Source organism: Sulfurimonas sp. HSL3-1 (assembly GCF_039645995.1).
GTDB classification, from domain to species: domain Bacteria; phylum Campylobacterota; class Campylobacteria; order Campylobacterales; family Sulfurimonadaceae; genus Thiomicrolovo; species Thiomicrolovo diazotrophicus.
In genome coordinates, this window is sequence record NZ_CP147920.1 from 1,181,683 (window position 1) to 1,238,580 (window position 56,898).

Annotated in this window: 54 protein-coding genes and 1 pseudogene (2 of these 55 cut by a window edge); 27 read left to right on the forward strand and 28 right to left on the reverse strand. The window is 57.8% G+C overall.

All coding sequences use genetic code 11. The features are described 5' to 3' along the window. From WCY31_RS06070 to WCY31_RS06080, 3 genes are all read right to left on the reverse strand, one after another. On the reverse strand, positions 1 to 9 hold the 5' portion of the coding sequence (locus tag WCY31_RS06070) for a succinate dehydrogenase/fumarate reductase iron-sulfur subunit (protein WP_231021180.1). The gene continues 972 nt to the left of window position 1, outside the view; 9 of the gene's 981 nt are visible here — the first part of the coding sequence; the start codon lies at positions 7 to 9; the stop codon falls past the left edge of the window. Positions 10 to 19: 10 nt separating this feature from the next. Then, positions 20 to 1,732, reverse strand: a complete 1,713-nt coding sequence (gene sdhA / locus WCY31_RS06075; RefSeq protein WP_345973685.1) for a succinate dehydrogenase flavoprotein subunit — start codon at positions 1,730 to 1,732, stop codon at positions 20 to 22. Positions 1,733 to 1,880: 148 nt separating this feature from the next. Continuing rightward, a complete protein-coding gene (locus WCY31_RS06080; RefSeq protein ID WP_345973687.1) occupies positions 1,881 to 3,083 on the reverse strand; it encodes a diguanylate cyclase in 1,203 nt (400 codons plus the stop codon). Positions 3,084 to 3,200: 117 nt separating this feature from the next. Between WCY31_RS06080 and WCY31_RS06085 the strand changes: the two genes are divergently transcribed. Genes WCY31_RS06085 through WCY31_RS06095 form a run of 3 tightly spaced genes read left to right on the forward strand, consistent with a single transcriptional unit; the run spans position 3,201 to position 5,937 of the window. After that, complete coding sequence (locus WCY31_RS06085; protein WP_345973689.1) at positions 3,201 to 4,025, forward strand: thiamine-phosphate kinase; 825 nt, start codon at positions 3,201 to 3,203, stop codon at positions 4,023 to 4,025. 8 nt (positions 4,026 to 4,033) lie between these two features. Further along, positions 4,034 to 5,122 carry a tRNA pseudouridine(13) synthase TruD gene (gene truD, locus WCY31_RS06090; RefSeq protein WP_345971411.1) on the forward strand — a complete coding sequence of 363 codons (1,089 nt, stop codon included), beginning with the start codon at positions 4,034 to 4,036 and terminating at the stop codon, positions 5,120 to 5,122. Continuing rightward, positions 5,119 to 5,937, forward strand: a complete 819-nt coding sequence (locus WCY31_RS06095; protein WP_345973690.1) for a phosphatidylserine decarboxylase — start codon at positions 5,119 to 5,121, stop codon at positions 5,935 to 5,937. The genes truD and WCY31_RS06095 overlap by 4 nt, the downstream gene beginning before the upstream one ends. A gap of 16 nt (positions 5,938 to 5,953) precedes the next feature. On the opposite strand, the gene WCY31_RS06100 is transcribed toward WCY31_RS06095, so the two are convergent. From WCY31_RS06100 to WCY31_RS06125, 7 genes and pseudogenes are all read right to left on the reverse strand, one after another. After that, entirely contained in the window at positions 5,954 to 8,212 is a 2,259-nt protein-coding gene (locus tag WCY31_RS06100; protein WP_345973691.1) for a PAS domain S-box protein, read from the reverse strand. Positions 8,213 to 8,242: 30 nt separating this feature from the next. Next, positions 8,243 to 8,596, reverse strand: a pseudogene (locus WCY31_RS12785) (PAS domain-containing protein); the annotation flags it as partial. Positions 8,597 to 8,830: 234 nt separating this feature from the next. Further along, positions 8,831 to 10,927, reverse strand: a complete 2,097-nt coding sequence (locus WCY31_RS06105; protein WP_345973693.1) for a TonB-dependent receptor — start codon at positions 10,925 to 10,927, stop codon at positions 8,831 to 8,833. A 125-nt stretch (positions 10,928 to 11,052) separates the two neighbouring features. Then, a complete protein-coding gene (locus WCY31_RS06110; RefSeq protein WP_345971415.1) occupies positions 11,053 to 14,196 on the reverse strand; it encodes an efflux RND transporter permease subunit in 3,144 nt (1,047 codons plus the stop codon). 74 nt (positions 14,197 to 14,270) lie between these two features. After that, entirely contained in the window at positions 14,271 to 15,761 is a 1,491-nt protein-coding gene (locus WCY31_RS06115) for a 4Fe-4S binding protein (protein ID WP_345973695.1), read from the reverse strand. Between the two features lie 160 nt (positions 15,762 to 15,921). Next, positions 15,922 to 17,022, reverse strand: coding sequence for a redox-regulated ATPase YchF (ychF, locus tag WCY31_RS06120; RefSeq protein WP_345973697.1), 1,101 nt, complete (start codon positions 17,020 to 17,022; stop codon positions 15,922 to 15,924). Between the two features lie 92 nt (positions 17,023 to 17,114). Beyond that, complete coding sequence (locus tag WCY31_RS06125) at positions 17,115 to 19,688, reverse strand: cation-translocating P-type ATPase (RefSeq protein ID WP_345973699.1); 2,574 nt, start codon at positions 19,686 to 19,688, stop codon at positions 17,115 to 17,117. A gap of 210 nt (positions 19,689 to 19,898) precedes the next feature. On the opposite strand from WCY31_RS06125, the gene WCY31_RS06130 reads away from it, so the two are divergent. Beyond that, positions 19,899 to 20,201 (forward strand): hypothetical protein, encoded by a 303-nt coding sequence (locus tag WCY31_RS06130; protein ID WP_345971419.1) that lies wholly within the window; start codon positions 19,899 to 19,901, stop codon positions 20,199 to 20,201. A gap of 37 nt (positions 20,202 to 20,238) precedes the next feature. On the opposite strand, the gene WCY31_RS06135 is transcribed toward WCY31_RS06130, so the two are convergent. From WCY31_RS06135 to folD, 8 genes are read right to left on the reverse strand one after another with little or no spacing between them, the layout of a single operon-like run. Beyond that, positions 20,239 to 21,675, reverse strand: a complete 1,437-nt coding sequence (locus WCY31_RS06135; protein ID WP_345973701.1) for a leucyl aminopeptidase — start codon at positions 21,673 to 21,675, stop codon at positions 20,239 to 20,241. Beyond that, positions 21,644 to 22,249, reverse strand: a complete 606-nt coding sequence (locus tag WCY31_RS06140) for a DedA family protein (protein WP_345971421.1) — start codon at positions 22,247 to 22,249, stop codon at positions 21,644 to 21,646. Before WCY31_RS06140 ends, WCY31_RS06135 begins: the two co-directional genes overlap by 32 nt. 9 nt (positions 22,250 to 22,258) lie before the next feature. Continuing rightward, positions 22,259 to 23,458 (reverse strand): tryptophan synthase subunit beta, encoded by a 1,200-nt coding sequence (gene trpB, locus WCY31_RS06145; RefSeq protein ID WP_345973703.1) that lies wholly within the window; start codon positions 23,456 to 23,458, stop codon positions 22,259 to 22,261. After that, positions 23,458 to 24,006, reverse strand: coding sequence for an adenine phosphoribosyltransferase (locus WCY31_RS06150; RefSeq protein WP_345971423.1), 549 nt, complete (start codon positions 24,004 to 24,006; stop codon positions 23,458 to 23,460). Before WCY31_RS06150 ends, trpB begins: the two co-directional genes overlap by 1 nt. Before the next feature lie 8 nt (positions 24,007 to 24,014). Beyond that, complete coding sequence (gene rpiB / locus WCY31_RS06155; RefSeq protein WP_345971424.1) at positions 24,015 to 24,470, reverse strand: ribose 5-phosphate isomerase B; 456 nt, start codon at positions 24,468 to 24,470, stop codon at positions 24,015 to 24,017. A gap of 17 nt (positions 24,471 to 24,487) precedes the next feature. After that, positions 24,488 to 25,165: a site-2 protease family protein gene (locus WCY31_RS06160; RefSeq protein ID WP_345971425.1), complete on the reverse strand. Its 678-nt coding sequence runs from the start codon at positions 25,163 to 25,165 to the stop codon at positions 24,488 to 24,490. Further along, positions 25,152 to 25,973 (reverse strand): signal peptidase I, encoded by an 822-nt coding sequence (gene lepB, locus WCY31_RS06165; RefSeq protein WP_345973705.1) that lies wholly within the window; start codon positions 25,971 to 25,973, stop codon positions 25,152 to 25,154. Before lepB ends, WCY31_RS06160 begins: the two co-directional genes overlap by 14 nt. Next, positions 25,970 to 26,827: a bifunctional methylenetetrahydrofolate dehydrogenase/methenyltetrahydrofolate cyclohydrolase FolD gene (gene folD / locus WCY31_RS06170; RefSeq protein ID WP_345971427.1), complete on the reverse strand. Its 858-nt coding sequence runs from the start codon at positions 26,825 to 26,827 to the stop codon at positions 25,970 to 25,972. Before folD ends, lepB begins: the two co-directional genes overlap by 4 nt. Positions 26,828 to 26,888: 61 nt before the next feature. Here folD and WCY31_RS06175 point away from each other — a divergent pair, with 61 nt between their 5' ends. From WCY31_RS06175 to WCY31_RS06185, 3 genes are read left to right on the forward strand one after another with little or no spacing between them, the layout of a single operon-like run. Then, positions 26,889 to 27,227, forward strand: a complete 339-nt coding sequence (locus tag WCY31_RS06175; protein ID WP_345973707.1) for a cytochrome c — start codon at positions 26,889 to 26,891, stop codon at positions 27,225 to 27,227. Further along, positions 27,214 to 28,149, forward strand: a complete 936-nt coding sequence (locus WCY31_RS06180) for an HpcH/HpaI aldolase/citrate lyase family protein (RefSeq protein WP_345973709.1) — start codon at positions 27,214 to 27,216, stop codon at positions 28,147 to 28,149. The genes WCY31_RS06175 and WCY31_RS06180 overlap by 14 nt, the downstream gene beginning before the upstream one ends. Continuing rightward, positions 28,146 to 29,390 carry a dicarboxylate/amino acid:cation symporter gene (locus tag WCY31_RS06185; RefSeq protein WP_345973710.1) on the forward strand — a complete coding sequence of 415 codons (1,245 nt, stop codon included), beginning with the start codon at positions 28,146 to 28,148 and terminating at the stop codon, positions 29,388 to 29,390. Before WCY31_RS06180 ends, WCY31_RS06185 begins: the two co-directional genes overlap by 4 nt. Here WCY31_RS06185 and WCY31_RS06190 read toward each other — a convergent pair. Then, on the reverse strand, positions 29,387 to 30,301 hold the full coding sequence (locus WCY31_RS06190; protein WP_345971431.1) for an energy transducer TonB: 915 nt from the start codon (positions 30,299 to 30,301) through the stop codon (positions 29,387 to 29,389). The genes WCY31_RS06185 and WCY31_RS06190 overlap by 4 nt on opposite strands. 146 nt (positions 30,302 to 30,447) lie before the next feature. Between WCY31_RS06190 and hemL the strand changes: the two genes are divergently transcribed. Genes hemL through WCY31_RS06205 form a run of 3 tightly spaced genes read left to right on the forward strand, consistent with a single transcriptional unit; the run spans position 30,448 to position 32,583 of the window. Next, entirely contained in the window at positions 30,448 to 31,731 is a 1,284-nt protein-coding gene (gene hemL, locus WCY31_RS06195; protein ID WP_345973712.1) for a glutamate-1-semialdehyde 2,1-aminomutase, read from the forward strand. Beyond that, positions 31,731 to 32,087, forward strand: a complete 357-nt coding sequence (locus WCY31_RS06200) for an AtpZ/AtpI family protein (RefSeq protein WP_231021205.1) — start codon at positions 31,731 to 31,733, stop codon at positions 32,085 to 32,087. Before hemL ends, WCY31_RS06200 begins: the two co-directional genes overlap by 1 nt. Beyond that, the gene (locus WCY31_RS06205; protein WP_345971433.1) at positions 32,056 to 32,583 is read left to right on the forward strand and encodes a hypothetical protein; all 528 of its coding nucleotides are present in this window, start codon (positions 32,056 to 32,058) and stop codon (positions 32,581 to 32,583) included. Before WCY31_RS06200 ends, WCY31_RS06205 begins: the two co-directional genes overlap by 32 nt. An 8-nt stretch (positions 32,584 to 32,591) precedes the next feature. On the opposite strand, the gene WCY31_RS06210 is transcribed toward WCY31_RS06205, so the two are convergent. Together WCY31_RS06210 and rpoD are read right to left on the reverse strand one after the other, a co-directional pair. Next, positions 32,592 to 33,278, reverse strand: coding sequence for a hypothetical protein (locus WCY31_RS06210; RefSeq protein ID WP_345971434.1), 687 nt, complete (start codon positions 33,276 to 33,278; stop codon positions 32,592 to 32,594). Continuing rightward, on the reverse strand, positions 33,278 to 35,131 hold the full coding sequence (gene rpoD / locus WCY31_RS06215) for an RNA polymerase sigma factor RpoD (RefSeq protein WP_345971436.1): 1,854 nt from the start codon (positions 35,129 to 35,131) through the stop codon (positions 33,278 to 33,280). Before rpoD ends, WCY31_RS06210 begins: the two co-directional genes overlap by 1 nt. A 244-nt stretch (positions 35,132 to 35,375) precedes the next feature. Between rpoD and WCY31_RS06220 the strand changes: the two genes are divergently transcribed. The 7 genes from WCY31_RS06220 (at position 35,376) to WCY31_RS06250 (ending at position 40,775) form a co-directional block, all read left to right on the forward strand. Further along, a complete protein-coding gene (locus tag WCY31_RS06220) occupies positions 35,376 to 35,882 on the forward strand; it encodes a 3-isopropylmalate dehydratase small subunit (RefSeq protein ID WP_345971437.1) in 507 nt (168 codons plus the stop codon). Further along, positions 35,879 to 36,949, forward strand: a complete 1,071-nt coding sequence (gene leuB, locus WCY31_RS06225; protein ID WP_231018007.1) for a 3-isopropylmalate dehydrogenase — start codon at positions 35,879 to 35,881, stop codon at positions 36,947 to 36,949. The genes WCY31_RS06220 and leuB overlap by 4 nt, the downstream gene beginning before the upstream one ends. Further along, entirely contained in the window at positions 36,946 to 37,782 is an 837-nt protein-coding gene (gene purU, locus WCY31_RS06230; RefSeq protein WP_345973714.1) for a formyltetrahydrofolate deformylase, read from the forward strand. Before leuB ends, purU begins: the two co-directional genes overlap by 4 nt. A 93-nt stretch (positions 37,783 to 37,875) precedes the next feature. After that, positions 37,876 to 38,346: a tRNA (cytidine(34)-2'-O)-methyltransferase gene (locus WCY31_RS06235; RefSeq protein WP_231018009.1), complete on the forward strand. Its 471-nt coding sequence runs from the start codon at positions 37,876 to 37,878 to the stop codon at positions 38,344 to 38,346. Beyond that, positions 38,343 to 38,501, forward strand: a complete 159-nt coding sequence (locus tag WCY31_RS06240) for a hypothetical protein (protein ID WP_231018010.1) — start codon at positions 38,343 to 38,345, stop codon at positions 38,499 to 38,501. The genes WCY31_RS06235 and WCY31_RS06240 overlap by 4 nt, the downstream gene beginning before the upstream one ends. Before the next feature lie 238 nt (positions 38,502 to 38,739). Next, the gene (locus tag WCY31_RS06245) at positions 38,740 to 39,399 is read left to right on the forward strand and encodes a LexA family transcriptional regulator (protein WP_345971440.1); all 660 of its coding nucleotides are present in this window, start codon (positions 38,740 to 38,742) and stop codon (positions 39,397 to 39,399) included. 29 nt (positions 39,400 to 39,428) lie between these two features. Further along, positions 39,429 to 40,775 (forward strand): SH3 domain-containing protein, encoded by a 1,347-nt coding sequence (locus WCY31_RS06250; RefSeq protein ID WP_345973716.1) that lies wholly within the window; start codon positions 39,429 to 39,431, stop codon positions 40,773 to 40,775. 18 nt (positions 40,776 to 40,793) lie between these two features. Here the strand turns inward: WCY31_RS06250 and WCY31_RS06255 are convergent, their stop codons facing one another. Next, positions 40,794 to 41,990: a tetrahydrodipicolinate N-succinyltransferase N-terminal domain-containing protein gene (locus WCY31_RS06255; RefSeq protein ID WP_345973718.1), complete on the reverse strand. Its 1,197-nt coding sequence runs from the start codon at positions 41,988 to 41,990 to the stop codon at positions 40,794 to 40,796. Positions 41,991 to 42,161: 171 nt separating this feature from the next. On the opposite strand from WCY31_RS06255, the gene WCY31_RS06260 reads away from it, so the two are divergent. Both WCY31_RS06260 and htpX read left to right on the forward strand, forming a co-directional pair. Continuing rightward, positions 42,162 to 42,641: an ankyrin repeat domain-containing protein gene (locus tag WCY31_RS06260; RefSeq protein ID WP_345973720.1), complete on the forward strand. Its 480-nt coding sequence runs from the start codon at positions 42,162 to 42,164 to the stop codon at positions 42,639 to 42,641. Then, a complete protein-coding gene (gene htpX, locus WCY31_RS06265) occupies positions 42,641 to 43,513 on the forward strand; it encodes a zinc metalloprotease HtpX (RefSeq protein ID WP_345973722.1) in 873 nt (290 codons plus the stop codon). The genes WCY31_RS06260 and htpX overlap by 1 nt, the downstream gene beginning before the upstream one ends. Here htpX and WCY31_RS06270 read toward each other — a convergent pair. Next, positions 43,510 to 43,710: a hypothetical protein gene (locus tag WCY31_RS06270; protein ID WP_345971446.1), complete on the reverse strand. Its 201-nt coding sequence runs from the start codon at positions 43,708 to 43,710 to the stop codon at positions 43,510 to 43,512. The two genes, htpX and WCY31_RS06270, sit on opposite strands and share 4 nt — an antisense overlap. A gap of 111 nt (positions 43,711 to 43,821) precedes the next feature. Here WCY31_RS06270 and WCY31_RS06275 point away from each other — a divergent pair, with 111 nt between their 5' ends. Then, the gene (locus WCY31_RS06275) at positions 43,822 to 44,199 is read left to right on the forward strand and encodes a DUF6394 family protein (RefSeq protein ID WP_231018017.1); all 378 of its coding nucleotides are present in this window, start codon (positions 43,822 to 43,824) and stop codon (positions 44,197 to 44,199) included. 4 nt (positions 44,200 to 44,203) lie between these two features. Next, positions 44,204 to 45,904 (forward strand): potassium channel family protein, encoded by a 1,701-nt coding sequence (locus WCY31_RS06280; RefSeq protein ID WP_345971447.1) that lies wholly within the window; start codon positions 44,204 to 44,206, stop codon positions 45,902 to 45,904. On the opposite strand, the gene WCY31_RS06285 is transcribed toward WCY31_RS06280, so the two are convergent. Genes WCY31_RS06285 through aspS form a run of 5 tightly spaced genes read right to left on the reverse strand, consistent with a single transcriptional unit; the run spans position 45,905 to position 50,805 of the window. Beyond that, on the reverse strand, positions 45,905 to 47,026 hold the full coding sequence (locus tag WCY31_RS06285; RefSeq protein WP_345973724.1) for a metallophosphoesterase: 1,122 nt from the start codon (positions 47,024 to 47,026) through the stop codon (positions 45,905 to 45,907). It abuts the gene before it with no gap. Continuing rightward, positions 47,023 to 47,763, reverse strand: a complete 741-nt coding sequence (locus WCY31_RS06290; RefSeq protein WP_345971450.1) for a competence/damage-inducible protein A — start codon at positions 47,761 to 47,763, stop codon at positions 47,023 to 47,025. The genes WCY31_RS06285 and WCY31_RS06290 overlap by 4 nt, the downstream gene beginning before the upstream one ends. Before the next feature lie 50 nt (positions 47,764 to 47,813). Next, positions 47,814 to 48,461 (reverse strand): adenylate kinase, encoded by a 648-nt coding sequence (adk, locus tag WCY31_RS06295; RefSeq protein ID WP_345971452.1) that lies wholly within the window; start codon positions 48,459 to 48,461, stop codon positions 47,814 to 47,816. 11 nt (positions 48,462 to 48,472) lie between these two features. Continuing rightward, positions 48,473 to 49,048 (reverse strand): adenylate kinase, encoded by a 576-nt coding sequence (locus tag WCY31_RS06300; RefSeq protein WP_345971454.1) that lies wholly within the window; start codon positions 49,046 to 49,048, stop codon positions 48,473 to 48,475. Continuing rightward, the gene (aspS, locus tag WCY31_RS06305; protein WP_345973726.1) at positions 49,045 to 50,805 is read right to left on the reverse strand and encodes an aspartate--tRNA ligase; all 1,761 of its coding nucleotides are present in this window, start codon (positions 50,803 to 50,805) and stop codon (positions 49,045 to 49,047) included. The genes WCY31_RS06300 and aspS overlap by 4 nt, the downstream gene beginning before the upstream one ends. 349 nt (positions 50,806 to 51,154) lie before the next feature. On the opposite strand from aspS, the gene WCY31_RS06310 reads away from it, so the two are divergent. The 6 genes in view from WCY31_RS06310 to WCY31_RS06335 are tightly spaced (at most 52 nt apart) and all read left to right on the forward strand, a layout consistent with a single transcriptional unit that may run on beyond the window. Continuing rightward, positions 51,155 to 51,919: a TIGR04219 family outer membrane beta-barrel protein gene (locus WCY31_RS06310; RefSeq protein WP_345973728.1), complete on the forward strand. Its 765-nt coding sequence runs from the start codon at positions 51,155 to 51,157 to the stop codon at positions 51,917 to 51,919. A gap of 52 nt (positions 51,920 to 51,971) precedes the next feature. Further along, positions 51,972 to 52,838 carry an NAD(+)/NADH kinase gene (locus WCY31_RS06315; protein ID WP_345971458.1) on the forward strand — a complete coding sequence of 289 codons (867 nt, stop codon included), beginning with the start codon at positions 51,972 to 51,974 and terminating at the stop codon, positions 52,836 to 52,838. After that, complete coding sequence (locus WCY31_RS06320) at positions 52,835 to 54,394, forward strand: AAA family ATPase (protein WP_345971459.1); 1,560 nt, start codon at positions 52,835 to 52,837, stop codon at positions 54,392 to 54,394. Before WCY31_RS06315 ends, WCY31_RS06320 begins: the two co-directional genes overlap by 4 nt. Then, on the forward strand, positions 54,391 to 55,167 hold the full coding sequence (locus tag WCY31_RS06325) for a TatD family hydrolase (protein WP_345973730.1): 777 nt from the start codon (positions 54,391 to 54,393) through the stop codon (positions 55,165 to 55,167). The genes WCY31_RS06320 and WCY31_RS06325 overlap by 4 nt, the downstream gene beginning before the upstream one ends. A gap of 44 nt (positions 55,168 to 55,211) precedes the next feature. After that, entirely contained in the window at positions 55,212 to 56,438 is a 1,227-nt protein-coding gene (locus WCY31_RS06330) for a lytic transglycosylase domain-containing protein (RefSeq protein ID WP_345973732.1), read from the forward strand. Continuing rightward, positions 56,431 to 56,898: the 5' portion of a septal ring lytic transglycosylase RlpA family protein gene (locus WCY31_RS06335; protein ID WP_345973734.1), read on the forward strand. 321 nt of this gene lie beyond the right edge of the window; the window shows 468 of its 789 coding nt (coding positions 1-468); the start codon lies at positions 56,431 to 56,433; its stop codon lies off the right edge, out of view. The genes WCY31_RS06330 and WCY31_RS06335 overlap by 8 nt, the downstream gene beginning before the upstream one ends.

Genomic DNA, 56,898 nt, shown 5'->3' on the forward strand with positions numbered 1-56,898 from the left:
AGTCGTCATCATCTTCCCCTTAGTATGTACGCTCTTGCGGTTCGAATTTGCCCGGTGTGACCGCCATGTAGTCGAGGCTGATCTCACCGTTTGCATCCATGTACGCCATAGTGTGCTTCATGAAGGCTTCGTCGTCGCGTGTCGTGAAGTCCTCGCGGTAGTGCGCGCCGCGGCTCTCTTTGCGCGCCAGGGCGCTTTCAACGATGAAGAGGGCATAGTCAAGCATGTGGCCCAGTTCGATCGCTTCTTGGAGGTCCGTGTTGAAGATCTTGGACTTGTCGTCGATACGGATGTTTTCGAAGCGCTTGCGCAGTGCTTTGACGATCTCGACCTGCTTGGAGAGGGTCTCCTCGGTACGGAAGACGCCGGCATTGTCGGTCATGCTCTGCTGCAGTTCGTTACGCAGGCCCGGTACCGTCTCTTTGCCGTTATTGGTGAGGATACGCTCCATCTCTGTGATCATCGTGTCGGCATCGGACTGTTCCGCCTCGCGGAGGTAGAGCGTCTCGATGTCATTGACCATGCTCTGACCGACGTGGCGGCCGAAGAGCAGGGCTTCGAGGACGGAGTTGGCACCGAGGCGGTTCGCACCGTGGACGCTGACGCAGGCACATTCACCCGCCGCGTAGAAGCCTTCGACGAGTTCGTCGTTGTTCTTGCGGACGTGTCCGTCGATATCGACCGGGATACCGCCCATGGAGTAGTGCGCCGTCGCGGAGATAAGAATGGGCTCTTTGATCATGTCGAGGCCGAGGAAGGTGATAGCCAGGTCGCGCAGCTCGGGCAGGCGCTCCATGATCTTCTCTTTGCCCAGGTGGGTCAGGTCGATGTAGACGGCGTCTTTGCGCGGTCCGACCCCGCGCCCTTCACGGATCTCGTTGATGATGGCGCGGGCGACGACGTCGCGGGAAGCCAGTTCAAGCTTGTTCGGCGCGTAGCGCTCCATGAAGCGCTCGCCTTCGGAGTTGAGCAGTTTTCCGCCTTCGCCGCGGGCCGCCTCGGAGATGAGGATACCGCTGCCCGAAAGGCCTGACGGGTGGAACTGGACGAATTCCATGTCCTCCAGCGGGAGGCCGTGGCGCGCAACGATGGAGAGGCCGTCACCGGTATTGGCGTGGGCGTTGGAGCTGATCTTGAACGCGCGGGCGTAACCGCCGGTGGCGAACATAACGGCCTTGGCGTTGAAGATCGCCTTTTCCTGGTTACGAATATTGAAGGCGACGACACCGCTGACCTTGCCGTCTTCGTAAATAATGTCGGCGGCGTACCACTCGTCGATGAAGTCGACGCCGACGCGCAGCGCCTGCTCGTAGATCGTCTGAAGCAGGGTCAGACCCGTACGGTCTTTCGCGAAACAGGCGCGCGGGGAGGACTGGCCTCCGAAGGGGCGCTGGGCGATCTTACCGTCGTCGGTACGGCTGAAGGCCGCTCCCATGCGCTCTGCCCAGCGGATCGTTTCCGGGGCTTTCTGACACATCAGCTCAACCGCGTCCTGGTCGGCGAGGTAGTCCGCACCCTTGACGGTGTCGAATTCGTGCAGCTCGATGCTGTCGACATCGCTGAGCGCAGCGTTGATACCGCCCTGCGCCGCACCGGAGTGCGAACGCAGCGGGTGGAGTTTGGTAATGACGGCGACGTTCTTGCCGGCTTGTTTCAGCTCTCTGGCAGCCGCAGAACCTGCCAGACCGGAACCGACGATTACCGCATCATAAGTATAAATAGGAATACTCATAACCTTCCTTCGTAAACGTAAATATGCGTCAGATTATAGCGATTGAAAGGGTAGGTTTCGGTTAAACGGTTCTGGCTGGAGAGCGGAAGGGAAAGGTGTTACAAAATGAACCAGAAAGGCCCACAAATGGGGCCTTTGGAGGGAAAATCTATAACATTTTCGTATTGTTATTCGTATCGGAAACGCAGTTACCGCCCTTCTCCTGAGCCATTCTCAGGCGCTCTTTGGCGTTTTTGACGGCATCGTCGAGGGTCTGGGAGGCGGTTTTTGAGGCAAAGCCGCCGCTGAGCGTGATGGGGAAGGAGTCGTGTGGCATTTTGAAACGGTTCTCTTCGATCATCTGTCTGATATGGTTACACTCTTCCAGCGCTTTATGTTTGTCGCTGCGCAGCAGTACGGCAATGAACTGGCCGCCGTGGATGCGTCCGATCTGGTCATTTTGCATTTTGTGCAGTTTCATGATGGAGGTGATCTTGATCAAAATCGGGTCGATGACGCTCTGCGGGAAATGGTTGACAAGCTTGGAATAGTTGTCGATCTCGAAGATGCAGACGAAGGCGTGCATATCCTTGGAGGCTTTCGGCCGGCGGTCAAAGCCGATTTTCACCCCTTCGTAGTTGGGGAGCTGCGTCACCTCATCCTTCTTGCCGTTGGCGGAAGCTGCGTCACCGCTCTCCTGGCGTATTTTCAAAGCGATGGTGTTGATCTCGGTCGTTTTGAACTTGACCGAGGCGCGGGTGGCTCCCTCCTGGGGATGAAGCGCATAAATGTCACCCAGAATCGTTTTAGAGGCGTTGCGGGCAGCGGTCATGACGACGAAGCCCCAAAGCAGGACCAGGATCAGCATCGCGCCTACGAGCAGGCTGTACTGGTAGAGGGTGTTGTTCTGCAGCTTGGTCAGCGGGTAGAAGAGCGTGGTATAGTTTTCGACGGCTCTGAGCATGTCGTCGCGTCTGGAAGGGGAATCGACGCTGGCGTTGAAATAGGCCGAGGCCGATGCGTTCAGGACTCTGTCACGTTCGCGGAGCAGGTTGGTGTATTTGCTGCGGGTTTTCGCCTCTCTGAAGATAAGGCTGTTGGCGATCTCGTAGACGTTCTCGCTGTCGAGGGCGTCGATCAGGATCGGCAGGCGGCTGAGGACGCCGCTGGCGCGGATACGGTCGAGGGCGGGGTCCGCACGGTCCATCTTTGCGAGGGAGTGGACGAGCCTCTCCTGCTCAGCCATATTGTCGATCCGCTTGTAGGTAGCATAGGAACTGGCGAGGAGCAATCCGCTCAGAAGGGTGAACAGTATGAGCAGCGTTGCGTTGAACTGCACCGAACTTAGGAGCTTCTTGATCGACGTTTTCATTGATGTCCTGTATGTGGTTTTTTACTAATTTTAATTGGTGTTTTATTAAGTGACACTTATGACACTCCCTGCGTAAAGGCGCCGCAAGCGAGAGTGGAGTAAAATTCTCCTCTTATTATGGATCTGGAAAAACGTTTTATCGCTTCCGTCTCCGCTGCGTCAAAGCAGATCGGGGATGACGGGGCCGTGATCGGTTCTACTGTCTATTCGAACGATGCATTCATCGAGGGGACGCATTTCAAACGCGCATGGATGACGCCGCGCCAGATCGCCTACAAGGCATTCGCGGTCAACATCTCGGATGCCGTGGCGATGAATGCAGTGCCGCGTTACGCACTGCTTGCAATCGGTATTCCATCCTCGTTCACTGCGGGCGAGGCAGATGCCCTGGCGGCGGGATTCGTCGAGGCCTCGGCGGCCTTCGGATGCGAACTCATCGGCGGGGATACCGTCAAAAGCGAGCGGCTCATCATTTCGCTGACCATCGTCTCGGAAACGCGGCGTCCGCTGCGACGCAGCGGGATTAAGAGGGGCGATCTGCTGGCCTTCACGGGCAGCGTCGGCAAAGCAAAGCGGGAGCTGCAGTATCTGCTGGCGGGCCGCAGGGCGCACGCGCAGTCGCACTATGTGCGGCCGCGGCTGCGCCGGGAGTTCATCGCCGATGCCGCGCCATATCTACGGGCGGGGATGGACATCTCGGACGGGATCTACACCGACCTGCAGCGCCTGGCCGACCTCAACCGGACAGGCTTCTCCTTTTTCCGCCCCCTCGGCAAATCGGCGGGGTGCAGCGGGGAGGAGTACGAGATGCTCGTCGCTTTCCCGCCGCGGATGCGAAAGCGCGTCGAGTATCTGGCGCGCAAACACCGAACGCCATTGACCGTTTTCGCCCGGGCCGCACGGACCCGCTACAAAAACCCGTGCAAATCACACCACTTTTAAAGAGTACCATGGACCGTTTCTACTACCTGCAGCATGCACCGATCCCCTTCGTTTTCAAACAGAGCGTACGCGACTTTGTCGTCAACGAAATTCCGCTTTACCCTTTTACGGGCAACGGCGAACACCTCATCTTGCATGTGCGCAAAAAGAACCTCTCCACCTGGGACCTCATCTCCCTGCTGGCGAAGTACCTCGGCATCAAAGGCAAGGAGATCGGGTATGCCGGTCTCAAAGACAAGAACGCGATGACGACGCAGTACATCTCGCTGCCGAAGAAGTTTGAGAAGAAACTGGAGGGGTTCAGCCACGAGAACGTGAAGATTCTCGAGAAGACCTACCACAAGAACAAGATCCACATGGGACACCTCAAGGGGAACCGCTTTTTTATTCGTCTCAAGAAGGTGACGCCGACGGCGGCCAAGAAGATCGACGAGGCGCTGAAACAGATAGCCGCCTACGGCATGCCGAACTTTTTCGGCTATCAGCGGTTCGGCATCGGCGGGGAGAACTGGAAGAAGGGTGAGGCCCTGCTGCGCGGGAAGATCAAGGAGCGCAACGTCAAGCTGAAACGGCTTTATATTAATGCATATCAAAGCCACCTCTTCAACCTCTGGCTGAGCCGCCGCATCGAGGTGAGCACGCTGATCGGCAACTTTGATGCCAAAGAGATATCGCCGCTGCTCAACATCCCCGAAGATCAGCTGCAAAAGCTGGCGCAGCAGCCGCACCCCTACAAGCTCATCGAGGGGGACGTCATGATGCACTACCCGCACGGCCGCCCTTTCGAATTCGACGGTGACGCGGAGGATATCGAACGCTTCAACGAGCGCGACATTGTTCCGACGGGCCTGCTGGTCGGCAAACGGGCCAAACGCTCCACGGGGCTCTCCCGGGACTTCGAAAAGGCGTATGACGCCGTCCACGAGATCGACGGTCAGCGCCGCTATGCCTGGGTTTTTCCCGAAGAGGTTGAGGGCAAATACCGTGAGGAGGAAGCCTGGTACGAACTGCACTTTACGCTCCCCAAAGGCTCCTACGCGACCGTACTGATCGAAGAGATCGCCAAACGCAAAATTGACAACGACGAGGAAGCATGACACGCCATATCACCAACACCATTTCGCAGCAGTTCGGACGGTTCGCGTCCAAAGAGTTTCCCCGCTGGTTCCAAAAAATCGTCAACCAGGGGTACGTCAGCATCATGGGACTGGACATGAGCGAGTTCTACGCACCCTCCACCTATCGTTCCCTCAACGCGCTCTTCACCCGCACTCTCAAGGCCTCGCGCCATTTCTCTAATGACGCAGACGACCTTATCTCACCGTGCGACAGCCTGATCACCGAATGCGGGGACCTCGATGCGACGCGGGCGCTGCAGATCAAGGGGATGTCCTACTGCGTCCGGGAGCTGCTAGGGAGCGAGATCGACGATGCGAACAAGGACCGCATCGAGCACGGACAGTTCATGAACTTCTACCTCTCGCCCCGCGACTACCACCGCTATCACGTGCCGACGAATATGAAGGTGCTTAAGGCGGTGCATATCCCCGGCAAGCTCTACCCTGTCAATATGCCTTCGCTCAACAAGCGTGCCGACCTCTTTATCGAAAACGAGCGGGTCGTCCTGGAGTGCGAGAACCAGCAGGGGCGGCTCTTTTACCTTGTCCTTGTGGGTGCGCTCAACGTCGGGAAGATGCAGGTCAGTTTCGAGCCGCGCATCCAGACGAATGCGGACGCCCAGCAGCCGACCGCGTACGCCTTTGATGATCTCTATCTGAAAAAAGGGGACGATTTCGGCTGCTTCGAGATGGGATCGACCATTGTCATGATCACCGAAAAAGCGGGGATGGCGTTAAGCGTGGAAGCTGGCCGGAAGGTCCGCTTCGGCGATACGATTGCGAAACTCTCCTAAAACGGCTGCCGGCGCTTCAGTTTAACGTGATGAGCGGTGATTCCGTTGAGAACTCGAACCCCTTCTCCATAAAGAGGCGGACACAGGCTTCGACCGCCTCGGGGTCGAAGGCGCTTCCCTTACCCTCCTGAATTTCCCGCATCGCCGTCTCAATACCCCGTGCCGAACGGTAAGGCCGGTGAGACGAGATGGCGTCGACCGTATCAGCGATGGCGATGATCTTCGCTTCAAGCAAGATGGCATCGCCTTTCAGCCCCTGGGGATAGCCGCTGCCGTCAAGACGCTCGTGATGCTGCAAAATGATCTGCGCGATCGGCCAGGGGAAGTTGACGTCTTTGACGATGTCGTATCCGGCTTCCGGGTGGGTCTGGATCAACTGGTACTCGATATTGCTCAGTCTGCCGGGTTTCGAGAGGATCTCTGCGGGGATATGGATCTTGCCGAGATCGTGTATGATTCCGGCGAAACCGATTCCGCGGATCCGCTCATCATCCAGCCCCATCTCCCGGGCGATCGCCGTGGCAAGCTCGGCGACGCGATTTTGATGCCCGGCGGTGTATGGGTCGCGTGATTCGACCGTCGCGGCGATGGCCTGGATGGATTGCTCCAGACTTTCGCGCAGCAGGGCTTCGTGGCGGTCATGCGCCGCACGCGTGCGCAGATTGAGGATCCCGTAGGCGAGGTCTCCGGCAAGCTCTTCGAGCAGAGAGACTTCATCATTGTCAAAGGGCTCCGAAAGGGTTGAATAGATGCTCAGAGACCCGAATACCCTGCCGTCGTCAAAAAGGGGAAGGGCAATATTTGAAACGTAGCCTTGCATGGCGGCAGCTTGTTTCCATTCGGGATAGCAGTCGCTGCTCCCGATGTCCCGACAGATATTCGTCTTCCTCTCCCGGACCGCCGTGCCGGCCGGGAAACGCCCCCGATCCGTCGCGTCACAACGCTGATCTTCAATCCAGTACTCCTGTTTTTTGTAGCCGGCCCAGGCGACGGGATTTAGCCGTTTGTAGGGACCGTTTTCAACATAATGGACAACGGCTAGGCTGTAGCCGCCGTATTCGACGATCACACTTGTGGCATCGCGAAGAAGCATTTTTTCATCCGTCGCACGTACCAGAGCAAGATTGCCCTCTGATAGCGTTCGAAGGGCACGGTTGGCTCTGTTCAGTGCGGCTTCGGACGCCTTTGCTTCACTGATGTCGCGTACGATGGCAAGGAAATAGGGTTTATCGACTTTCGTGATCGAAATACTGACCTCTACGGGAAAAGTCGAACCGTCTCTCCGGCGGTTGATGCTTTCAAAACGCATATTGTCGTCTTGATCTATACCTGCTATGATGCTTTTGGTCCGTTCCGGGGTGATGTTGGGGTCGATGTCAAGTACGGACTTCTTCATCAATGTCTCGCGGCTGTAGCCGAGTTGGCGGCAAGCCGTTTCATTAATATCCAGAAAGCGCATTGTTTCCGGGTCGACGATGTGAACGGCATCCATCGATTTGTCAAAAAGAGAGTGGAAAAGTTCAAGCTGTTCCAGGAGTTTCCGCTGCTCTGTAATATCCATACCGATCGAAAGAAGCCCCTCCGTATTACCATGGGCGTCCTGGAGTCTTTTGTCGTACCATTCGATCTGGCGGGCTTCCCCTTCCCGTGTCATAATGGCATTGCTGTAACCGTTTGTTGGCAGATCAGACAGCGCATGCTGAAAAAGGTTTTCGGCATGTTCCCGGTCTGTTTCCGGTATGAAGAGTTCGAACCACGACCGGTCCTTCACCTCATCGAATGCATAGCCTGACAGCGTTTCCATATATCGGTTGAAACGGGTAATCCGCCCTTTCAAGTCGCGTACCAATATGATCGCCGGCGCGGTTTCGACAAGATCGCGATTGAAATCCCGTTCGCGGAGGATCTGCCGCTCAACATTTTTACGTTTGGTGATGTCGATGCCGATGCCGATAATGGCATCGCCGCCGGGCAATACGACTTGCTTGGTTGTCAGGGCATAGTGGCGGATGCCGTTTTTTGTCAGCAGGCGGGCTTCGGATGTGCTGTTACCGTCCGCGAGGGTTTCGGAGAGACGGTGCTTTACCTGCTCTTTGTCCCCGTAATGAACAAATTGCAGTGCACTGGAATGCCGCAGTTGTTCGGGCGCTATACCCATCAGCTGTTCTACCCGTTTATTCCACTGAATAAGACGCCCCTGCTTGTCGATCAGGAAAAAGATGTCGGGAATACTCTCGATCAGCTTTTCGGAGAAGCGCTTTTCTTGGCGGAGCATATGCTCTGCATGTTTTTGATCCGTTATGTTCTCAAGAATATGAATAGAATAGAGGTAGGTTCCGGCCTCACTGTTCACGACGTAGGAACGGGACCGGAACAGGGTGCTTCCGACCCGGACCTCATCTTCTGCCGAATCGGTATGTGCATCCTCTTTTGCTCGTCTGCAATGAGGCAACGGGCCGTCGTTTATCGGGAAAACGTCATAGTAGAATTGACCGATAATTTGCGGGTAGGAGAGACCGGCATAGTGTTGATAGGCTTTATTACAGCGTATGATGCGAAAGTCTTTGTCGTGGAGAAAGATGGGATCCTGGATGACATCGAGTGCTGTAATCCATTCGCTAAGGGCACGCTCAATTTGCTCTGCAGGCGGGTATTCCATTTATCTCCTTCCACATACCATATACGCATATGTATTCTTAAATGTGCGAAACAGTTTTCATCCATTATACTTCATTGGCAATTTAAAATGAAATAGTGGTGATGAGAAGTTGATGTCATTGAGGCTGCGGGGTGACTGATGCTATGATAGATTTGGGTCGACCGTCGTGATGATCACGATAAAACGGCGAAATGTCGGCGGTTCCGAAAGTGCGGTTGTCCCCGCCCGGGGAAATTAGAAGCGGTAGCGCATACCGGCGTAGAACGCCCGGGGAGGGGCGACCCTGACCGTGGCGTCTTCCGCCATCGTCGCCAATGCGGATGAATTGATGTTGACGAACTGGTAGTATTTTCTATCCAGCAGGTTGTCGAATCGTGCGAACATTTCAAAAGCGTCGCTGAAGCGGTATTCGCCGATCAGGTTAACGACCTCGTATCCGCTCAGTTTGTGCGCATTGACCTCATCCGCAAAATAACTGCTTTTTGCCAGCAGCTCCGTGATAAGTGTCGCTTTGGAGTTCGGCTGGTAATAGAGCGTCAGTTTGACGGTGTGTTTGGGCGTTCTCGGCACCTGGTTGCCGGAGAGGTCTATGCGTTCGAAGTCGCCCGTGAGCGGCCCTCTGCCGTCGGGGTCCGCGGTGACCTGCTGGGAGAGCCAGTAGCGTGTAAAGACCGCGTCGAGGTAGGTATAGGCCAGGTCAAACGCGACCGTTTTGCTCCGGTCACTCTGCACGGAGAGCTCGAAGCCCCTGCTGCGCATATCCCCGACGTTGTCGTAGTTGCTTTCGTTCTCATCGTCGGAGGTGATATAGCTCCCGGCGATTCTTCCGATGTAATCTTTCCGGTCGAGTTGGTAGACCGATGCGTTATAGGTGAGTCCGGCATACCGGCCGCGCAGGCCGATCTCATAGTTGTAGGATGTCTCTATACCGATCTTCGAGGGAATATCCACAGCCGGATTCTCCCGCAGGGTCGCCTGGTTGTTGCTCATCTGGCGTACCGTCGGGGTCCTGAAACCGGTGGAAACACTGGCGTAAAGCGCATTGTTTTTGGAAAGAGCGTAGTTGAAACCGGCCCGGTAGGAGACGACGTCATAGGAGGGTTTGACGTTGTTGGCGCTCTCTTGATGGTCGATGTACCGCTGCTGGATGTTGTCGTAGCGGATATTGAAAGTGGTTGTCAGGTCCTTGACCACTTCGAGTTTCATCTCGCCGTACAGCGCGTTGATATCCTCCTCTGTCGCGTAATCGGACTGGAGGCTGCCGTCGGCCGCGAGGTATGCCCGTTCATCGGTGGTGTTTCTTTGGAGGTCGAATCCGGTCATGAGACCCAGGATGTCAAAGGCCGTGCGGTATTCGCCTTTGGCGCCGTTCTGGTTCCAGATTTCATTCTTGTCCGTTTTCGTCCGTGCCGTTTTATAGGTCTTGTCATCGATGTAGGTATGGACATTGAGCATCAGGTTCGAATCTTCACCGAAGGAGTTGGAGTAGGTGACGAACCCTTTGGTCAGGTCGGTCTTGTAGTAGCCGCTGTACGAATACTCGTTTTCGCTCCGGGGGTCGGTTTTCGCCGCGAGGGTCCCGTGGACGCTGTTGCCGTCACCCGTTTCGCGTTTGGTATAGTCAAGCCCCAGCGTTATGTCGCTGGTGTCATTGAGGTAATAGGAGTATTTCCCGTTGATCGATTTAACCGAGACGTAGGATTCATCCCAGTAGCCGTCACTGCCCCTGTAGCTTCCCTGCAGCTGGAGCGCGGAGTTTTCGAAGCTCTGATTGGTCGTTGCCATCAGGCGTTTCGAGTTGAAGCTTCCGGCTTCCGCTTCGGCTTTCGACGAAGAGACGGCTTTAGCTTTCTTGGTCGTGATGATGACCGCGCCGGCGAGGGCGTCGTTGCCGTAGAGGTAAGACGCGCCCCCCTTGATGACTTTGATCGATTCGATATTGTCCAGGTCGATGTTGATCTTGCCCGAGGTCTCCTGGACCGGGACGCCGTCGATGACGATGGCGACGCCGGGCTGTTCGCCCATGTACATCTGGTTCTCGATTCCCCGGATATGGACTTTGACGCTGTCGGTGCCGACGTTGGAGAGGGTGACACCCGGTACGCTGTTCAGGATGTCCGTAATGGTGTGCGGGTTGATCTTTTCAACCTCTTCGCCCGTAATGGTCATGGTGTTTGAAACGCCCGTTTTTGAATCGACGCCGTCGTCGATCGTCGTAGACTCGACGGTCACGGCACCGATTGCGATGCTCTCGTCAGCATGGATTGCGGCGCTGTTTCCGAGCAGGAAACAAAGCAGTGCCGTATGTTTTGCCAGATGGTTTATATTCATAGCTCTCTTTCTGTTCATTGTGTTAATGCGGATTGTTGCAACAGAGTGTTAATTAAATATTAAATTAAATATATTTATTAAATATATATGATAAGAATGTGTAGAAACGACCGCTATGCCCTGCGTCACGAGGGGACGCGCTGCTTATGGACATAGCTGTACATGACGGGCAGGTAGAAGAGGTTCAAGACGGTGCCCCACGCCAGACCGAATCCCAGCGAGACCGCGAGAGGCTGGAAGGTGGCGGCCTGGCCCGAGGCGAAGAAGATCAGGGAGGAGAGCCCCACGAGAGTCGTCAGCGACGTCAGGATGATCGGCCTGAAGCGCCTGCCGGCCAGGAGGTGGATCTCGTCGGCGCTGCCGGCATGCCGGAGCGTGGACATCATGATGATGCCGTCATTGACGATAACGCCGGCGAGGCCGAGCGCGCCGATCAGCGAGGGCATGGAGAGGTTCAGCCCCATGAGGGCGTGCCCCATCAAGACCCCCAGGAGGGAAAAGGGGATGACGGAGACAACGATCAGCGTCTCGCGGATCGAATTAAAGAGGTAAAGGATGGCGATAAAAATCAGGATGACCGACAGGACCGTCGCCAGCACGAGATCGGTCTCCAGGGCTTTCTTCTGTTCCGCTTCGCCTTTGAATTTCAAACGGACCCCCTCCGCCTTGAGCCTGCTGAGGGTCGGTTTGAGCTTCTGAAGCGCTTCGGAGGCGGTGATGATTTTCGAGTCGACATTGGCAAAGACGAAAAAGGTGGTCTCACCGTCATCCTTGACAAGCCGCTCCAGTGCGGTGATCACCTCGAAATCGCAGACATCCCGGAGGCGGACGATCTGTCCGTTCTTCAGCGGCACGCCGAGGGATTCGAAAAACGCAAAATCGTCCTGGTAGGCGGAGCGGACCTTGATATCGAGCAGGCTCTGACCGTCGAAGATCACGCCGATGCGTTTGGAGAGATAGAGGTCCGAGACAAAATTGCCCAGATAGGCATCGGTGATGCCGAGCTGTTCGCCGTAGGCGTTGACCTTGATCTTGATCTCGTCGATCCCCCGTTTGATGTTGTCGCCGGCATACTTGATGCCATCGATTGCGCCGAGCTCTGTTTCAAGCATTTTGACCGCCCGGATCGCCTGCTGGTAATCGTCGCTCATCAGCCCGATACGGATATCCGCTTTGGCGTAGCCCATCCCCTTTTCGACGACCATCAGCTCTTCGAGTCCGTAATGCTCCTTGTAGCCCTGGGATACGAGCCATGCCCGCAGATCCCTCGAGATGGCTTTGGAGGAGCGTTCGCGCACGCTGTCGCGCCGGCTGTCGTAGAAACTGAGGTAGGGGGTAATGTAGCTGTCCATAAAGTTGTCGGGTTTTTTCTTCTGCAGTTCGACGCCGATGTACCCGACGGAGGGGAACATCTCGGTGTCTCCCGTGGCGCTGCGCCGGTATCCTGCCGTCGACGTGACATTTTCGACGCCGAAACGGCCGCGCTCCTTGAGAAGGTCCTTCTCGATGGCCTGTACGATGGCGAGGGACTCCTCGAGGGTCGTCGTCGGGGCCGCTTTGAAGGTGATGTTCAGGGCGGTGGCGTCGAAGGGCTGGAACATCTGGAATTTTGCGTGTTTGAAACCGCTGTAGATCAGCAGCGGGATGATGATGACAAAGAGCAGCAAAAAGGTTTTCTGATACCGCATCAGCAGCCGGAGGGCTGCCGAATAGCGTCGGTTGACTCCCTCCCAGGAGAGGGTGCGCGAGGCGGGGCTGAGCAGGTGCACCGCATGGATCGGCAGGAAGATGAACGACTCGAGCAGAGACGCGATGACCAGAGCGCTGAAGGCGATGGGGATCATCTGCACGATCTCGCCGAGCCGGCCGCTGATCATCAGCAGCGGGATAAAGGAGAAGAGTGTGGTGGCCGAGGCGATGGTGACGGGCTTGGCCATCTCCCGCGTCCCGAGGAAGGCCGCCTTTGCCGGTGCGTACCCTTTTTCGATGTACTGCTGGATGTTCTCGCTGACGACGATGGCGTCGTCGACGATGATACCGATGGCGATGATGACCCCGATCAGGGAATTGATATTGATGCTGTACCCGGTGAAGTAGAAATAGATGCTCCCCAGCACAAAGGAGGTCGGGATGCCCAGCGCGATGATGAAGGCCATGCGCGCATTGATCAGGGCAAAGGTCATCAGGGTGATGAGGATGATCCCGAAGAGGATATTTGAGATGACGATATTGAGGCGCTCCTGGATGATCGTCGTCTGGTCCTGCCTGACATCGTAATCGACGCCGTCGACCTTCATGCTCTCGAGGAGTTTATAGATCTGTTCCCCAATGGCGATGGCATCTCCTTTCGGGTTCTGCGAAAGCGAAAGGGTAATGGCGGTTTTGCCGTTCATGCTCGCCAGCGTCGAAGCGTCTTCGTAGCGTTTAGTGACCGTGGCGATGTCCCTGAGCGCGATCTGGCGGTCGCCGATATTGAGCACGGTCTGTTCAAATGCGTCCACGAACTTCTTCTGGTTTCCGACGGAGAGGAAATACTGGGCCTTGGCGTCGTCGATCTTGCCGAGGGGGTAGATATAGGAGAGTTCCGAGATGGTTTTGAGCACTTCCGTATGTGACAGTCCGTAGGCGTCGATGCGCCGCTCGTCAAGCATGATCTCGTAGAAAAGGTCGGAATCGCCGAAGATCGTGACGTCCGAAACGCCGGGAATCGCCATCAGCCGGGATTTCAGCTTCTGTGCGAGTTCCCTGAGCCTGTCCAGGCCGACCCGGTCCGAACGCACCGATACCTGCATCAACCCCCGCGCATGGGCCACGTTCCTGACCGCAGGCTCGTCCATATCGGAGGGGAGTGTCGGCACGACCAGGGCGATGGCGTCGCGGATCGATTCGGCCATCTCCGCTTTGTCGGCTCCTTTATCGAGCTCGAGGCGTACGGAGAAGCTGCCCGGGGAGATGACCGAGGTGACGCTCTCGACGCCGACCAGGTTTTTGGTCTCCTCTTCGAGCGGCGTCACGACCATGCGGTTGAGGACATCGACGGAGGCGCCGCCGTAGCTGCCGCGGATCGTCATGGTATCGGGTTCGATCTCGGGGGAGATCTCCTTGGGGATCATTGTATAGGTATAGATCCCGGCGGCGAAAAGAAGGAAAAAGAGCGTGTAGTTGATTTTATAGTTTTCAATAAAAAAATTCAGCAGTTTGTCAAACAGGGTGTTCTCACTCTCTGGGAGGGGCGTCTGCTCCGGGGCGGTTAACTTGCTTTTGTTCACGCTATGCCTATTTCTGCCTGCCGGCCGGGCAGGCGTATTTTATTTGGTGCCGTTTTGCCACGGCGCGGCAGGGTCTACAGCCTGCCTGCAGGGTGTTCTGCGGCAGGTCCGGCCGTCACACGCATTGCCTGCGGTGCGTTTTTAGAAAACTTTTCCGTGGGGACGCTGTGGTTGTGGTGCCCGCGCTGCGCACGGCCGTAGGTGTCGAGGATGTAGCCTCGGTAGAGGTTGACGGCGACAAAAAAGATGATCAGCGATGCCGCAAACGGGAAGGCCAGGATTTTGGCGCGCTTTTTCGCCTCGATCAGACCGAAGCGTTTGTAGAGGATAACGAGTGCCCAGGCCACCCCGACGTACCGCAGGTAGGAGAAGAGGTGCACCCATGCATCCTTTCGGCTTGCCGGCGAGGTGAAGTCGCTCTGCACGCCGAAGCCGTAGGCGAACCCGTCGACGATCTTTTCCATCCCGCTGACAAAGAACATCTCTAGCGTATGCGAAAGCGACCCGAAGATGAACAGCGGCGCGAAGGCATACCCGAGGGTGTAGAAAACGGTGGTGTACTCTTTTTGAAGGATTTTGGACGCGACGAACATCCCCGCCGTGGCCGCAACAACCGAGAAGAGCACGGCGTATAAAAAGGCAAACAGTCCGACAGTATCCATACCGCCCAGGCCGGCGATCCCCTGAAGCGCCGCCGCCGTTTTCGCCCAGATGAATTCGTCGGCGATCGCGCTGCGTCCCATGCCGTGGTGGAACGCCATGGTGATGGGGATGGCCGCGACGATCAGGATGTAGGCCCAGACTTCCGCTTTTTCGATCTTGAAGTGCGAAAAGAGCGAAAACGAGGGCTTGGTCAGGCGGAAGCTGACCGCTTCGCAGGCGTCCGAGCAGTCCATGCAGAGCGTACAGTCTCCCATCGAGTTCTTTTTGTCAAAGTTGAAGGGACTCAGGCCATGTGTACATGCTTTGGCACAGTCAAAGGTTTTGCACTCGCTGCAGGCGCTCTGGTAGGTTCCTAGCCACGTGAAGGAGAGCTTCTCGTAGGCCCGAGTCAGGGTGCCGATGGGGCAGATGTATTTGCAGTAGCTCATCTCTTTATAGACGAGATAGAAGACAAAAGAGAGCAGGGTCATGACAGTGAAGAGCACGGCCGAACCGAAAGGGGTATGGTACACGGAGGGGAAGCTGTAGTAAACACCCCACCAGCCGACCATGAGCAGCGTCACGCCGATGAAACGGTTTTCAAGCCATTTGGGCATACGCTTGTTCAGGCCGAATTTCGTGAGATAGTGTCCCAGGAATCCGTGGGGACAGATCCCGCAGAAGATGCGCCCGAAGGTCGGCAGCGACACGACAATGAAGAGTGACCAGAAAATCCCCCAGAAGAGTGCCGGCGTATAGAGGTTCTCTTTCCCAGGTACGGCGAAGCCCAGGGCGATCGCGTAAAAGAAGAGGGCCGTCACGGCCAGCCGTAACAGAAAAAGAAAGCGTTGGTTCTTGAAGAGGTATCCCAGCAGCGGCATGCCGTAGAGGTCGTTTCGGTCGCGTTTGATATGATCTACCATTGAATTCCTGCGTTGATGACAAACATCATATAATTAAATTATTTTTAAGTTAAGGATGTAATTTTAATAGCTTAGTGTTAAGGGAGTGTTAAAGGGAGGGGATATCCCGCGCAAAACGGGCCTGTTCCGGGGGAACCGGGCAGAGAGGGAATGCCCTCTTTTATACGTTGAAACGGAAGTGCATGACATCGCCGTCCTGGACGATGTACTCCTTGCCTTCCAGGCGCATTTTGCCGGCCTCTTTGGCACCGGCCTCGCCGTTGCAGGCGACGAAGTCCTCGTAGCCGATCACCTCGGCGCGGATGAACCCCTTTTCGAAGTCGTTGTGGATGACGGCGGCGGCCTTGGGCGCCGTCGTGTTCTTGCGGATCGTCCAGGCGCGGACTTCCTTGACACCGGCCGTGAAGTAGCTCATCAGGCCCAGCTTGTCGAAGCCTTTGCGGATGATCTGTTCAAGGCCAGACTCCTCGACGCCGAGGTCGCGCAGGAATTCGTCGCGTTCGTCGTCTTCGAGGCCGACCAGCTCTTCCTCGATCTTCGCGCAGAGCTTGATGACTTCGCAGTTCTGCTCCTCGGCATGGGCCGCGAGACGCTGAACATACTCGTTGTCTTCAAGCAGGCCGTCTTCATCCGTGTTGGCACCGTACATAATCTCCTTGGCCGTCAGCAGGCGCAGGTCCTTGTTGAGTTCGGCGAAACGGTCGTCGTCGATTTCGGGGAAGCTGCGGGCAAGGTTGCCCTGGTCGAGGTGGTCGAGCAGGGTCTGGGCGAAGTCGACCATCGCCTGCGCCTTCTTGTCCGCCTTGGCCTGTTTCTTGAGACGTTCGATACGGTTCTGCAGCATTTCGACGTCGGCGAGGATCAGTTCGGTCTCGATGATCTCGACGTCGCGGAGCGGGTCGATGCTTCCTTCGGTATGGACGACGTTCTCGTCGGCGAAACAGCGCACGATCTGCAGGATCACTTCCGTTTCGCGGATATTGGCGAGGAATTTATTTCCCAGACCCTCACCCTTGCTGGCACCCTTGACGAGGCCGGCGATGTCGACGAAGTCGAGGGTGGAGTGCTGGATGCGCTCGGGGTTGACGATCTTGGCCAGGGCGTCCAGGCGCGGATCCGGGACGGGGACGACCGCCTTGTTCGGTTCGATGGTACAGAAGGGGTAGTTGGCCGCTTCCGCGTTCTGCGCCTTGGTCAGCGCGTTAAAAGTAGTTGATTTTCCGACGTTCGGCAGCCCGACGAGTCCGATGGCTAATCCCATAGTGGTTTCCTGTCTGTAGTAATAAGTCCGACATTGTACTCTCTCGGGGGTTAGGGATGGGTTAGGGGAAGAGCGAAGCTTCCATGACAGCCCTAGGAAAAGCGGATGCCGCGAAGCAGTTTAAAAAGTTCGAACCAGGCGACACTGGCGATACCGGCAACGACGGCCAGCAGAAGGCCTGCGATGTCTGCTTCCCCGAATCGGAAGAGTTGGCGAAGCTGCGGCTCGAAGAGCGCGAGTGCCAAAAAGAGAAGAGCGCCACCGGTAATCCACCAAACGGCGCGGTTCGGGATATGCAGGGATGCGAAGAGCGTACGCTTCCAGGATCGGTTGGCAAAAATAAGCGTGATGTTTGCTATGACCAGCGCCGTGAAGGCCAGTGCCCTTGCATCCTCTGCCGTGGCGCCGCGGGACAGGACTATACCGTAGAGGGCAATTGCCCAGATGAGCACACCGGTGCCTTGTAGCAGGCTTAGCCCTAGGTTCCACACGCCGAAAAGCGGCTCGTCCAGAGGACGTGGAGGGCGTAGCATGGCATCGGTCTCTTCCCGTTCCGCTTCGAAGACGACGGAGCAGGCCGGATCGATGATAAACTGTAAAAAAGCGATATGGACCGGGAAAAAGATCAGGGGCCATCCGAAAAAGACGGGCAGCAGTGCCATGCCGGCGATCGGAACATGAATGGCAAGAATATAGGCCATCGCCTTGCGAAGATTGTCGTAGATACGCCGGCCCAGCCGGATGGCCTCGACAATGGAGGTGAAATCGTCGTCAAGCAGCACTAGCGAAGCGGCTTCGCGCGCGACATCCGTCCCACGTCCGCCCATCGCGATACCGATATGGGATGCCTTGAGTGCCGGGGCGTCGTTGACACCGTCACCGGTCATTGCCACGACTTCACCGTCAGCTTTGAGGGCATTGACGATTTTGAGTTTGTGTTCGGGCACGACACGTGCAAAGATATTGATCGTTCTTATGCGCGCGGCCAGTTCCGCTTCATCGCAGCCGTCGATTTCACTTCCCGTCATCAGCGTATCGGCTCTCAGCCCTGCCTCCCGGGCGATGGTATGTGCAGTGCCGGGATAGTCCCCGGTCATCATGACGACACGTATCCCTGCGGCATGACACCGGGCAATAGCAGAAGGCACGGCGGGGCGTAACGGGTCGGCAAGGGCGATCAGGCCGAGCAGACGAAAGGCGAAGTCGTGCTGGATGCTCGGCCACTCTTTGCCGGAGTAGCGGGCGTCCGCGACACCGAGCACCCTCAGGCCTTGCGATGAAAGCGCTTCGACCTGCTGCGCAAGTTGCGCTGACGATGCAGCATCGAGATGACAAAGGTCCGCGATCGATTCGGGCGCACCTTTCGAGGCGACGACGTACTCGTCACCGTGGGTGGAGCGCCAGACATGGGAGATGGCATGCATTTCGGCCGAAAGGGGATACTCGTAGACCAGTTCCCAGTCGTCGTGCAGGTGCTCTGTACCGGAGAGATAGCGTTGCGCGAGGGCGTGCATCGCCTTTTCCATCGGATCGAAGGGGTCGGCTTCGCTGGCAAGGATCCCGAATTCGAGCAGTTCGTGAAAAGTCTCGGGCAACGGAGCCGTGTCTGTTACGTCGGGGACGCGGAAGAGCGCTTCGCCGGTGACAATCGTATGGACGTTCATGCTGTTTTGCGTCAGCGTACCGGTTTTGTCGACGCACAGAACCGTTGCCGAACCGAGGGTTTCGATCGCCGGAACGCGGCGGGTCAGCACGCGGCGCCGGGAAATACGCCAGGCCCCGAGTGCGAGGAAGACGGTGAGGACGACGGGGAACTCTTCGGGGAGCGTTGCCATGGCGAGGGTAATCCCCGCGAGCAGGCCGTCGAGCCAGTCGCCGCGCGTCAAGCCGTAGACGACGATGAGCAGGGCGCACAGTAGCAGACCGAGAGCGGCGAGCAGACGCACCATCTTTCCTGTCTGAAGCTGCAGCGGGGTTTTCTCGGTCTCGATGCCCTGCAGGGACTTTCCGATGGTGCCAATGGTGCTTTTTGGACCGGTAGCGTTGACCTCCGCAATGGCCGTTCCCTGTACAACAAGGGTGCCGGAGTAGACATAGGGCTGATCCTCGCCCCCGGGTTGAAGGCGTAGATCCCCGTCCAACCAATGACGCTTTCCGACAGGGACCGATTCGCCGGTCAATAGGGATTCGTCGACCTGAAGGTTCCGCTGTGCCAGGATGACGGCATCAGCGGGGACACGGTCTCCCTCAACCAGAACAAGCATATCGCCCCGCACCACTTCGCGTCCGGGGATACGCTGCTGCCCGCCGCCGCGTACAACGAGAGCGCGGGGACTCGTCATATCCCGCAGGGCTTCCAGGACGCGCTCTGTGCGATGTTCCTGATAAACGGTTGACCCTATGACAACGATGACGAAACTGAGGAGAATGGAAGCCTCGGCGTTGTCCCCCAGGAGGAAATAGATCGCTGCTGCAGCCAGTAGCAGAATAAACATGGGCTCGGTCATAACGTCGCGTACGATCACGGTCAATGTGCGCCGTCGCGCGCCCGGTATTTCGTTATACCCATCAATGCGCAGCCGTGCCGCCGCCTCGGTGTCGGTCAGCCCCTCAACGTCATGCCAATCAGGTCTGTCGGGTTTGAGCATCTCTTTCTCCAGTGTCAAGTAATTGTACAGTGATCGTTATCGAAGATGCAAACATACTCATTCTGCTACATCGCGGGAAATGAAGCGGAGCAGGTGTTATAGGGCCTTGGAAAAAGATATGGAAGTGTTGTATGGTGATTAAATATTTAAAATTAATTATTTTGTAACGAAATGACGTTAGACTACTGTCGGCTTTGAATCGAAGTCAATTCCATCGAAAGTAGACCCATGGAGCGCCACTGGATCATTTCAATTGCACTATTCGCAATCGTCGCGGGCATGACGGCTGTTTTTTATGAAGCTAACGCGTTCACTTCAATCGCGCTGTCAGCGTCGGAACAGCCGGAAATGGTTGTAGACGCCGGCACTGCAGAGGAAACCCTAGAGACCTCTACGGGCATCCGTGAGTTCCTCACCTCAAACCTCATGGAGCTCTGGAGTGTGGTCAGAAGTGATGGAATACTCTCGACAGCGGCAAGTGCGGCGGGGATTATGCTGGGATTGCTGCTGCTGTTTATGAATGGTTCCTGACAAACGAACCTGTTTGCCGGGAAGGTGAGGGAAGCGCCTACTTTTCTGCTAGCGTGCGCAGGAGGGCGACGGTCGTGCGAACACCGGCACCGGTTCCGCCGTGGGGGTTGACGCCCCAGCCGGATTCCGTGTAGGCCGGACCGGCAATGTCGAAGTGCATCCACTTCTCTTTCATCCCGTCGGTAATGAAGTGGTCAAGGAACATCGCCGCCGTAATAGCGCCGCCGTAGGGGATGTTGCTGATGTTGCTAACATCGGCGATTTCGCTTTTGAGGGCTTTTTTCAGATGCGGGTTGAAAGGCAGCGCGCCGACGAGTTCCCCCGCGCGCTCCGCCGCACCGTAGATGGTGTGTTTGAGGGCGCTGCTGTGGCCCATGATGCCCGTCGTATAGGGACCGAGTGCGACGACGCAGGCGCCGGTCAGCGTCGCATAGTCGAAGAGGTAGTCCGCTTCGACATTGTCCTGGGCGTAGGAGAGGACGTCGGCAAGGACCAACCGTCCCTCGGCATCGGTATTGCGTACCTCGATCGTCTTGCCGTTGCGGGCGAAGAGGACGTCATCGGGCTTGTAGGCGTTGCCGCCGATCATGTTCTCCACCGCCCCGACAAAGCCGTGGACAGCGACGGGCAGCTTCAGCTCGCTGACGGCTTTCATGATCCCAAGCACCGCACAGGCGCCGGCCTTGTCCATTTTCATCGTGACCATGGACGTAGAGGGTTTGAGGCTCAGTCCGCCGCTGTCGTAGGTGAGCCCTTTGCCGACGAGCGAGACGGTCGCCACAGGGTTTTCCGGAACATAGGAGAGATGGATCATGCGGGGTTTGTGTGCCGAGGCGCGGGCGACCATCAGCATCGCCTGCATCTTCTCCTCTTCCAGCGCGTGCTCGTCGAAGATCTCGCAGCCCAGGTCGTTGGCGTCAGCGAGATCCTGGGCAATGATGGCCAGGTCGGCGGGGACCATGTCGTCAGGGGTCGTATTGACGAGGTCGCGGGCGAAGTTCGTGGCTGTCGCAAGGATAACGGCGCCGTCGACGGCGGTTTTCAGAGCATCGGTATCGAGTGCACTGCCGTCGTAATTCGCACCGGCAACGTAAAAGGTTTTGAGCTTGGAGGGTTTGGCGTCGGATTTGTAGCGCGTGTATTTGTAGCTTCCAAGTATGATGCCCTCGACAAGGGCGGCGGCGTTTTCAAGGCCGTACTGCGCGATTTTGGCGCTCTCATAGGCAAACCCGCTGAGGCTTTTGGCGGTGGCGGCCATTGCGTCCCGGATGGCGTCGGGTTCAAAGGCGGTGACGGCGGCGACGTATTCGGCGCCTTCGTGCAGCATGCAGCTCTGCCCCTCTTTGGCTTCGAATCCGGCCTGTTCGAGGACGGATTTTTTCGGGTGTGAGGCCAGCGTCTCCGGCGTCAGAAGGGTGACGGTCAGGGCCGCGTCGATGGACTCAACAGGTTGCGTTTCGAGCTTGACGAGCATGTTGTTTCTCCAGCATTTGATTTTCGATTCGTTTGAACAGGGTCGTGATGCCGTACAGCGCGGCACCGGCGAGCGGTAGGGCAAAATACCAGTGGGTTTTTCCCCACTCGAGCACCTGCAAGATCTGTTCCCCCAGCAGGTAGGCGGGGATAATCGTGATCGCCGCCCAGACCCAGGCGCTGAGCAGGTTGATGAGGGCGAATTTTTTCGAGGAGTATTTTGTGATCCCGATGCTCATCGGGATGACAGTGCGCAGTCCGTAGAGGTAGCGCTGCACGAAGATAAGGGGCCAGCCGTACTTTTTAAGCAGCAGGTGGGCAATGGCGAACTTGCGGCGCTGCGCATGGAATTTCCGTTGGATGAAGCCTTTGTTGAAACGGCCGATGTAGAAGTAAATCTGATCGCCGGCAAAACCGCCGAGCCCGGCGACGAAGATGGCGATGGGCACGTTCATATGTCCCGTTGTAGCCATGATGCCGGCCATCAGCAGTCCCATCTCCCCCTCCAGGATACTCCAGACGAAAAGGATGATGTAACCGTACTCCTGCAGCAGTTCCAGTAAATAAGCTTCCACGCGCGCTCCTTAGTCGAAGTGTAGCATGTCTTTGGCCTGGATCATATCTTTGTCCCCGCGGCCGGAGAGGTTGACGATGACCAGTTTACCTGCGATGTCGGGCATCTTTTTCAGGTAGGCGACGGCGTGGGAGCTCTCGAAGGCTGGGATAATCCCCTCTTTGCGGCTGAGCCAGACGAAGGCTTCCAGAGCTTCATCGTCGGTGATGGTATCGTAGGCCACCGTCCCGTTCTCCTTATGGAAAGCGTGTTCCGGCCCGATCCCGGGATAGTCCAGACCGGCGGAGATGGAGTGCGCTTCGAGGATCTGGCCATCATCATCCTGGAGCAGGTAGCTCATCTGGCCGTGCAGGACCCCGGGGCGTCCTTTAAGCAGGGAGGCGCCGTGTTTGTCCGTTTCGGTTCCGAGACCTCCCGCCTCGATGCCGACGCACTGTACCTCCTTGTCTTCGAGGAAGTGCTGGAACATGCCGATGGCGTTGGAGCCGCCGCCGATGCAGGCGACAACCGTGTCGGGGAGGCGTCCCTCTTTTTCCAAAATCTGCGCGCGGGCTTCCCAGCCGATGATCGCCTGGAAGTCACGGACCATCATCGGGTAGGGGTGGGGTCCTGCGACGGTGCCGATGATGTAGAAGGTGTCTCGGGCATGGGTGACCCAGTGGCGGATGGCGTCGTTCATGGCGTCTTTGAGGGTACGCGAGCCGCTCTCGACGGCATGCACCTTAGCCCCCAGCAGTTTCATGCGGAAGACGTTGAGCTCCTGGCGGGCGACATCCTTTGCCCCCATAAAGATTTCGCACTCGAGCCCCAGCAGGGCGGCGATCGTTGCGGTGGCGACGCCATGCTGCCCCGCGCCGGTCTCCGCGATAACCTTCTGTTTGCCGAGTTTCTTGGCCAGCAGCCCCTGGGCAATGACGTTGTTGACCTTATGCGCACCGGTGTGGTTCAGGTCCTCGCGCTTGATGTAGACCTTCGCGCCGAGCTCTTCGGAGACATTTGCCGCGTAATAGAGCGGGGAAGGGCGGCCGACATAGTCTTTGAGGTAGCCGTCCACCTCGCTCCAGAAGGTTTCGTCGAAACGGTTCTGTTCATACGCTTTTTCAAGCTCCAGCAGGGCCGGCATCAGGGTTTCGGGAACATAGCGGCCGCCGAAGATGCCAAAATGGCCGTTGGTATCGGGATCGAACGTGGAGGGTTCGGGGATGTACATCAATCCACTCCTATAACGGTATAAACGGGGGTGAGTTCGGTCAGGCTGTCGATGCCCGGCAGGAACTCAAGCCCGAGGATAAAACAGGCTTCGACGCAGTGCGCGCCGACTTTTTCAATCAGGGAGGCTGCGGCCTTCGCCGTTCCGCCCGTGGCGATCAGGTCGTCGATGAGGAGCACCTTGGCACCTTTGTCCGAGCCGAAAGCGTCCATATGCACTTCGACCTCGTCAAAACCGTATTCAAGGGAGTACTTCTCCGACACGGTCGTGGAGGGGAGTTTCCCTTTCTTGCGAATGGGGACGAAACCGACACCCAGCATCTGCGCCAGGGCCGCGCCGAAAATAAAGCCGCGCGCGTCGATCCCCGCGACAAAATCAAGGTTATAAGATTCGTAACGCGTCTTGAGATGCGTCATCAGCGTGCTGAACGCCTCGGCGTTGTTCAGCAGCGTCGTGATGTCTTTAAAGATGATGCCCGGCTTGGGGAAGTCGGGAATATCGCGGATCGCACTTTCAAGCAGGGCTTTTTGATCGACGGTCAGGGACATGGGCGGCCTTACAGTGTGGCCGAGCAGCCGCCGACGGCTTCGATCTTTGCAACGCGATCGGCGTGGCGGCCGCCCTCGAAGGCAGCCGTGACCCAGGCGTCGATGATGGATTCCGCGACCCCGCGGCCCACGACACGCTCGCCGAAGCAGAGGACATTGGCATCGTTGTGCGCGCGGGCCATGGTCGCCGTGTAGGCGTCGTGGCAGAGGGCGGCACGGATACCGGAGAATCGGTTGGCGGCCATGCTCATCCCCAGACCCGAACCGCAGATCAGGATACCGTCGGCATCCTCCTCGTCGGTGAGCACGGCGTTACAGACTTTGACGGCAAAGTCGGGGTAGTCGACGCGGTCTTTGCTGTGGGGGCCGAGATCGACGACCTCATGGCCTTTGGCTTTCAGCAGTTCAACGGTGTAGTCTTTCAGGTCGAGTCCGGCGTGGTCGGTGGCAATGTAGAATTTCATGGAGTACTCCTTCGGTTTTAAGATAATAGCAGATGCAGCACGTACTGGACGGGCATGAAAAGTACATACTCTCTCAGCGGCGTGATCAAGATGATGATGACGATGAACATGCCGTAGGGTTCCAGGCGCTGGAACCACATGGCAATGTTGTTCAGGCCGTACTTCAGCGAGAGGAACATCAAAAAATGCGCCCCGTCGAACTGAGGGATCGGCAGCAGATTAAAGACGGCGAGCAGCACGTTGATGAAGACCAGCTGCATGACGACAAGGTAGAGGAAAATATAGCCCAGCCCGTCGCTCTGAAGCGGCTGGTGTATTCCCGTCAGCACGACGGCGAAGAGGGAAGCGAGGGCAAAGTTGTAGGCGATGCCGGCAAGGCTGACCTGCATGGCGGCACTGTAGCCGCCGTTGGCAATGACGGTGCGCATGTTGACCGGGACCGGCTTGGCCCAGCCGAAGAGGAAACCGCCGCCCATGCCGAGCAGCATGGGGATGAAATACATCATCAGTGGCACAAGGATTGTCCCGACAGGGTCGATGTGGATCAGAGGGTTGATCGAGAGGCGCCCGGCGTGTTTCGCCGTCGTGTCGCCGTAGCGGTAGGCGACCCAGCCGTGCATGATCTCGTGGCCGATGATGGCAATGGCCAGCGCGATGACGGATGAAGCGATTTTCAGCAGATCAATAGAGTCCACGGTCTTGGCCCTCTTCGCGCTGGCGTTCGGCTACCGCGCGCTCCAGGTAGGGGGACTGTTCGAGGTCCTCGGGAGTTTTGAACATGCGGTCCCAGCGGATCTCGTAGTTGTCGTCCATGCTGAAGTAGATGAACCAGGGTGTGCCCTCGACGAGGCCGTAGGGTACGGCGCCCCAGAAGCGGCTGTCGTTGGAGTGATCGCGGTTATCGCCCATCATGAAGTAGCGCCCTTCGGGGACCTGGACCGGTCCGAAATTGAAGATGGGCTGCGGATAGCGGCCGTCATCAATAATGGAGGGATCGTGGTGGATGCCAGGGTGATCCTTCATATAGGGGTTCTTGACCCAGAGACGGCCGTCGAACTCCTTGAGTTCGTGGGTGAAGGTGTAGTGCTGGCGAATATACTCGTCCCCTTCGACCGGGTGGAGGTAGAGATCCTTGTTGAAGACGAAGAGCTCGTCCCCCGGGGTCGCGATGCAGCGTTTGACGTAGTGCAGGGTCGTGTTGTTGGGGTAGCGGAAGATCACGATGTCGCCGCGCTGAGGGGTGTCGCCGTCGACGATATGCCCGTCGGTGCCCGGAATAAGCGGGATCTCCAGAAACGGGATGTGCGGGGTAGAGATGCCGTAGGCGAACTTTTTGGCGAAGAGGTGGTCGCCGATAAGCAGGGAGTCTTTCATGGAACCGCTTGGGATGCGAAAAGCCTGGGCGACGAAAAAGATGACGAAGAGAACGATGATGACCGTTCCCGTCCAGCTGTTGGAGAAGCGGTAGGCCGCTTTGGCGGCGTGTTTGACCTTCGTCTTCATTGGCGCTCTTGTGCGTGCATCTCGGCCGCTTTAAGAGTGTTTTTCAGCAGCATGGCGATGGTCATCGGGCCGACGCCGCCGGGCACAGGCGTGATGTAGGAGCATTTGGGCGCGACGTTCTCGTAATCGACGTCACCGACGAGGCGGCCGTCCGGCGCGCGGTTGATACCGATGTCGATAACGATAGCCCCCTCTTTGACCATGTCCTCCTTGATCAGGTTGATGACCCCGGCCCCGACCAGGACGATGTCGGCGTTCTGGGTGTGGGCTTTGAGGTCTTTGGTGTGGATATGGGTGATGGTAACGGTCGCGTTGGCATTGAGCAGCAGGGCCGCCATCGGTTTGCCGACGATGTTGGAGGCACCGACGACGACGGCGTCTTTGCCCGTGAGATCGATCTCGTACTCGGCGAAGAGCTCCATGACGCCCAGCGGGGTACAGGGGACGAAACCGTCCAGTCCCGTCATCAGGCGGCCGGCATTATAGGGGTGGAAGCCGTCGACGTCCTTGTGCGGGGCGACGAGTTCGAGCAGGCGGGTCGTGTCGATATGCGGCGGAAGCGGCAGCTGTACAAGAATGCCGTCGATGTTGGGGTTGCCGTTCATCATTTCGATGGTCTGTTCGATCGCCTCCTGGGAGATCGTTTCAGGCATCTCGTGGGTGACGGAGTAGAAACCGGCGCGGTCGCAGGCCTTCTTTTTCATGCCGACGTAGGCATGGGAAGCGGGGTCGTTCCCGACGAGGATGACGGCGAGGCCCGGGACGCGACCGGTCCGTTCCTTGAGTTCGGAGGCCGCGGTGGCGACACCTTCTTCAATCTTCTTGGAAAGCGCTTTTCCGTCGAGTATCTGCATTTCAACTGACCTAATAATTTTTTTGATAATATACCCCTACTTCAATAAAAAGGTGCTTTTAATGGCCCGTTGGCTCCTGTTTTTGGCGACCTTGCTTGCGGCGGAGGAGTCCTTCATCACCCCGCAGGAATACGCCGCGCAGCTCTATCACAATCCAAGGGGGATCGGCTGCAATCTCTGCCACGGCGAACACGGCGAGGGGAAGGTGATCGCCCATTATACCGACAAGGGCGTTCGCAAATCGTTTACCGCTCCGGCGATCAATGTTATCGGCTTCGAGGATTTCGACCGGGCCCTCAACGGCCGCGTCAAAGGGATGCCGCGCTACTTCCTGACCGAGGAGGAGCGCCGTACCCTCTACCGTTACCTGCACCCAAAGGATGCCAATGTTCCAAACTGACCTTCCCGAATTGGAGCGGGCCGCGGAGACCCTCGACACCGGTGCGCTTGACGCGCTGCTCTCACCGCGCCGCCGCACCCTGAACGGCTCTGCCGCGTTTCACGCGCCGCTGATGCTCTCCGCCCACCGCGTCAAGCATCTCTCGAAGATTCCGCGGCTGTCCGCCGACGCGGTGATGTTCAACCTCGAAGACGGGGTGTCGGCTGAACAGAAGCCGGTGGCGCTGCGTCTGTGCGCCCTCGCGCTTTCGCGCCTGCCGCAAAGCAGCAAGAAACTGATCGTCCGGGTTAACCCCCTTGACGAGGGCGGGGTGGAGGAGATCGCATTTCTCGCCCCCTATATGCCCGACGCCATCCGCGTCCCGAAGGTCCGCACGGCGGAGGAGGTGGAGCGGATCATTTCACTGGTACCCGCACCGATCGAAGTCCACCTTTCCATTGAGACGAAAGAGGCGTGGCTCGCCCTCGCTTCACTGCGGACCGATTCGCGGGTGTGCACCTTCTACCTCGGGATCCTCGACCTCTTCGCCGACCTGGGGCTCGACCAGGCGCTGATCGCTCCGGAGAACCCGACCCTGCGTTACCTGCTGTCGCACTTTTTCGTCACCTGTCGCGCTCTCGGCGTCAAACCCGTCTCCTTCGTCTACCAGGATTACCGTAACGTGGCTGGCTTTGCCGCCTGGCTCGCGCTGGAAAGCGAGATGGGGTTCGACGCCAAGGGGTGCATTGCGCCGAAACAGGCCGAGCAGGTGATGGCGGCCTTCGGCCGGGACGAGGCGGCACTGTCGCGGGCGCGGGAGATCGTTGCACTCTTTGAGGCCGAACGCGCGAAAGGGGTGACGGGCTTCACGCACGAGGTGTACGGTTTCGTCGACGAGCCGATCTACAAGGGGGCGCTCGCCCTGCTGAAGGGTACGGAGTGACGCAGCTGCGCGCGGCGCTCGCGTCGACGAACGGGCTCATCCTCGCCGGGATCGTTCTGGGAGCGCTTTTTGGCGCGTTCTTCCCCGAACTGGCCCTGGCGCAGCGGATCATCGGACAGATGTTCGTCGCCCTGCTGAAAATGCTCGTCGTCCCGCTGGTCTTTGCCAGCATCTTTGTCGCCATCGCCGGGCTGGGGACGCTGCACCATCTCAAAAATATGGGCCTGCGCACGATCGGGCTCTACCTGCTCACGACGGCGCTGTCAGTCCTGCTGGCGATCGTCGTCATGAACGTTCTCGGCATCGGCGAAGCGGTCTCCGCCGAAGGGATCGCGTTCGCGCAGGCGCACGAGATCAAACCCTTCTCATTCGAAGCGATGCTGCTCGGCTTCATTCCGACAAACGTTTTCGCCTCCCTGACGAACGGGGCGATGATGCAGGTGATCGTCTTCTCCATCCTCTTCGCGATCGCCAGTCTCTACCTCAGCGACCACCACCAAGGATTGATGCTCGACTTCTTTACCGGCGTCAACAACGCCATGCTCAAGATGGCCGAATGGGTTATCAAACTGACGCCCCTGGGCGTCTTCAGCCTGATCGCCTATGTCGTTGCCGACGAGGGGGTCGACGTTATTCTCGGGCTCTGGAAATATATGCTCGTCGTCATCGGAGTGATTCTGCTGCACGGGCTGGTGACGTTGCCGTCGCTTGTCGCTTTCTTCGCACGGGTCAACCCCTACCATTATATGGGGCAGGTCAAGGAAGCGATTCTGCTCGCATTTTCCACCGCCTCCAGCGCGGCGACACTGCCGGTCTCCATCGAGGTGAGCGAGCATAAAGGCGGGGTGCGTCGGGAGAGCGCAGGGTTCGTGCTGCCGCTGGGGGCGACGGTCTCCATGGACGGGACGGCGGCCTACCTGGTCGTGGCGGTGCTTTACATCGCGACCCTCGCTGGAGTGGAGCTCTCTTTCGGCGACCAGGTACTGCTGGGGGTCACCGTCGTGGCGCTCTCCGTCGGCGTCGCGGCGCTGCCAAGCGCCTCGCTGGTGATGATGGTCGTCATCCTGAACCAGATCGGTCTGCCGGCGGACTATATCGGCCTAATCGTTGCCGTCGACCGTGTCCTCGACATGTTCCGGACCTCCCTCAACGTCACTTCGGATCTGATGGTCACGAAGATCGTCGACGTCACGACGCGCAAAGAGGCGCTTGGGGAAGCGGCCCAGGAGCGCAGCGCTTAATAGCCGCGCAGGTAGTAGCCGAATTTGTAGCGCACCAGGGTCTTCTGCTCCGGGCGGGGATACTTCCAGTAGACTGACTCTATCGTCTCTTTGGTTACCTCGTCAAGGAGGAAGAAGCCGCTGTTGCGCACGGTGCGGAAATCGGTCATCCGCCCGTCGGGGTGGAGATAGAACTCGACGATGTTGTAGTCGTTGACGCGCATGTTGTTGGGGATCATCGTGCTGCCGGTGGCGTTGAGCTGGGTCTGGGTGAGGCGTCGCATGATCTCCTGGTTGTCAAGCAGGTATTTCTGTTCCCCTTCGCTCAGTTTCCCGAACGCATCGCCGTAGGCCTCGCGGATATCATCGGGGATACGGCTTTCGCGCCGCGCGGTCGCTGATTTGGCGGCAGCTTTCTGTTCGACGTTCTTCTGTTTCTGCGACAGTTTGGCAAAGAGGTTTTTATGTTCCGTCGGCACCGCGGTGGCATTGGCCTCGGCCGTTTTCGGCTCGGGTGTTTTCATAAAAGGGATATAGGGCTTTTCAGGCGGCACGGGTTCCGTTTTGGCGACCCGCTTCTGCGGCTCGGCGATCTTTGTGGGCGTCGGGATCTTCTGCTGCGGTTTGACCGGTGTCGGCTGCGTGACGGGCAGCTGCTGCTGCGGCTGCGGGAGCGGTTGGGCCTTGGGAAGTTTTTCGAGCTGCTTGCCTTTGGGCATCGGGGGGATTTTCTCCGCCGGCGGGCGCTTGTTCGGGAGCGCGGCGTTTGCTTTGGCTTTCGGGCGCTCCTTGAGCGAGACCTTGATGCGGTGCTCCTGGACCTTTGGCTCGACCGGCTCGGTAACGAAAAGAAAGCCCAGGAGCAGTAAAAGCACCAGGATGAGCAGATGGAAGAGTACGGCAATAATGAGGGCGGCGGTACTTCGGCTCATCGGGTCGGTGTTTCCTTCCAGCCGCGCTGCGCTCTGTCGGCCTTGTTGTAAAGTGGGGGAATTATAACCCATTTGCTATAATGGCGGGAAAATTCAGGGGCTTTTGCGCGTCAGCGCCGCGTACGCGCCCCTTTTACGGACGGTCAATGAACATTACATCCTCGATTCAGGCATTTGAAGAAGCTCAGACATTGATTCCCGGCGGTGTGGATTCGCCGGTACGCGCCTTTAAAAGCGTCGGCGGGACCCCGCTTTTTATAGAAAAAGGCGAGGGGGCGCACCTCTACGACATCGACGGTAACGCCTATGTCGACTATGTACAGAGCTGGGGGCCGCTGATCTTCGGCCACCGCGACGAGGCGATCGAAAGCGCGGTCTGCGACGCGGTCCGGCATGGGCTCAGTTTCGGGGCGCCGACGCTTTCCGAGAGCGAACTGGCCAAAGAGGTCATCGGGATCTTCGAGAGCATCGATAAAGTCCGTTTCGTCTCCAGCGGGACCGAGGCGGTCATGAGCGCCATCCGTCTGGCGCGGGGCTTTACGGGCAAAGACGATATTGTCAAGTTCGAGGGGTGCTACCACGGTCACAGCGACGCGCTTCTGGTGCAGGCCGGTTCGGGCCTCGCGACCTTCGGCAACCCGAGCTCCCCGGGCGTTCCCGTTGACTTTACCAAGCATACCCTCCTGGCCAAGTACAACGACATCGAGAGTGTGCGCAAATGTTTCGAGGATTCGGACAACATCGCCTGTATCATCATCGAACCGATCGCCGGCAACATGGGGCTCGTTCCTGCGGACAAAGAGTTCCTGGCGGAACTGCGCCTGCTCTGCGACGCCCACGGCGCGCTGCTGATCTTCGACGAGGTGATGAGCGGTTTCCGCGCGACCCTGCACGGTGCGGAGTCCATCACGGGGACGACGCCGGATATGGTGACCCTGGGCAAGGTCATCGGCGGCGGGATGCCGGTCGGTGCCTTCGGCGGCAAGGCGGAGATCATGGCGAAGCTCTCCCCGGAAGGGCCTGTTTACCAGGCGGGGACGCTCAGCGGGAACCCGGTCGCGATGGCGGCGGGGATCACCGCCGTGCGCAAACTCCGCAGCAACGCCAAGCTCTACAGCGTGCTCGAAGCGCGTGCCAAACGTCTTATGGAAGGGTTCGCGGAGGCGGCGGCCAAGCACGGTATCGCACTGAAGACGGATGTGCGCGGTTCGATGTTCGGCTTCTTCTTCAACGACAAGCCGGTGAAGAACTTTGACGATGCGGCGGCGTCGGACCTGGAACGCTTCGCTGCTTTCCACGCCGGTATGCTGTCACGCGGCTTCTATTTTGCCTGTTCGCAGTTCGAGACGGGCTTTATCTGTACGCAGATCACCGACGAAATGATCGAGGCGACGATCAGCGCGGCGGACGAAGTGATGGGGACACTCTGATGGCGGACAAGCACCTGACGGGCCTGACCCCGGAGAACGGAGAACCCGAAGAGCGCAAGCCGCGCCTCAAGCCGATTGTCGAGGGGGCGGAAACGCTCTCGCTCGGTATTTCGATGGTCGTGGCCGTGCTGATCGGGGTGGCGCTCGGCATCGGTCTCAAAAAGCTGACGGGTATCACCTGGCTGCTCTGGGTCGGTGTCGTTATCGGGATCGCCGCGGCCTTCCTGAACGTCTTCAAGGCCTACTCGAAACAGTACAAAGAGTTCGAAGAGCTCTCCAAAAACCCGCGCTACAACCCCAAAACCCTTGAAGGTGACGACGACGATGACGATGACGACGCTGCGAAGCACTATTAGTCCCTTTCTCGCTGTCCACATCCTTCTGTACGGTTTGCTCGCCGTCTCCAAGGCGGCCTTTCTCAATGCCCAGATTGCCTTCGTCTCCGCGTTTTTGATCCTGCTGGGGTCGCTTTACAGTTACCGTAAACTCGTGCAGCGCAATCTGGAAAACGAAACGGCGATCCACCAGGAGGACCTGGTCGAGAAGATCGACGACCCTTATGACCTTTACAGCGAGAGCGAAGAGGAGGTTGAAGAGGAGAAGCCACTCAAGGATGTCATTAAGGAGGAGAAGGCGCGCCTGAAGGCGAACAAGGCGACCGTACGCAACGTCTCCAAATCGACGCCGGCGCTGCTCTCCGTCTACCGCCTGGTGCCCTACGGCATCCTGGTGCTGGGATTTATCGCGCTCAAGAACAACAACATGCTTTCACTCTGGTATTTTCTGCCGGGTCTGGCTGCGGGAATCGTGGCGGGATTTCTGAGCGGAAAGGCGCTTTTCGCCTCCCGCTGATTCACCCTTTACTGGTTGATGATGGGGATGTTGACCGTTACGGCCTTCTTGCCGACCTCGCAGAAGAGGTGGTTCTTCTTGCACATCTGCTCAATCGCCGACTTATAGACTTCGTCGAAAACGTTCCCGCTCACCTTGAGGGAGAAGAAGGTGTACTTCTTCTCCTCGTAGAGGATGTACTCTCCGATTCGGAAGGCGAGCTTCGTCGTGATCGTTTCGCTGCCGCCGAAGGATTCGTACATCTTGTTGAGCAGGCGGATGAACTGGTCGGTGTTGAGCCGCGTCTCGGGCATCGTCGGGTCCAGGTCCTTCTGGAAGGCGGATTTGCTGCCGATGGAGTTCGTCGCGATACAGAGGTCGATGAGGGAGTAGATGTTGACCAGCTCGCCTTCGATCTCCGGGCGGGAGAACTGGAAAGAGGGGGTCTGGAAAAAGCGGATCCCGATCTCCTCCTCGTTGACGTAGCCGACCATGATGCCGAAGATCTTGAAGCGGCCGTATTCCAGCTCCATAAAGGTCGTTTTAAACCCGAAAGAGGGGCTGGCGTAGGTCGTGGCAAGTTCAAAAAGCGTCAGACGGTCGACGGCACCGAGCAGGTACTGTCCTTCCGCGTTGACGGAGAGGACCTTGCCCCCGGCGCTGAAGAGAATATAGGGGTTGAAATCGTATTCGATCCACTGCTGTTCGAAGGTCATTATTCCTCGATATAGTTCTTGAGTTTGCGGCCGACTTTAGGGTGCTTGAGCTTTTTGATCGCGCTGCTTTCGATCTGGCGGACGCGTTCGCGGGTGACGTTGAGCTCTTTACCGATCTCCTCGAGGGTGCGGTCGCTTTCGTCGTCCATGATCCCGAAACGCATCTTGATAACGGCTTTTTCGCGCTCGTTGAGTTGCTCGAGCACACCTTCGATCTGGACCTTGAGGTCATCTTTGAGGATCGCGTCGGAAGGCGAGAGCGAGGTGCGGTCTTCGATGAAGTCGCCGAAACGGCCGTCCTCTTCGCTGCCGATCGGTGCCTCGAGGGAGATCGGCTCTTTGGTGATCTTGATGACGTTCTTGACCTTCTCGACGGAGAGGCCGACCTCTTCGGCGATCGTCTCGACATCCGGCTCTTTCCCGTTTTCCTGCAGGTATTTGCGCATGATCTTGTTGATACGGTTGATCGTCTCGATCATGTGGATCGGGATACGGATCGTACGCGCCTGGTCTGCGATGGCGCGGCTGATCGCCTGCCGGATCCACCAGGTGGCGTAGGTGGAGAACTTGTACCCCTTCTGGTATTCGAACTTGTCGACCGCTTTCATCAGGCCGATGTTCCCCTCCTGGATCAGGTCGAGGAAGGGGAGTCCACGGTTCGTGTAGCGCTTGGCGATGGAGACGACGAGGCGGAGGTTCGATTTCGCCATCCGTGTCTTGGCCGTCTCGGAGATCGCCTTACCGCGCTTGATCTGCTCGAGGATGTCCGAGAGCTTTTCCGGTTCCATATTGAAGCCGCCCTTGGAGGCCTCTTTGGTCTGGATCAGCTTCTTGATCTCCATATAGGTGCCGACCATGGTCGCTTCGGGGACCCGCGCCGCGATATCCTCTTTGGAGAGCTCGGTAATGTTGTCGAGGATCTCTCTGTGGTTCTTGCGGAGCAGATCGTTGAAGAGCGGAAGCTTGTACTCGAGACGCTTGAGCTCTTTTTCAAACCCTTCGTCGCTCTTGAGGGAGGTCTCCATCGATTTGACGAGCTCGTTGATCAGCTTGGAAGTCGGTCCGAGGTCAAGCAGCTTCTCTTTGAGAATCTTCTTTTTGAAGCTTGCCGTCAGGAAGAAGTGGACGATCTCTTCATTCATGTCGCCGTTCTCGACCCCTTCAGGCAGTTTTTCGGAGGCTTTCTGCCACTCTTTTTTCGCCTTTTCGAGGGCCTTGAAGCTGCTAACGACGAGATCGACGCGCTTTTTATCTTTCGCGCTGACTTTCTTTTCGCCGGCCTCATCGTCATCGCTGTCATTGTCGTCGTCGCCGTCGTCTTTTTCGTCTTCAAAGCTTTTGAAGAGCTCTTTGACACGGCGTTCGCGATTGATGAGCGGCTCTTTATAGTCAAGGATGAAGTCGATCAGGTAGGGGACGGAACAGATCGCGTCGATGATGATGCTCTCACCGAATTCGATCTTCTTCGAGATCTCGATCTCCTCCTCTTTGGTCAGGAGCGGGATCTGTCCCATTTCGCGCAGGTACATCCGTACCGGGGAGTCGGAGCGGGACCACTCCATCAGCTCGTGCTGCTTGAGGATGTCGAAATCCTCGCCGCTGGCGTTTTCGATCAGTTTGCGCTGGGCATCGCGCCGCGCTTCGGCTTCCTGCTCGTTCATGAGCTTGGCGTGCTCCGAAGCGGTGTAGAGGCAGCGTTTGTTCTTTTCGGCAAGTTTCAGGACGCTTTTTGCCTGGGCGGATGTCGGGTTCTTCTCAAAAAGCTCCGCGATTGTTTCGTAGGTGATACAATTCTCGGATTGGTGTTCGACAAAAAGGGTTTCAAGGGCTTTATTGAGTTCTTTTGCGGTCATCGGGTGAAAAGCTCCTGGAATTAGTAGTATTGGGGCGTATCGGCTTATCCCCTCCATCGGGGTGGGCCAGGCCTCGTGGGTTTTTTGAGTTAAGTGGGGATTATACTTTATGATGGCTTAGTCTTTGCTTTCCTTCATGGGGACGGAAAGAAATAAAGAATATATATTATTTAATATATCCCTTCATTCAACCCCCTTTGAGGGATTTTGGATATAATCGCACCAAAAAACTGCAGGATCTTCTATGAGCACACTCGAAGGAAAAGTCTGGCGGTTCGGTCAGGATGTCGATACGGACCTGATCATCGCCGCACGCTATCTTAATACTTCCGATCCCAAGGAACTCGCGAAGCATGTAATGGAGGACGCCGATCCAGATTTCGTTTCGAAAATGGCACCGGGCGACATCATCGTCGCCGGCAACAACTTCGGCTGCGGCTCGTCACGCGAACATGCCCCGATTGCCCTGAAAGCCGCCGGGATCGCCGCAGTGATTGCCCCGACATTTGCCCGCATCTTCTACCGCAACGCCTTTAATATGGGACTGCCGATCTTCGAACTCGAAGAGAGCGCCGAGATTGCCGAAGGCGATATCGTCTCCGTCGACATGGATAAAGGGACGGTCACAGATAAGACGACCGGCAAGAGCTATGCCTTTACGCCGATCCCGCCGTTTATGCAGGAGCTGCTCTCTGCCGGTGGCCTGATGAACTATGCCGAAGAAGAGATCAAAGCAGGAGGAAAAGCATGAAAACCTATAACATTGCCCTGATCAAAGGGGACGGGATCGGTCCCGAGATCATCGACGAAGCGGTCAAGGTGCTCGATGCCGTTGCCGCCCGGTTCGATTTCTCCATGCGTTATGAAGAGGTCCTGATGGGCGGAAGCGCCTACGACGTGACCGGCGATCCGCTGCCCCAGGAGACGATCAATGTCTCCTTGAATGCCGACGCGGTCCTTTTCGGCGCCATCGGCGGTGAAAAGTGGGACAACCTGCCGCGCGAAAAGCGCCCGGAGAGCGGCCTGCTGCGTTTCCGCAAAGAGCTCGGCGTTTTCGCCAACCTGCGCCCGGCCGTCGTCTACGACGAACTGGTCAACGCCAGCTCCCTCAAGCCCGAAGTCGTCAAAGGCGTCGACCTGATGGTCGTGCGTGAACTGATCGGCGGTATCTATTTCGGCGAACCCAAAGGTTGGGAAGGGGACAAGGCCTACAACACGATGGTCTATACGAAGCCGGAGGTTGTGCGCATCGCCCACACGGCGTTCAAGATTGCGATGGAACGCGGCAAAAAGGTCTGCTCCGTCGACAAGGCGAACGTCCTCGACGTCTCCCAGATGTGGCGCGAGACCGTCGAAGAGGTCGCCAAAGAGTACCCGGAAGTCTCCCTGTCGCACATGTACGTCGATAATGCCGCGATGCAGCTGATCCGCGACCCGAAACAATTCGACGTCATCCTGACGGGGAACATTTTCGGCGACATCCTCAGCGACGAGGCGAGCATGCTCTCGGGCTCTATCGGGCTGCTCCCCTCCGCCTCTGTCGGCGCGAAGATCGGCGTCTATGAGCCGATCCACGGTTCGGCACCGGACATCGCGGGGCAGGGGATCGCCAACCCGATCGCGACGATCGCCAGCGCGTCGATGATGCTCCGATTCGCCCTGGGCGAAAACGAGGCGGCGGACCGTATCGACGCGGCTATCAAGCATGCCCTCAAAGACGGCTACCGTACGCGCGACCTCGCCAACTACGATGCCAAAGAGCTCTGCTCCACCAGTGAAATGGGTGACATCATCGCCAACTACGCGGCCAAAGAATGAAAGAGTACCGGGTACTGATCGATTGTCGTGACGAAAAAGGGCTCGTCTATAAAGTTTCGAGCATCTTTTTCAAGTACGACCTGAACATCCTCTCCAACAGCGAGTTTGTCGACAGCGAAACGAACCTCTTCTTTATGCGCAGCGTCGTCAGCGGTTTCATCGACGGCAACGACCTGGAGAAGGAGCTGCGCGCCGTGCTGCCGGAAAAGGCGAACCTGCGTATCGTTTCCCCGGAGAAGAAGAACATTGTTTTGATGGTCACAAAGGAGTCCCACGCCCTGGGGGACCTGCTGATCCGCTACGAGGCCGGCGAACTCGACGCCAATATCCTCGGGGTCGTTTCCAACTACGATCTGCTCGAACCGCTGATCGAAAAATTTGGCATCCCTTTCTATACGGTGTCGCACGAGGGGCTCAGCCGTGACGATCACGAACAGAAGGTGCTCGAGTGCCTGGCCGCTTTCGGCGAGATCGACTATATCGTCCTGGCGAAGTACATGCGTATCCTCACGCCGAACTTCGTCGAGGTCTACGCCAACAAGATCCTTAACATCCACCACTCTTTCCTGCCGGCGTTTATCGGGGCGAACCCCTACAAACAGGCGTATGAGCGCGGGGTGAAGATCATCGGGGCGACGGCGCACTTCGTCAACAACGACCTCGACGAAGGGCCGATCATCTCCCAGGACGTCAAGCATGTCGACCATGCCCACAACTGGCAGGAGATGCAGCGTCTCGGACGCGATATCGAGAAGATCGTCCTTTCCCGGGCCGTACGCCTGGCCCTCGAGGACCGTATCTTCGTCTACGGGAACCGGACCGTTATTTTTTAACTAAACGCCAAATGAACAAAGTCCATTTGTCTACGCTGCCGCTAAGGCTACTTCGGCAGTAGGCCCACGCGCTTTGCGCTTTTAAAGGCACTCATGTTTAACATCGTTCTTGTCCATCCGCAGATCCCCAACAACACCGGCGCCATCGGGCGCCTCTGCGTCAACACGGGTGCCACGCTGCACCTGATCGAGCCGCTGGGATTCGATATCAGCGAAAAGGCGGTCCGGCGGGCGGGGCTGGATTACTGGCACAAGATCGACCTGCATGTCTGGGAGAGCCTGGAGGCGTTTACCGCAGCGCACCCCGATGCCGCGCGGTACCACCTGGCGACGACCAAGACGGAGCAGCCCTATTTCGAGCATACCTTCCGGGAAGGGGACTACCTCTTTTTCGGCAGCGAGACCGCCGGGATCCCCGCCGAGCTTCTCAACGCGCATCCGGAAGCCTGCATGACAATCCCCATGACGCGGGAGGGGCGCAGCCTCAACCTGGCGATCAGCTGTGGGATTATCCTCTATAAGGCGATTGAACAGAACTTTGAGACCTATAAGGAGATGATGTGAACGGGGTAATCGATACGATCATGCTGATCCTCTTTGTGCTTTTCATGTTTATGATTTTCGGCGGTTACCATCGCCAGAAATTCGAAGAGCGCGAAAAAGAGGAAAAACGCAAAGAGGCGGAGGAAGAATCCGCGTCATCCGATACAAAGGCCTAGGCTCAGAGCAGCCTGTCGGCCAATCTTTCCAGAGAGTGTTCAAACTTCTCAAACCATGATTCCGCTTTTCTGATCATCTGTGCCATGGGAGCTCCCTTTGTCATTCGATTTGACCTATTGTAGGACTGCATGACATCTTTCTTTTCAAATATTGCAATTTGACATATAATTTTGCTACGATCTTACATCGCTATACCATTATGCTATACAAAACAACGCGTAAAAGAAGGAGCTGAAGATGAAAGAGTTTGCCGACATCGTCGAGGAGATCAAAGATATCGTTTCCGGCGAGCTTCCTGGGAAAAAAGTGTTCGACAAGGATGTCGCCTCCCTGCTCGGGATCTCGCAAATGAACTTTGCCACCCTGAAAAAACGCAACAAGATCCCCTATGAGGAGCTGCTGAACTTCTGCGCCAAACGCTCCATCGCGATCAACTGGCTGCTCTTCGGCCAGTCGCCCGAAAGCCTGATCGAACCGACCAACAAGTTCTATATGGTCCGCTATTTCAGCGAGATCAGCGCCTCGGCCGGCGGCGGGGCGGACGTGTTCGACGAGGGCTCCGAACCGATGATGCTGAGCGGGAATTTCGTGCAGACCCTCGGCGGGGAGCAGGAGCTTCGCTTCATCGAGGCGATCAATGTCAGCGGGGATTCGATGGAACCGACCTTCAGCTACGGCGACATCATCTTTGTCAACCGCAGCAAAAAGGATATCGGCCGGGGCGGGATTTTTACCATCAATACCGAAGGCGGCCTTTTCATCAAACGCCTCCACAAGCGAATAGATGGTAAAATCGACATTATTTCTGACAATAAAGAGTACCCCGTCCAGACCGCCGCTCCCGATGCCATCGAGATCATCGGACGCGTTGTCGGGCGGTTCGGTCAGGTCGATTAACCGTCCCAGGGGCGGGAACCGGAGAGAAGATGTTTTCCCACCCACGCCCTTTGACCGCCCTGGCGGCAGCCCTCCTGGCCCTGTCGCTGGGCGGCTGTACCCCCAAAATGCTCCGGGACACGGCGGCCGAAACGCCGCTTCCCCCTCTCGCCGGCGTCGAGGACCTTCAGCGTTTCCCCCAGACGATCGATCCCTACCTTATCCGGCTGCAGGAGCGCAACGCAACGCTGCCGGTACAACAAGGGTACGAAAGCACCTATTACAAGGTGTGGGACGACGCGTATACGCCCGAAGCGCTCGAAGAGGTCAAGTGGCCCTTTGATGTCTACCGTCCCGAAAACGCCTACGGACAGAACCTCCAGCCCCTCTCGCAGGCATGGTTCTATGCGATGCTGCGCGAAGCGAACTGGCAGGCGTACGGCAGCACTGCCGGCCGTGCCGTGGCGCTGCGCCGCCTGGATCTGCGCAACTTCCCGACGGAGAAGCCCCTGTTTCGCGACCCCTCGGTGGCCGGGGAGGGGTTCCCCTTTGATTACCTGCAGAACAGTACCGTTTTCGCTGGCGAACCGCTCTATATTTCGCACTACTCCCGAAGCGGGGCATGGGCCTACGTCATGACCTCCTACGCGACGGGCTGGGTCCCCGTCGACCGCATTGCCCCCGTCGGCAGAGCGGAGCGGGAGGTCCTGCGGGCACAGCCTCTGCTGGGGCTGCTCGAAGACCGCATGCCGATCCACTCCCTGCGGGGACGCTATATGTTCGAAGGGTATGTGGGCATGGTCCTGCCGCTGCAGCAAAAAAGCGCGGCGCAGTGGCGCGTCGACCCGGCGGGCCACGCCGGGACCGCAGAGATCCGGCGGGAAGCAGCGGCGCCGCTCCCGCTCACCTTCACCCGCGAAAACATGCGCCGGGTCATTGCGCCGATGATGCAGACAAAATACGGCTGGGGCGGGCTGTACGGCGAGCGGGACTGCTCCTCGACGCTGCGGGACATCTTCGCCCCCTTCGGCCTCTGGTTGCCGCGAAACTCCTACAAGCAGTCCAGGCTCGGGAAGGTTATCTCGTTCGAAGGCCTTGACGACGCCGCGAAACTCGCCAAGATCGCTGCGGAGGGGAGACCCTTCGAGACGCTGCTCTACCTCAAAGGGCACATCCTGCTCTACCTGGGCGTCTACGACGGCGAGCCTGCGGTCCTTCACACGGTCTGGGGCGTCAAAACCGTTGACGACGAGGGGAACTTCGGCCGCCACATTATCGGCAAGACCGTCATCTCATCCCTGCGCCTGGGTCACGAACTGGAAGGGTACAGCGACGAATACTCTCTGCTGCATAAAGTGGAAAGTATGAATTTCGTTTTTGAAGAGGAAGAGGAGTAGGTACCGCGGAAGCGGTACCTAGTGAAGGTCGGCGTTGAGCTTGACCTCGCGGCGGGAGCGCAGGGCGATCATCTCGCCGGTAAAGGAGTCCTGGCGGTAGTGGATGCCGTTGAGACCGGCAAGCTCTTTCCCTTTGAACCAGTCGCCTTCGAGCTCGACGCCCGGATTGGCGGCTTTGATCTTCTCGAGCTCTTCGTATTCGATAAGGAACTTCGTCCCTTCGAGGATCGCGATACCCGCATCGATGATACAGGCGTCTCCCAGCGGGATGCCGCAGACGGAGTTGGCGCCGAGGAGGCAGTTCTTGCCGATGGAAATCGGGTTGCCGTCGGTGCCGCTGAGGACACCGAGGATGGAAGCGCCGCCGCCCACATCGGAACCGTCGCCGACGACCGCGGAGCTGGAGATGCGCCCCTCGACCATGCTCACGCCCGTCGTACCGGCATTGAAGTTGATGTAGCTTGCCCCCGGCATAACGGTCGTACCGGCATGCAGCTGGGCACCGAAGCGGACTTTGGACGTTTCAAGGATACGGGTATTGTCCGCCGGGATGATGTGCTGCAGGAAGCGCGGGAATTTGTCGACGAAGTCGATGTGCGGGTACTGGCCGGAGAACTTGAGCTCGATCTCGTTTTCGCGGAGCCAGTCGAGTTCGATCGGCTGGCCGTCGCTCCAGGCGACGTTCGGCAGGGCGCCGAACGCGCCGTTCAGGTTGATGCTGCGCAGGGCAACCTTGCCCAGGGACATCGCGTAGAGCTTCAGGTAGGTTGCCTCGACGCTCTGGCACGGCGCATCATTGAAAATGAAGACAACGCGGAACTCGCCGTCGCGCATGCCGCTCTCTTTGATCTGGTTGTACAGCGCAGAGATCACCTGGATGTTCTTGTGGGCATCGCCGTAGGCCTCGTCCGCATAAGGCGTGAAGGCGTTGAGACAGCTCTCGAGGAAAGGCAGGGTGACGTTGCAGATCGCTTCGTCGCCGCTGATATCCACCGGGCAGCCGCTCTCTTTGAGCGCCTCCATGAAGATCGCCGCGCTGCCGAAGTTCTCGTCCCAGTTGACGACCGGGTAGGTCGCCTGCAGGATCTTGTCGGTGTTCAGTTGTCCGAAATCGACCCGGCAGATACCGAAGGCGACCGGTGCCTTGTACCCTTCGCCGTTTTGAATGTCAGCCACTTTGGCCTTGAATGCGTCTGCAGTTTCAATCATTTCCATTCACTCTATCCTTGAATTTTTTCGGAATTCTAACACAGACCAGCTCTGATAACCCTGCATCTGACTTGGCAGCGGGATTTTCTAAGGCGCGTATTAAGGCGCTTCATTGATGCAAAACCGAAGCTGTCGGTTAGAAGTTGCGGTGTTATACTTTCGCAAAGGATTGAAGCAATGAGCAACTGGTCGACGTTACTGCAGTCGGATGACTATCTCGGTGTCAAGAAGAGCCTCAAAGAGGGCGCCGACGTCAATGAAAAAAGCGAGCACGGGGAGTCGGTGATCGCCCAGGCGCTGCGCCTGCGCTGCAGCGATGAGCTGCTGGAACTACTGGTCGGGGCGGGCGCGGACCTCTTTGATGCCGATGATGAGGGTGTGAGCGTTTTTGATGTCGCGATCACCTATAACAACCCGGCAATGGTGCGCAAGATCATCGCTGAAGGGGTCGACGTCAACGAGACCCGCCGGGCCAGCGGCTTTACCCCGCTGATGGCCGCCGTCTGCTATAACCGCAAAGAGATCGTCGAGCTTCTCATGGCGAACGGAGCGGATACCGCCATAACGGACAAGCTGGGGCTGACCGGCGCCGATTACGCCCGCAAAACCCATCGCAAACAGATGCTCGGCCTGTTGGGGGAAGAGGGGGCAGAGTGATGGAACAGATCAAAACCGTCTTTCTTCTCTCCTCGCTGGCGGTGCTGTTCGTGATGCTCGGCGGCTATTTCGGCGGCATGAACGGGGCGCTGATCGGCCTGCTGCTTGCCGGCGGGATGAATTTCTACGCCTATTTTTATTCGGACAAGATGCTGCTGCGGCACTACCACGCCGAACCGGTCACGCCGGAGCAGAACCCTCGCCTCTACCGCATCATCAGCTCCCTCGCGCACAAGGCGGACCTTCCGGTCCCGGCGATGTATATCATCCGCGAGCAGACCCCGAATGCCTTTGCCACGGGGCGCGATCCGGCACACGCCGCCGTCGCGATTACCGAGGGATTGCTGCAGATGCTTGACGATGAGGAGGTCGAAGCCGTTATGGCCCATGAGCTCTCCCACGTCAAACACCGGGATATGCTCATTGCCACGGTGGCCGCCTCCATTGCCGGTGCCATTGCGATGATCGCCAATATGATGCAGTTCGGGGCGATGTTCGGCAACAACCGCGGGCGCAACCCCATCGTCATGATCGCATTGGCGCTACTGCTGCCCCTGGCGGCCAGCGTCATCCAGATGACCATAAGCCGCTCCCGGGAGTTTATGGCCGATGCCGGCTCCGCGCGGATCACGGGGCACCCCGAGTGGCTGCAGCGGGCCTTGCGCAAACTGGAGACCTACAACACCCGCGGCAGCGTACAGGGCGCGACCCCGGAGAACGCCCACCTCTTTATCGTCTCACCCTTCGGCGGCAAACGGCTCTCTTTCGGGGAGCTATTCCGCACCCACCCGACGACGGAGCAGCGCATCGCCCGCCTTGAACTCCTCAAAACGGGGAACAGTCCGAAACCTTTCGAGCGCCACTACCGCTAAAAAAGCTTCTCCTGCCGCTCGTTCTCGAGGGGCTTGCGTTTTTCCTTGCTCAACCACTCTTCTAGCAGGTGCTCGACGACTTTGCTCAGGCTCATCTTATAGCGCTGCCGCGCGTATTTCATGCTTTCGTTCCAGACCTCTTTGTCGACGATGAGCGAGCGGGTTATCTCATTTTTCGGCTTCATGATATCATCCAATATTAATTATATACAAAATTATATAGTAATTTTTAGGATGCGTCAAATAGGGGATGACGGTTAAAGCCTTTTTAAAAAAGGGGAGAATAGAATGGTTGCCAAGGAGTGTCTATGAACCTGTCCAACGTTATCTCCGGCTTCTTCATTATCCTCGCACTGACGACGAACTTCGGTTTCTTTTACGGTGATCCGACGGTCATTGACGAGCACAGCCGGTATGAGCTTTTCGCGGCGATTATCTTCAACCTGATCGCGACCGTCTACAAACTGGGGGACAAGACGCAGATCGGCGCCGTATTGCTGGCGACGAGCCTGGTGGCCGATATCCAGCTCATCAGCTCCGCGTCGGTCTGGGCCTTCGGCGAATACGTCGTCGGCATGAACACGGAGGTGGTCGTCGCGATCATCTCGCTCTCGGGCGGGGCCATGATCGCCAATATCGTTTCCGTCATCCTCTTCACAGCGGAAACCATCAAATCGAAGCGCTGAGGCCGTGGACAATACCGCGCTTTTCCTGATCATCCGGCGCCTGCGGGTGCCGATGTTCGTGCTGATCACGACCTTTGGCATCTCCATCCTGGGCATGGTGCTTATCCCCGGCGTGGACGAGCAGGGACGGCCCTACCATCTGACTTTCTTTGACGCCTTCTATTTTGTCACCTATACCGCGTCGACGATCGGTTTCGGGGAGACGCCCTACAGCTTTACCTACCCGCAGCGTCTCTGGGTCTCTTTTTCCATCTACCTCTCCGTCATCGGGTGGTTCTACGCCATCGGCGCCATCGTTGCCCTGATGCAGGACAAGGTGCTCGCATCCCAGATCGACCTCTCGAAGTTCAAAGGCAAAATCCACGGCATCCGCGAACCTTTCATCATCTTCGTCGGCTACAACCTCCTGGCCAAAAGCATTATCCGCAAACTGAGCGACGAAGGGATCCAGTCCGTCGTTATCGAGAACGACGCGATGCGCATCGACGAAATGGTCCTGGCGAACTACACGCTGGAGATCCCGGCGCTGCACGGCGACATCAACGACCCGGACGTGCTACGCATGGCCGGTGTCAACAAGCCCCTGTGCCAGGCGGTTGTCTCCCTCTCCAGCGACGATGCGATGAACCTGCATACGGCCATGGCGGCCAAACTGCTCAATCCCCACGTGAAGGTGATCGTCGAGGCGACCTACGAGGAGTATGCGGAGAACCTCAATACCATCGGGATCGAGATCGTCGAAAACCCTTTCAAAATCGTGGCCAAGCGGCTGTACATGGGGCTGCGCGCCCCCTCGCTGCTGATGCTGGAGCAGTGGATCTACGGCGAACCGCTGCAGCTGCACCCCCGTGACATGATCCCCACCGAGGGCAAATACATTGTCTGCGGCTACGGCCGGATGGGCAAGGCGCTGCGCATCGCGCTCAAGCGTGCCGGCATCGAGTACGTCTTTATCGAAACGAACCCAAAAAAGGTGCGCCAGATGCGCAAGGACGATGTCCACATCATGGTGGGGGAGGGGCAGGACAAAAAACTCCTGCTCGATGCCGGGGTCAAAGAGGCCTCCTGCATCATCGCCGGCATGAACGACGACTTTATCAACCTGAGCATCGTGATGGCGGCGAAGAAACTGAACCCCAACATCTTTACGGTTGCCCGTCAGAACAACATCCACGACGACAGCGTCTTCAAAGCCGCAGACATCGACCGGGTGACGATCGTCAAGAACCTGCTGATCAATCAGACCTATATCGCCATCGCGCGGCCGCTCAGCGAACGGTTCCTGCAGCTGATCAAGAACAAGGGGGCGGAGTGGGGCGACGGCCTCATCATCACCCTCAAACAGATCATCGGCGACAATCCCGACAAGCTGGAGACCGTCGTCGACGAAGAGCATGCATACGCGCTCTGCCGCCACCTGGAAAAAGGGGAAACGGCGGAGCTGGAGATCCTGCTCCGCAGCCGTAAAGATCACCGCTACTGCAACCGCGCCGTTGCGCTCTACCTGCGGCGCGGCGATGAGGATTTTCTGCTTCCGGACCCGGGGATGCCACTTCAAATCGGCGACCAGCTGCTGTTTGCCGGGGACAGGGAGTCATTCGAGGATATCGCCTACAGCATGGAGAATCTCTATGAGCTGCAGTATGTTCTCGAGGGTAAAAGCTGTGCCACCTCCGTCAGCTGCCGCCTGCATACGGGACGCTGATCAGACGATATCGATCACGCTGATCTCACTGGGGGCGAGCACCCGCAGCGGGGGTCCCCAGTAGCCCGTGCCCCGGCTGACATAGATCTGTTTGTCCGCATCGACGCGGTAGCGCCCCGCGAGGTAGGGCTGGTCGATCATCACCAGCAGGCCGAAGGGGAAAATCTGCCCGCCGTGGGTGTGGCCGCTAAGCATCAGGTCGTACGCCTTGTGCTGCATGACCCGCGTACTTTTGGGCTGATGGGAGAGGACGATCGTTTTCAAGGCGGGGTCACACTCCGCAAAAGCGGCTTCGACGTCGTAGGGCATTACCCCCATCCGTTTGGAGATCAGGTCGTTGACGCCGACGAGGTTGAACCGCTCGGCGATCTTCACGCTCTCATTGTCAAGCACGGTAATACCCAGTGCATCGCGCAGGTGCGCCACAATGGCCTCCACGCCGTGGAAATATTCGTGATTCCCGGTAATGAAGAAGGTCCCGAAGCGGGACTGCAGCGCTTTGAGGGGTTCGAGTTCCGCGGCAACGTGTTCGATCTTCCTGTCGACAAGGTCGCCGGTGATGACGACCATGTCGGGGCGCAGTGCATTGGTGCGCGTCACGCACGATTCAACGAACTCCCTGCGGATGTCCAGGCCGATGTGCATATCGCTGAGTTGGACGATACGGAAGGGCTCCGCATCCGTTTCGCCCAGTGCGATCTGTTCAAAACGGAGCATCGGGCGGCGCAGACCGCCGATCAGCCCATCAAGAAGGTAACTGACGGCGGCGATGATCATCGTGAGATCAAAGCCGATCTTGATGAAGCGGCGGCGTTCGGGCTGAAAAGGGATGCGCTCCGCGGCCGTATGCATCAGGTCATAGACGAGGGCGACGAAGAAGAGGATGAAGGTAACGCCGACGCTGCTGCTGAGCAGGTAATAGAGCAGCGGCGAATCGGGCAGGAGGTGGGTCAGGGTCTGAAAAACGAAAAAGACCTCGACGATGAAGAGGAAAAGCGCGGCGGCCCTCCACGCCCCGGGCGTTCCGAAGTGAAGTCGTCGCAAGAAACGGCGGTAGGCGTAGAGGTTCAGCGCGCCCATGACGGCGGTGAACACGAAGCCGAAAAGCAAAAAGCGTATCATGTGATCTGGAAGGCGATCTCTGCGTCGTGCAGAAAGTCGGTAAAGAGCGCGAACGCATCGTCAACGTCGGGGGTTTCGCTGCCGGCGACGGAGATCTCGACACGGGCGACACCGTCTCGTAGCATCGGAAGCGAAGAGAACTCGATCGCCTCCGGCACCTTTTTCATGACGTCGATCAGCGTGTTTTCGCTTGTCTCGGCGATCAATGTTCGGCGATGGAGGTGTTTGGGCTGGGAGAAGTGTCCTTTGATGGCGGCTTCGATCATAGGGTGTGCCATCTCCGGGAAGCCCGGTACGAAAAAGTAGCGGTTCTCCAGGGCAAAACCGGACATATTGTTGACGGGGTTTTTGAGCAGGGTGACGCCGACGGGCAGGTCCGCCATACGGATGCGGTGGGGACGGGCCTCGTCGCCGAAACGCTCGATAATGTCCTGCTCGAACTGGAAGTGGCGCCGCAGCGGCTTATCGGTAAAGACCTTCGCCGCGATGGGACGGGTCAGGTCGTCGGGGGTCGAACCGATCCCGCCGAAACTAAACAGTACGGCATCCGGATCGGCGAGGACCATGCGATAGGTGGCTTCGATCAGGGAAGCGTCGTCTTTGATGACCAGCGAGGCGTATAGGGCGTGCCCGTACGAGCCCAGGGCCTCTTTGAGAAAAGCAAAGTGCCTGTCGTTGCGGCGGCCGTTGAGGATCTCGGTCCCGATAATGACAGCATAGAAGTGTGGCGTATTCATAGAGGTATTATAGCGTCTGAAAGGGGAAGGAGGGCGGAGCCGCCCGGCGCTTATTTCAGCGCGGAGAGGATCGTGGTCTGGACCGTGTCGATCGGCTGGGTACCGTCGATACGGATATATTTGACGGCGCTGTTGTTTTCGGCTTCCGCCGTGTAGTAACCGATCAGCGGTGCGGTCTGCTCGTGGTAGACGCGCAGGCGGTCAAGCACGACCTCTTCTTTGTCGTCGTCGCGCTGCACGAGCTCTTCACCGGTGATATCATCCTTACCCTCGACCTTCGGCGGGTTGTAGACGACGTGGTAGGTACGGCCCGACGCCAGGTGGGCGCGGCGGCCGGACATGCGGCTGACGATCTCGGAGTCCGGGACATCGATTTCGATCACCGCGTCAATGGCGACGCCTGCTTCTTTCAGCGCGTCTGCCTGGGCGATAGTGCGCGGGAAACCGTCGAGCAGGAAGCCGTTCTTGCAGTCATCTTCCGTAATGCGCTCTTTGACGAGGCCGATGATGATCTCGTCGGTGACAAGCTTGCCCGCATCCATGAAGGATTTCGCCAGCTTGCCCAGTTCCGTGCCCGCCTTGATCGCCGCGCGGAGCATGTCGCCCGTGGAGATCTGCGGAATATCGAACGCCTTCGTCAGAAACTGTGCCTGGGTGCCTTTGCCTGCGCCGGGCGCGCCGAGTAGAATGATTTTCATGCTTTTCCTTGTTAAATTAAACTTTCGATATGGGCCTGCATCTCGTCCGCGACCTGGGCGAGTTCGCGTTCGCCGTTGATCTTGTGCAGCAGCCCTTTTTGCGTATAGAAGTGCTGGATGTCGGCCAGCGGCTCGACGTAGACCTTCATGCGGCGTGCAAAGACCGCCTCGTTGTCGTCCGCCCCGCGTGCGCGTCCGAGGACGCGGTCACGGGCGATCTCTTCGCTGACAACAACCTCGATGACGTTTGCCAGTGCCACCTCGGGTTCGCCCGCGAGGTAGTCGTCGAGTGCTTCCATCTGCTCGATGGAACGGGGATAGCCGTCGATGATGACCGCGCTGGTCGGCGCCTGCTTGATCGCACCGACGATCGTCTCGATCGCAATATTGATGGGAACGATCTCGCCGCGGTCGATGATAGCCTTGATGATCTGACCGCGTTCGCTGCCGGTCGCCACCTCCGCACGGAACATATCGCCGGCGGAGTAGTGGGTGATCTCCGCGTGGCGGGAGGCGATCACTTCGCAATCGGTCGTTTTGCCCGAACCGGGCGCGCCGATGATGAGAAAGAGTTTTTTACGACTCATGACTGGCTTTTGGATTCTCTGGTGCGGATATGCAGTTCACGCAGCTGGGCGTTGTCGACGCTGCTCGGAGCCTGGGTAAGCAGACAGGAGGCCTTCTGGGTTTTCGGGAAGGCGATGACGTCGCGGATGCTGTCCTTTTTGGCGAGCAGCATGATGAGGCGGTCGAAACCGATCGCGAAACCGCCGTGCGGCGGCGCACCGAACTTGAGAGCGTCGAGGAGGAAACCGAATTTCTCCTGGGCTTCCTCCTCCTCGATGCCGAGGAGTTTGAAGATCTCCTCCTGGACATCCTGCTTGTGGATACGGATGGAACCGCCGCCCAGCTCGACACCGTTGAGGACGATGTCGTAGGCGATGGATTCGATGTCTTCGACGTGCTCGTGGTTAAGGTCTTTAGGCATCGTGAAGGGGTGGTGCAGGGCTTTGACGCGTCCTTCGTCGATCTCGAACATCGGGAAGTCGACGACCCAGAGGAATTCGAAACGGTCTTTGTCGACGAGGTTCATCTTCTCGTGCTCGGCGATAAAGATACGGAAGCGCCCCATGTAGTCCCAGACGGTGTGCTTATCGCCGGCGCCGAAGAAGACGACGTCGCCGACTTCAAGCTCGGTACGGTCGATGATCGCCTGGATATCTTCGTCTGAGAAGAACTTCGTCAGCGGTCCCTTGAGGCCGTCCTCTTTCATCTGGAAGTAGCCAAGACCCTTCGCGCCGAATTTGCGGACGTAATCCTCGAAACTTTTCATCTCGCGCTTGGAGAAGACGAGGTCGGCGCCCGGAACGCGGAGCGCCTTGATGCGGTTGAGTTTCGGGTTCTTCGCGATGGCGGTGAAGATCTCGTTGTCGCAGCGCTCGAAGATGTCGATGACGTCGACCATCTCCAGGCCGTAGCGCATGTCGGGCTTGTCGGAACCGTACTTCTCCATCGCTTCACTGTGCGGCATGCGCGGGAAAGGGGCCTGCACGTCATGGCCGGCGGCTTTGAACATGCCGACGATCAGCTTTTCGGCGACGGCAATGACCTCTTCCTGGTCGCAGAAGCTCATCTCGACGTCGATCTGGGTAAATTCCGGCTGGCGGTCGGCGCGGAGGTCTTCGTCACGGAAACATTTCGCGATCTGGAAGTAGCGGTCGAAGCCGCCGACCATCAGGAGCTGCTTGAAGAGCTGCGGGGACTGGGGCAGGGCGTAGAACTCGCCTTCGTGGACACGGCTGGGTACGAGGTAGTCGCGCGCACCTTCCGGGGTGGATTTCGTCAGAATCGGTGTCTCTACTTCGAGGAAACCGAGCTCGTCGAGGACGTTGCGTGCCGCGATGGCCGCTTTGGAGCGCAGTCTGAAGGTGTCAAACGAGGAAGTGGAACGCAGGTCGAGGTAGCGGTACTTGAGCTTGGTCTCTTCGCCGACGTTCTCGTCGCCGATGACAAACGGCATCGGGGCGGAGCGGTTCTCGATGACGAGTTCATCGACGACGACCTCGATGGCCCCCGTTTTGAGGCGCGGGTTCGTCAGCCCTTCGCCGCGCAGACGGATGGTCCCTTTGGCGATCAGGACGAACTCGTCGCGGACGTCGTTGGCGATCTGGTGCGCTTCGGCGTTGTCCGCCGGGTCGCAGACGAGCTGGATCAGTCCGGTTTTGTCACGCAGGTCGATAAAGATGATGCCGCCGTGGTCACGGTAACTGTTCGCCCAGCCGGCGAGTTCGACGCGCTCGCCGACGTTGTTTTCGTTTAAATCGGTACAGTAATGGCTTCTCAAAACGTAGGGTCCTTGCGCTCGCAGGAAAATCCTGCGGCAAAAATTTTCGCGATTATATCGCATAGGGGATTCAGCATTGCTAAAGGACAGGGGTAAGATGGCATTCAATGCATGTTTCTGCCGGATCGCCGAACAAAACGGACAGTTGTGCAGGCGGCGTGAACCGTTTACGCACAAAGCCTCTACAACGATATTATCCATCCTTGGTGAAACGTTAAGTAACAAAAAAACTAGTAAAACTTATATGTAAATGTTATAATCGCCGCCACAAAGCGCTCCCGGCGGCGGTGTTGCTCGGAGTGACGACCGCCACGTTTAGTGCGTTTACGTTGCATGCTAAAGGACCCCCGTGACATTTTTTTTGAAGCCAATACTGCTTTTCGCACTGTTTGCGACTGCGCTACAGGCCTTTGAAGCCGACGTAGAAACGGGGGCGGGGGTGTGGTACGCCAAGGCATCGGGGGATCTGACCTATAGCGAAAACGGGGGAAGCGTCAGCTCCGTCGGGGACCTGGGCTACAAGGATGAATACAACTTCTACATCTTTGCAGAGGTCACGCCCAGGGAAGTTTCGCCCTTCGTGCCGAGCCTCCGCCTTGCATACACGTCGATTGCCTATAACGGGCGCACAAAAAGCTCCGTGACCTGGGGACCCTTCCTCTACCAGGCGGATGCGCCGAACAAGGTGAGCGCGGAGGAGTATGACGCGACCTTCTACTATACGTTTGCGGAGATGCTCTCCTGGATATCGTTGGATGCCGGTATCAACGTCAAGTACGTCACGACGCGCTATACCATCGACGACAGCTCTTTTCACTATGATGAAAGTGACGTCACGACGCTGCCGCAGCTCTACCTGCATGCGAGCATGCCCGTCATGCAGCTGCCGGCAGCCGTTGAACTCTCCTACTATTATTATGATGAAGGCAGTTTCACCCTCTACGATTTCCGCCTGGCGGGGCGGTACGATTTCGAGACGGTCATGCCCCATTTCAAGCCGTCGATCGAACTGGGGTATCGCATGCATCGGCTCTGGCTCCAAAAAAAGAGCTATAACACGAAGATCGATCTCCTGCTAAAGGGGTTTTACCTGGAAGGTTCGCTGCACTTTTAACAATCTGACTCGAAATCACGGCGGCGATGCGCAGCGTGGTATAATCTGTTCCATGAATGAAACAGCGCAGATTTCACTGAAAAAAGTCGGCATTATCCTGCGGCCGTCGACGCCGGAACTCAAAGAGGTTTTCTACCGGGTCAAGCAGATATTCGAGGCCCATGGCATCGAAGTGCTTATCGACAACCTCAGCGGCGGCATGATCGGCGTTCTGGGGCAGCAGTTTGATATCCTCTGCCGGGAGAGCGATCTGCTGGCCACGATCGGCGGCGACGGGACCCTGATCTCCGCCGTGCGCCGGTCGCACAGTTTCGGCAAGCCCGTGATGGGGATCCACGCCGGGAAACTCGGCTTTCTCGCCGACGTTGCGCTCGACGAGCTCGATGAGATCCTGACGCAGATTCAGAACGGGGAGTACCGTATCGACGAACGGGCGATGCTGCAGGCGGTGATTACGACGGGGGCGGGGGAGAAGCGTGTCGTCGCCTTCAACGACATCGTCATCACGCGTCCCTCCATCTCCAAGATGATCCATGTCGAGACCTTCGTCGACGGCAAAAACTTCAACACCTATTTCGGCGACGGCGTCATCATCTCCACCCCGACGGGTTCGACCGCTTACAACCTCTCCGCCGGGGGACCGGTCCTCTTCCCCTTGACGAAGGTCTTCGCCCTGACACCGATCTGTCCGCACTCGCTGACCCAGCGGCCGGTCGTCCTGCCCGGGCAGTACGATATCGAAGTCCGGACACCGGACCAGAGCGCGCTGGCCGTTGTTGACGGGCAGGATATGTACGAGTTCGGCGAAGGGGACAGCATCCGCATCTCTCTGGCCGATATGCCGGCCAAACTCCTGCACCGCAAAGCCTTCAACTACTTCGATGTGCTCAAGGAAAAACTGAACTGGGGGGAAGGATGATCGAACATTTCCATCTGCGCGACTGTCTTACATTTGAAGAGGTCTCCATTGACCTCAAACCGGGGCTCATCGTCTTTTCGGGCCCCAGCGGCAGCGGAAAGTCCGTCTTTATGCGTTCCATCCTCGCCTCGTTTGGCCTTGATGACCCCATCGCGGCCCTGAGCGAATCGGTTGTCTCCTGGCAGATCGACGAAAGCGCCAGCGGGCTGCTCAATGAAAGCCCCAACGTGCTGCGGGAAGTGAAGAAAGAGAAGGCGCGCTACTTCTTTAACAGCCAGGCCATCTCCCGTGCGACGGTGGCGGAGCTCAGTAAAACCCACCTGCGCCATCTGAGCCTGAAGGATTACAGCGATTTCGATTCGGACGCGCTGCTGGGGCTGATCGATGCGACGGTCTCCGTTTCCGATGCGAAACATACGCACCACGTCAGTCTTTATCACCAGGGCTATCTGCGGCTCAGGCATCTCGAGCAGGAGATGGAGCGCCTCAAATCGGACGAACGCAAACTCCGTGAGCAGGAGGAGTTCGCCCGTTTCGAAGTCAACAAGATCAACGAGATCGGTCCGGAACCGGGCGAATACGACGCTTTGCTCGAGATCAAGAAGTCCCTGTCGAAAAAAGAGAAACTCGAAGAGAAGATCGGCCATGCCCAGCAGATCTTCGATTATGAGCATATCGTCAACGAAGTGCTCGAATCGCTGGACATCGACGGCGCCTTTTTCGACGATACGATGAACGAACTCCGGACCCAGTTCGATTCGGCCCAGGAGCGTTTCGATGACCTCGAGGGCACCGATATCGAACAGGTCCTCAACCGCCTGGAGTCGCTTTCGGAACTGAAGCGGCGCTACGGCAGCATCGAGGAGGCGCTCTCCTACCGCGACAGTAAACAAAAAGAGCTCGACGTCTACGAATCCCTGGAGGAGCATGTCGAAGCGCTGCAGCAGGAACTCAATACCCTCTACACCTCCCTGACGCAGAGCGCCGCGCAGATCTCCCTTGCCCGCAGCGGCGCCTTGTACACGCTTAACGACTCCATCAACGGCTATCTGCACCAACTCTACCTTGATGGTGCGGAAGTGACACTGACCCACGGCGATTTCGGCCCGCAGGGGCAGGACCGCGCCTCCTTGCAGCTCAAGGGCGCGCCGCTGCAGCAGATCAGCGCCGGGGAGTTCAACCGTTTGCGGCTTGCGCTCCTGGCGGTCAAGTCCGAAGGGATGCAGGGGCAGCAGGGCGTGTTGATGCTTGACGAGATCGACGCCAACCTCAGCGGCGAGGAGTCCATGAGCGTTGCCCGGGTGCTGCGGACCCTCAGCCGCCACTTTCAAATCCTTGTCATCTCCCACCAGCCCCAGCTGACCGCCATGGGCGAACAGCACTTCATCGTCACCAAAAGCGAGCACAGCCACGTCCGGGAACTGGCCACGCAGGAAGAGCGGATGGAGGAGATCGCCCGGATCGTCAGTGGCGAATCGGTTTCGGAGAAAGCCCGCCATCTGGCCACGGAGCTGCTGGAGACGGCCCATGTCAGCGCCGAAAGGGTCGTCTCGTGATCATCGACACCCATATCCATCTCGACGATGAGCGTTACGAAGAGGACCTCGATGCGGTGCTCGAGCGCGCCGAACGCGAGGGCGTCGAGGGCCTGATCATCCCCGGCGCCGATGTCGAGACCCTGCCTCGGGCCATCGCGATCGCCGAAGCGCATGAGAACGTCTTCTTCGCCGTCGGTATTCACCCCTACGATCTTGACGGCTTTGACACGGCCTGTTTCGACGAATTCCTCAACCACCCCAAATGCGTCGCGGTAGGCGAGTGCGGGCTTGACTATTTCCGGCTCGAAGGTAGTGAGGAGGAGCAGGCCGAAGAGAAACGGAAACAGGCCGAGGTGTTCCGGGCCCAAATCCGCATCGCGCTGGCCTACGGCAAACCGCTGATTGTGCATATTCGTAACGCCAGCCATGATGCGCGCGTCATCCTCGAAGAGGAGGGGGCATCACGTGTCGGGGGCGTCCTGCACTGCTATAACGCCGACGAAGAGCTTCTGGTGCTCGCCGGCCAGAACTTCTATTTCGGCATCGGCGGGGTGCTGACCTTCAAGAACGCGCGCAAGCTGGTGCAGGTACTGCCAAACATCCCGAAAGAGCGCCTCCTGATCGAAACGGACGGCCCCTATCTGACGCCCCATCCGCACCGCGGCGAGCGCAACGAACCGGCCTATACGAAACTGGTTGCCGCAAAAATGGGCGAGCTGCTCGACATGCCCGTCGAGACGGTCGAGGCGGTAACGACCCGGAACGCCTCGCGGCTTTTCGGCATTTTCTAACAACAGGGCACTATGTTATAATAAGCCAAAAAAGAGGGGATTTTTTGGTTATTGGACGTATTCTTGCACCCATTTTTTTGCTGCCCGCGCTGCTTTTCGGCGCCCTGTTTTTTGATTCGGACTCGAATCGTGAGGCCGAGATCGTACGAGCGTTCGATCTGCCTCCCGCTTTTCTGAACGACCCCAAACTTCAAAAGATTATCAGCAAAAAACGCACAGAGTACCAGCGCCACGGCTTCTTTAAGAGCCTTAACCAGGCCTACCTTTTCATCCCGATGATCAAGGACATCCTTGTGCACTCGGACGTTCCTGATGAGTTCCTCTTCCTGGCGATGGCGGAGTCGGGCTTCTCCATCGATGCCTATTCCCATAAAAAAGCCTCCGGAGTATGGCAATTCATGCCCGAAACGGGGCGCACCTTCGGCCTGCAGATCAATGATTATGTCGATGAACGCAGGGACCTTGTCAAATCGACAAAAGCCGCCATCACCTACCTGGAGACGCTCCATGCCAGGTTCAACAAATGGTACCTCGCCGCCATCGCGTACAACTGCGGGGAAGGGCGCCTCTACCGTGCGATCAAAAAGGCGGGCACCGACAACATTTCCGTGCTGCTCGATGAAAAGAAGCGCTACCTCCCCAGGGAGAGCCGCAACTATATCCGCAAGATCGTCGCGCTGACGCTGCTGGCGTCGGATGAGGACTTCATGATCAACCAGGAGTACGCCTACTTGCTTAACCGCGCAAACGCCTACTCCATCGCGCAGGTCAAAGTGTCACGGGGCGAACGCATCAGCCGCGTCGCCAAACTGATCAACATGCCGGCATACAAGCTGACCTCGCTCAATCCCCACCTCAAGTATGACTTCGTACCGCCCAAAAACACGCAGTACACCATCTATATCCCCTATGTCAAACTGAACGAATTCCGCCAGAACTATAAACCCGCTCCGCTGGAGACCTTCTACATGCTTCACCATGTCGAAGCGGGGGACAACCTCTCGCGGATAGGGAAAAAGTACCGCGTCCCCTACAAGATGATCAAGGAGTTCAACCGTCTGCATACCAACATGCTGCGGATCGGACAGAAGCTTGTCATCCCCCTTTCCAAACCGCTGGATCTTAAAAACGGCAAATACACCGTCAAACGCGGGGACTCTCTCGAGGCGATCGCCCGTATTTTCGAGACGACGGTCTCCAGCCTGAAAAAGCTTAACAACATCAAAGGGAGCCTGATCCGCGTCGGCGACCGGTTGAGTATTTATGATTAAAATCCTTCCGCTTCTCGCCCTTTTGCTCCTGATCGCCGGGTGCAGCACGCGGGGCGTATCGTCCCGCACTGCCTATGAGGCTCCTCCGGCCGTCGCCACCCGGACAACGCCGACATCGTCGACATACAAACACCCCACCATGCGCCCGTACACGGTCAACGGCCGCCGCTACTTTCCTACGGTCGTTCAAAAGGGAGACACCTTTGACGGCCGCGCCAGCTGGTACGGTCCCGACTTCCACGGCAAACTGACCTCGAACGGCGAACGCTACGACATGTACGCCGCCACCGCCGCGCACAAAACCCTGCCGATGAATACCATCGTGCGCGTCACCAACAGACGCAACGGACGCCAGACCATCGTACGCATCAACGACAGGGGCCCCTTCGTCGCTTCGCGGATCATCGACCTCTCCAAAAAGGCCGCCACCGATCTTCAGATGGTGGGAGTGGGGACGACC

Bases quoted from the DNA above. Each gene is read 5' to 3' on its own strand.
- rpiB (WP_345971424.1), bottom strand. From the start codon at position 24,470: ATGAAATTCTACATTGCCACCGACCACGCCGGACTCGACCTGAAAGAC.
- WCY31_RS06200 (WP_231021205.1), top strand. From the start codon at position 31,731: ATGGCGGACAAGCACCTGACGGGCCTGACCCCGGAGAACGGAGAACCC.
- WCY31_RS06290 (WP_345971450.1), bottom strand. From the start codon at position 47,763: ATGAATACGCCACACTTCTATGCTGTCATTATCGGGACCGAGATCCTC.
- WCY31_RS06190 (WP_345971431.1), bottom strand. From the start codon at position 30,301: ATGAGCCGAAGTACCGCCGCCCTCATTATTGCCGTACTCTTCCATCTG.
- WCY31_RS06150 (WP_345971423.1), bottom strand. From the start codon at position 24,006: ATGTCCCTGACCGTCGATCAAAAAGCCCTGCTTGAAAGTGCGATCCGC.
- sdhA (WP_345973685.1), bottom strand. From the start codon at position 1,732: ATGAGTATTCCTATTTATACTTATGATGCGGTAATCGTCGGTTCCGGT.
- WCY31_RS06275 (WP_231018017.1), top strand. From the start codon at position 43,822: ATGAACCTGTCCAACGTTATCTCCGGCTTCTTCATTATCCTCGCACTG.
- adk (WP_345971452.1), bottom strand. From the start codon at position 48,461: ATGAAAATCATTCTACTCGGCGCGCCCGGCGCAGGCAAAGGCACCCAG.
- WCY31_RS06085 (WP_345973689.1), top strand. From the start codon at position 3,201: ATGGATCTGGAAAAACGTTTTATCGCTTCCGTCTCCGCTGCGTCAAAG.
- WCY31_RS06205 (WP_345971433.1), top strand. From the start codon at position 32,056: ATGACGATGACGACGCTGCGAAGCACTATTAGTCCCTTTCTCGCTGTC.
- rpoD (WP_345971436.1), bottom strand. From the start codon at position 35,131: ATGACCGCAAAAGAACTCAATAAAGCCCTTGAAACCCTTTTTGTCGAA.
- ychF (WP_345973697.1), bottom strand. From the start codon at position 17,022: ATGGGATTAGCCATCGGACTCGTCGGGCTGCCGAACGTCGGAAAATCA.
- WCY31_RS06285 (WP_345973724.1), bottom strand. From the start codon at position 47,026: ATGATACGCTTTTTGCTTTTCGGCTTCGTGTTCACCGCCGTCATGGGC.
- truD (WP_345971411.1), top strand. From the start codon at position 4,034: ATGGACCGTTTCTACTACCTGCAGCATGCACCGATCCCCTTCGTTTTC.
- lepB (WP_345973705.1), bottom strand. From the start codon at position 25,973: ATGAAGACGAAGGTCAAACACGCCGCCAAAGCGGCCTACCGCTTCTCC.
- WCY31_RS06100 (WP_345973691.1), bottom strand. From the start codon at position 8,212: ATGCTCCGCCAAGAAAAGCGCTTCTCCGAAAAGCTGATCGAGAGTATT.
- WCY31_RS06180 (WP_345973709.1), top strand. From the start codon at position 27,214: ATGTTCCAAACTGACCTTCCCGAATTGGAGCGGGCCGCGGAGACCCTC.
- WCY31_RS06095 (WP_345973690.1), top strand. From the start codon at position 5,119: ATGACACGCCATATCACCAACACCATTTCGCAGCAGTTCGGACGGTTC.
- WCY31_RS06255 (WP_345973718.1), bottom strand. From the start codon at position 41,990: ATGGAAATGATTGAAACTGCAGACGCATTCAAGGCCAAAGTGGCTGAC.
- WCY31_RS06315 (WP_345971458.1), top strand. From the start codon at position 51,972: ATGAATGAAACAGCGCAGATTTCACTGAAAAAAGTCGGCATTATCCTG.
- WCY31_RS06220 (WP_345971437.1), top strand. From the start codon at position 35,376: ATGAGCACACTCGAAGGAAAAGTCTGGCGGTTCGGTCAGGATGTCGAT.
- WCY31_RS06235 (WP_231018009.1), top strand. From the start codon at position 37,876: ATGTTTAACATCGTTCTTGTCCATCCGCAGATCCCCAACAACACCGGC.
- WCY31_RS06210 (WP_345971434.1), bottom strand. From the start codon at position 33,278: ATGACCTTCGAACAGCAGTGGATCGAATACGATTTCAACCCCTATATT.
- WCY31_RS06105 (WP_345973693.1), bottom strand. From the start codon at position 10,927: ATGAATATAAACCATCTGGCAAAACATACGGCACTGCTTTGTTTCCTG.
- WCY31_RS06250 (WP_345973716.1), top strand. From the start codon at position 39,429: ATGTTTTCCCACCCACGCCCTTTGACCGCCCTGGCGGCAGCCCTCCTG.
- leuB (WP_231018007.1), top strand. From the start codon at position 35,879: ATGAAAACCTATAACATTGCCCTGATCAAAGGGGACGGGATCGGTCCC.
- WCY31_RS06300 (WP_345971454.1), bottom strand. From the start codon at position 49,048: ATGAGTCGTAAAAAACTCTTTCTCATCATCGGCGCGCCCGGTTCGGGC.
- hemL (WP_345973712.1), top strand. From the start codon at position 30,448: ATGAACATTACATCCTCGATTCAGGCATTTGAAGAAGCTCAGACATTG.
- purU (WP_345973714.1), top strand. From the start codon at position 36,946: ATGAAAGAGTACCGGGTACTGATCGATTGTCGTGACGAAAAAGGGCTC.
- WCY31_RS06175 (WP_345973707.1), top strand. From the start codon at position 26,889: ATGGCCCGTTGGCTCCTGTTTTTGGCGACCTTGCTTGCGGCGGAGGAG.
- htpX (WP_345973722.1), top strand. From the start codon at position 42,641: ATGGAACAGATCAAAACCGTCTTTCTTCTCTCCTCGCTGGCGGTGCTG.
- WCY31_RS06115 (WP_345973695.1), bottom strand. From the start codon at position 15,761: ATGGTAGATCATATCAAACGCGACCGAAACGACCTCTACGGCATGCCG.
- WCY31_RS06080 (WP_345973687.1), bottom strand. From the start codon at position 3,083: ATGAAAACGTCGATCAAGAAGCTCCTAAGTTCGGTGCAGTTCAACGCA.
- WCY31_RS06260 (WP_345973720.1), top strand. From the start codon at position 42,162: ATGAGCAACTGGTCGACGTTACTGCAGTCGGATGACTATCTCGGTGTC.
- WCY31_RS06135 (WP_345973701.1), bottom strand. From the start codon at position 21,675: ATGCTCGTCAAGCTCGAAACGCAACCTGTTGAGTCCATCGACGCGGCC.
- WCY31_RS06130 (WP_345971419.1), top strand. From the start codon at position 19,899: ATGGAGCGCCACTGGATCATTTCAATTGCACTATTCGCAATCGTCGCG.
- folD (WP_345971427.1), bottom strand. From the start codon at position 26,827: ATGCAGATACTCGACGGAAAAGCGCTTTCCAAGAAGATTGAAGAAGGT.
- WCY31_RS06320 (WP_345971459.1), top strand. From the start codon at position 52,835: ATGATCGAACATTTCCATCTGCGCGACTGTCTTACATTTGAAGAGGTC.
- WCY31_RS06245 (WP_345971440.1), top strand. From the start codon at position 38,740: ATGAAAGAGTTTGCCGACATCGTCGAGGAGATCAAAGATATCGTTTCC.
- trpB (WP_345973703.1), bottom strand. From the start codon at position 23,458: ATGTACATCCCCGAACCCTCCACGTTCGATCCCGATACCAACGGCCAT.